Below are 57671 nucleotides of genomic sequence, written 5' to 3'. Positions count from 1 at the left end.
GGCTGCAGCGGCGTCTGGCTTTGGAGGTTGAATGTCAGGCGTATAGGAGAAAGCGCCCTTTGGAAGCCATTGACCAGACGCGGTGGCCGTCCCCTCCATGATCTTGTCGACAATGCCTTCGCGATTGATCGCTTCCGAAAGAGCGGTGCGAACACGCGGATCCGCCAGCGGATTTTTGTCCAGCGCCTCTCCCTTTGCTCCCTTCACATTGGCCTTCCACGCGTCACCTGATGTCGATGGCGCGAGATAAATAACCCGAAGACCCGGAGTGCTAACGAATGAGAGATTGGCGGTGGTCTTGAAACGGGCGATGTCTGTTGCAGCCGGTGCGTCGATGACATCAACGTCGCCTGCCAGAGCAGCCGTCGTGCGTGCGCTTGCACTGGAAATCATGCGATAGGTCGCGTGATCCCAGGCGACTTTCTTGCCCCACCAATCAGGATTGCGCTCAAGGCCAACCTCGATGCCCTGCTTGAATGTGGTGAAACGGAAAGCGCCTGTCCCGATTGCTGCCTTGCCGGAATTGTAATCGGCCGTATCGGCCCCCTCACCTGCATGACGCGACACGATAGCGATGTTGGCGAGATCGCCCGGAAGCGTCGGTGCAGGTGTCTTTGTGTCAATCAATACAGCATTTTCGCCGTCCGCCTCGACTTTCGCAATATTGCGCATGAAGCCGCCAAAGCCACCTGGGCTGTTTGGTACGCTTCCAGCCCGGGTGAGCGTGAAAACCACATCATCGGAGGTAAATGGCTTGCCATCATGCCACTTGACGCCATCGCGCAGCGCAAAACGCCATTTTGTCTCGGAGACTGATTCCCACTTTGTCGCAAGACCCTCGACCAAAAGTCCCTCAGCGGTGCGCTCCGTCAGTCGATCGAAAATCTGCATCGCGATCGAGTTGTTCGGCGAAGCATTATAGAAATGCGGATCGATCGACGTCACCGTTCCGCTGAGACCGATCGTCAGATCCTTTGCCAGAACAGGAGTGGCAACCAAGCCCAAGATACCGGTTACGAGAAATACGCCTGTTTTCATTTTTTTAGTTCCCTCTTTTATCAACGTTTAGACGTCAAATTCGCTTTTCTCGATTTACCAACGGAACATGAAATTTAACAAATGAATGTTTTTTGCGATTGTTATTCGCCCAGCGAATAACGCTAGGGCCCTTGCCGCGCCGTATTGTCTTCGTTGTTTCGCTGTCATGCGGGTACAGTCCCTGGAACCGGGGGGACATGCTGGGACCTTCGCGGGTGACGGGCATGGCTTGAGGTAACAAAATATAATCTGCGGTCCTCACTAACGCCGAGCGCTGATCCATCCAGTCCCCGACACGATAAACCGAACGGCTGACGGGCAGATACCGGTTTGAATCGAGTCCATCGTTCCCGGGGGATTTTGGTGGATTGAAATCTTCGGTTTTTCCGGCAGGATGTCCTAGAGGTGGAGGATGTCACGTGCTGGATCACGCTTTGATATATGATGCCGAAGGGCAACCGCTTTTAAACGGTCAGCTGAATGAGTCTCGAGAGTGGGCTCAAGTGAATGCCTTTTGTAACCGGGTTTATATGCCGCTCTCGACCCGGCCGCTGGTTGCCGGTTCCGATCCCAATGCCACGCTACGCACATTGTCCGTAGGGCAGATCGTTTTCAGTCGCTTTTGCTTTGGAACCCCGACAAAGGCGGACGAATTCGACCCCTCTTCTGGAAACATCATTGTCGTCAACACGATGCGTGGGAGCGTGCGCCAACCTCTAAGCGACGGAACGAGCGTCGACACCCGGCCGGGTGACAGCTATGTTGTTGATTGTAGTCGCACTGATTACTGGAACGTCGCTGATGGCAGTGATCTCCAGCTCAACCTGACGATATCCCATAAGTTAATGGAGCAGACGGCACAGCGCTGGTATGGCTTCGTACCGGAGGACGACCTGTGGAGGAAGCGCATCGTGTTCGGCCGAGGACAGTCAGCCTGGCTTTCCTTGCTTAATTACGCAACCCTTTCGATAAATGCTAACAGCGATCGCGTCGACAGCCCTTTGATCGAGAAACGGATCGAGGAAACGATCTGCCTCGAATTATTGCGCGCATGGGCCGCATCCTCGGGGCTCAATCTCGAAACGGGCGCGCGTAGCGCTGCGCCACGTTACGTTCGCGACGCAGAGCGCTTGATGGCTGAACAAGCCCACATAGCCCCGACTGTGGTGGAAATCGCCGCACAGCTCGGGATTTCAGCCCGTAGTCTCTCGGAAGGGTTCCGGCGCTTTCGTGGTATCACACCTCACGATTATCTGACCGCTCGACGGCTTGATGGACTGCGCAAGGCACTCGAGGAGGCGTCACCAACGCACACTGTTTCCTCAGTTGCCGCCGCAAGAGGATATGTGAATATGAGCATCATGAGTGCCTCATATCGCCAGCGCTTCGGAGAAACACCTCTACAAACGTTGCAGAACCGAACAGGCGTGGGACGCGGCGAACCTATACCTGATCGGTGAGAGACAGCTCGTTTCGGCACAATACCAAACAACCCGGAACAATCTTTCTCATTTGGATCACAGACCTCCGGATTGGAGCACGCAGTGCCGGCATGACAATGCTCTTTTCGTCTAGGATGATACCAGGGCCAGTCGGCTCTTCACCATCCGGACAGGAGACGGGTTTGTGTGATCTCTGCAAAATCATGCTCAAGGGCATGCCCCAAGGGGAGGATTCGATGAAAGCGCTTGTTTATAACGGACCTGGCAAGAAGGACTGGGTTGAAAAGCCGAAACCAGAAATTCGCAAACCCACCGATGTCATTGTGCGTGTCACCAAAACCACCATATGCGGAACCGATCTGCATATTCTAAAGGGTGATGTTCCGACAGTCTCACCGGGCACCACACTTGGCCACGAAGGTGTCGGCATTGTCGAAGAGGTCGGGGCAGCTATACGCAACTTTAAAAAGGGTGATGCCGTCCTCATTTCTTGCGTCACCTCATGTGGCGCCTGCCCGAACTGCAAACGACAACTCTACGCCCATTGCTCCGACGGAGGCTGGATTCTCGGTCACAAGATCGATGGCACGCAGGCAGAGTATGTTTGTATCCCTCATGGCGACAACTCGCTTTATCCAATTCCCGAAGGAGCAGATGAAGAAGCGTTGGTGATGCTGTCCGATATCATGCCGACAGGCCTTGAGATCGGTGTGCAGGCAGGCGGCGTCAAGCCAGGCGATACTATTGCGATTGTCGGTGCTGGACCGGTCGGTATGTCAGCCCTCCTTACGGCGCAGTTTTACTCGCCCGGGAAGATCATCATGGTCGATACAGACCCGGCGCGACTGGCACTCTCGCTTCAGTTCGGGGCGACAGACAGTGTTCAGGTCGGAGAGGAAGATGCGGTTTCGCGCATTCTCGCCCTTACCGATGGCCTAGGTGTCGATGTGGCCATTGAAGCCGTCGGCGTACCGGCGACCTTTGACATTTGCCAGAAGATCGTCTCTGCCGGTGGCAAGATTGCCAATGTAGGCGTTCACGGAAAACCGGTCGAGTTGCATATTGAAGAGCTGTGGATAAAAAACATCAACATCTCGATGGGTCTCGTTTGCACCAACACGACGCCGATGTTGCTCAAAACTCTGGCGAGCGGCAAACTGGACCCTGGCAAGCTAATCACGCACCGATTTGCGCTCCATCAAATCCTCGATGCCTATGATGTCTTTGGCAACGCAGCACGCGAGAAAGCTATGAAGGTCATCCTGGCAGCCTGATAGTTTGTGACGAAGTGCGACGGACTTGTGCGATGAAGCAGTGCCCAAGTCCGTCATTCTCAAAAACAGCTTTACCGTAAAGCACGCGGCAGACCACCCCTTGTGGCGCCAGCCCGTAATATTGAAGCTGCGATGGGCCGTATGCACCAACGTTTTCTACGAGCGGTCCTTCGTTGAAATTCAAACCCGTTCCAAAGCGATCGCAATACCCTGTCCCACGCCGATGCACATTGTTGCCAGCGCATACTTTCCCTTGCCCAGAGAAAGTTGAAGCGCGGCTGTTCCTGCAATGCGGGCGCCCGACATACCCAACGGGTGGCCAAGCGCTATCGCGCCGCCATTTGGATTGACGCGCGGGTCATCATCGGCGATGCCGAGCTCTCTTAACGTTGCCAGGCCTTGTGATGCGAAAGCTTCGTTGAGTTCAATGACATCGAAGCGGTCCTGTGTGAGGCCGAGCATCGTCATCAGCTTCTTAGAGGCCGGTACTGGGCCAATGCCCATGACGCGCGGAGGAACACCGGCTGCCGCACCGGCCAGAACACGGGCACGTGGCGTCAGGCCATATTTTTTTGCGGCTTGCTCGGAAGCGAGTATGAGAGCGGCAGCGCCGTCGTTGACCCCGGAGGCATTCCCCGCCGTCACCGTTCCACCTTCCTTCCTGAAAGGTGTGCCGAGTTTGGCAAGGGCTTCAAGCGTTGTTGCTCGGGGATGCTCATCTTGGGAAACCGTGATGGCATCACCCTTTCGCTGCGGGACAAAAACCGGGATGATTTCTCGGGCAAGTCGGCCATTTTCCTGTGCAGCCGCGGCTTTCATCTGGCTGCAAAACGCAAATGCATCCTGATCTTCGCGAGAAATCCGGTAATCTTGCGCAACATTTTCCCCCGTTTCGGGCATGGAATCGACGCCATACAGTTTTTTCATCAATGGATTGATGAAACGCCAGCCAATCGTCGTGTCATGGATTTCCGCATGACGGGAAAACGCCGTGTCCGCCTTGGGCATCACAAAAGGCGCACGGCTCATACTTTCCACGCCTCCAGCGATCATTAAGTCTGCTTCGCCTGATTTAATAGCGCGGGCGGCGGTCATCACCGCATCCATACCGGAACCGCACAGGCGGTTGACTGTGGTGCCAGTAATGGAGACCGGTAGCCCAGCAAGAAGTAGCGACATACGCGCAACATTCCTGTTGTCTTCGCCTGCCTGATTGGCACAGCCATAAATGATGTCTCCAATCGCCTCCCAGTCGACGCCAGTATTTCGTTCGACAAGCGCCTTGAGCGGCAAAGCTCCGAGATCGTCAGCGCGTACCGAGGAAAGCGCCCCGCCAAACCGGCCAATGGGGGTTCTGACGTAGTCGCAGATGTAAGCTTCGGCCATAGGTATTGCCCTCACAAATCAGGAACGACGAGGTCGGCGACCGCCCCGTCGACATGCAGCGCTGCTCCGGTCATGGCTTGCAGATCATCAACGCTCATGCCGACAAGTTTCTCCCTCAGCACAAAACGCCCCTGAGCGACGTCGATGACAGAGTGGCTGGTGTAGATGCGTGTGACGCAAGCAACACCGGTCAACGGGAACGTGCATTTCTCAACCAGCTTCGGCTCGCCGTTCTTGGTCACGTGTTCGGTGATGACAAAGACCTGCTTGGCGCCGTGGACAAGATCCATCGCACCGCCGACCGCTGGCACACCCTTAGAACCGACCCGCCAATTCGCAAGGTCTCCATTTTGCGCAACCTGTAAGGCACCGAGAATAGCGACATCGAGATGACCACCGCGCACCATGGCAAAACTGTCTGCATGATGGAAGAACGCGGCACCGGGCTTCAAAGTCACAGCCTTTTTCCCGGCATTGATGAGATCCCAATCCTCCTCACCGACCTTCGGCGCCTCTCCAAAATCGAGGATGCCGTTTTCCGTGTGGAATATCGCTTCCCGGCCGGGTGGTTGGTACCGCGCAACCATCTCCGGAAAACCGATACCAAGGTTGACATAGGCACCGTCAGCGATGTCCTGGGCTGCACGCCAGGCAATCTGCGCGTTGCTTAGCTTGTTTTCTTCGTGAATGGCACTTGTCATGCGTATGCAACTCCGGCCCGAATGAGTTCCTCTTCCTGTTGTGGCTGTGAGACCTCGACAAGACGATCAACAAAAATCCCGGGGGTCACGACATGTTCGGGATCAATTTCCCCGGGTTCGACGATACCGGAGACCTGAACAATCGTCCTGGCAGCGGCCATGCACATCAACGGATTGAAGTTGCGTGCGGCCTTGTTGTAGATCAGGTTTCCATGGCGATCGCCGAGATGAGCCTTGATGATGGCGAAATCGGCCTTGAGCCAACGCTCCTGAACATAGTGCCTGCCATCAAACTCGCCGATCGGCTTTCCGTCGGCAAGCTCCGTGCCGTAGGCGGTCGGCGTGTAGAATGCAGGAATTCCTGCTCCGCCCGCACGAATACGTTCCGCGAGCGTGCCTTGCGGAACAAGCTCAAGTTCGATTTCACCAGCAAGATACCTGTCAGTAAATGCACGCGGATCAGACGATTTCGGAAACGAACAGATCATTTTGCGGACCATGCCCGCATCGATCATGGCAGCGATGCCGATCCGGCCATTTCCGGCATTATTGTTTATCACTGTCAGGCCTTTCGGCCCTTTGTCGATCAGTGCGTGAATAAGTTCAATCGGCGCACCAGATCCTCCGAAACCACCGATCATCACCGTTGCGCCGTCACCAATCTCCGAGACGGCTTGCGCAAGGTTCGGGCTCGTCTTGTCCATCCTACGACCTCCACGGATGTAACTTCGATGGCCCCGTTAAGGAGCCTTGTCTAATTTTCTACCGCTGCCCATTGTCGACCTCAACCGAATTGTGCGATATACTGCATTTGTTTACATATCGCACAAACGAGAAATGATGTGGCTATCAAGCAAAACGACATGATGGGCGGATTAGCCAAGGGTCTACGCGTTATCGAAGCATTTACCGCCGAAACACCGCGCTTGAGCATTTCGCAAACTGCGGACATCACGGGACTGGACCGAGCCACCGCACGGCGGTGCCTGTTGACCCTCGCAGAACATGGGTACTGTGCATATGATGGTAAATTCTTCACTGTGACCCCGCGTGTGCTGCGGCTCGGAACAGGATGCCTCGCATCCATGCCATTGCCACGCATTGTTCAGCCTTGGCTTGATCAACTGTCGGAAAAGATTGGTCAGAGCACGTCTGTTGCTATTCTGGACGATGCGGAAATCGTTTATGTGGCCCGTGCAGCGCAGAGAAGAGTGATGTCGATTGCTCTGATGCCCGGGTCCCGACTTCCGGCCTACTGCACATCTTTGGGGCGCGTTATGCTGGCGGCAATGGCTGAACATCACGTTCGCGACATGCTGTCGGGCCATCCGCTCCAGGCCAGAACTTTGAGGACACTCAATGATGTCGACGCGATAATGGCAGAGTTGGAACTGGTGAGAAAGCAAGGATATGCCGCGGTCGACCAGGAGGTCGAGCAAGGGCTGCGATCTGTCGCGGTTCCACTTAAAAATGCGCGCGGCATTGTCATCGGAGCTCTCAATACGGGGCTCGCAGCCTCCCCTGAGCCCATGGCACAGGTCATTGAGACCTATCTTCCATCATTGTTGCAGGTAAGCCGCGAGCTTCAGGGCGTTCTCGCTTGAACGTGAATACGATTGGTGGGTCTCAAATTATCAGGCGAGAGGCTCGCGACCTCACGTATGATCTGCATCAGATAGCATCCTCGTGCTAACGAGCCAGCGTATGTCACTCGAGTTGATCGGCAGTGCACACAGTCGTTCGTCAAAGATACCGACAGAGCATCCTTAACCAACAGTGGATTTAGATAGTGCTTGCGATCAATCCCTTGTTGCATGGCGCCCAGAGATAACTTCAATCTGGATGCTATAGAAAACGGGAGTGAGGCCTACAGCATCCCTGGACTTGTACATTCCCGGTTCCCACCAGTTGGCCCTCTGCTGTAAAAGACACCAGGCGTACATATGTTCATCATGCCATTTTTCGTCGTCAGGCAGTTCTTGATAACGGCCCTCCAGAAGGACGCTCTGCCATTCATCCGGTGTGACCAATTGCTCAATCTGGACGCAGGCGTGCGGGTTAAGTCGAAGACTGTCGATCTTTTTGCCCGGTAATGAAAAGCTGTAAAAGGCACCGTCCCTGAAAGCATACCGTATTGGAACAACATAAGGACGCTCGTCACAGATGCAGCCGAGATGACCAATCTGGTTAACCGCTAGCATCGTCTCGCATTCCTGCCTTGTCATATCTCGCAAATTCATTTTGGAGCTCCTGGTTACCCGCAGCTGTACGGTTTGCGCACACACTATAGTTTGCTGGCAGAGCGCTATTCTTGCGCCTTTTGCGCCAACTTTGCCACCCATCATGTTTACCGTCAGTCATGCTTCGCATGACGGTTATCTGCCAATAGAATTGGCGCAAATGAGACGTCAGCAGATGAACGAATATTAGCATCCGGATAGTGGCGTGGATGCGGTAGCACGTTAGGCAAAACGGCATCCGACTTGTGGCTAAAAACCGGAAGAGTTATCCTGGCCATGTTTGAATATTGGCACTTGCCACTTGTTCTTCGGGATACGCCACGTCCATGCGCTCATGTCATCTAGGGGCATTTGATTTGAAATCACAAGGGCAGCTGTCAGCTACAGCAGGACGCTTGCAGGCCGAAGAATGCAATGGCCTAATCGGTGTAGCAATTAAACCATTGCATTAGAGCATCACAGAGGTTGCATGTTCCAGCCTCAAAAATCGAACGTGCCCTATGGATTGCGCGGGTCTACTTTGTGACCGTCAGCATGGCATGCATGCCCGCTCCATAGTGGCCCTTGATATTGCATAACAGGACATATGACCCAGGAACTAGCTTAACTTTCAACTGCCCGTCAGCGCCAGGCTTTAACTCGGCAACTTCGCCCATGCTGTGCAGGGCCTTCTCGTCGACCCTATTCTTGGATTTGTTGATGGAGATCATCTGATCCGCTGACTTCAGCTTGACGAGCACCATTTCGTGCTCTTCTGTCATGGCGTCATTGTGAACCAGAAACGTCGTATCGCCGGCCTTGATCGTCGACTGATCGAGCGTCAACGTCATCGGACCGCCACCTTCGCCTCCTTCGACAACCTTAATCGTAGTCGCTGCGAACACGGGCGCTGCGACGCAGAACGCAGCACAGGTCATAAAAATTTTCTTTAGGATGCGCATTGTGTGTTCCCTTGGTATGTCATCGGGAACCAGCTCATAGAAAACAATGCTGACATCAGCCTGAATGATCAAACTCTCGCTGATCCCCCTTGAAACAACTTGGCAAAAGGTGACTGTAACGCATGCGATTATTTCCGCACTGCCGTCGTTCCACCGCAAATCAGGATCATAAATCCGTCCTTATAACTCCCCGCTTGAGAAGGACGGGCAATGAGAAAACAAACACGTCAACACACAGCCGTGTGTATGCTTTCGGCGACCATGTTCTCGCTCGCCGGGACGGCGCATGCCGACTGCCGCTCAGCCCTTAACACCCCCAACTGGAGCCAAATAGCGCGGTCAGTTTCCACTCTACAGCTTTGTGAACAAATCCCCGTCGGCCCAAATCAAACAGCAAGGTTCGACATCGTTTCGCTCGATACCTGCTCTTTTCCCAATAACGTTGTATCGGTCACAGCAAAGGCGATTCTCACCTGCCAGTCGGGACAAGGCTCTTTCCTACAAATGCCATCCGTTGATAGTGAAGTCACGGTTGCAGCCACGCTCGATATGGCGGCGTGTCGTATCATAAGTTCTGATCTCAAGGTCAGTGGTGAAATTGGTGCAATTCTGTCGAGCCTGGAAGATGTTCAGGCAGCTGCGCGTAACTGGGCACAATCCAATTTGTCGCGGCTTTGTGCGATGCAGCGCTGACAAAGCCTTATTCTGTCATATCTCACGTCACGGTGGTTCTTTAACGCAAATCACCTGTTGTACAGTCGAGCGTAAAGAGAAGGCCTTCGGAAAGGTATTCGATTTTCGCCTCTCCTTGCACTGTGGCCGATAGGGCGCGTTCTATCATTCGGGTGCCGAAGCCTCTGCGTTTGGGTGCTGCAACGCGAGGGCCGTTCGTTTCGTGCCAGACAAATTGAAAGCGCTCACCTTCGACAGTCCACTTGATGGAAACACATCCCGTCTCAGTCGATAGCGCACCGTACTTGACAGCATTCGTGGCGAGCTCATGCAAGGCCATCATAAGGGCACCGCTCACGGCGGAAGAAAGTGTCACCTGTGGTCCATCGATTGCAAACCTCACGTCATCATTGAATGGCGTCAACGCCCGCTCGACAGCGTTTTTTAAATCAACGATCTCGAAGTTTTCACCGGTCAGAATGGATTGAGACCGAGCCAGAGCGTTAATGCGTTCGTGAACGTTGCTGCTAATCTCATCAATAGGTGCGTCAGTTCTCAATGACTGGGTTACAACAGACTGAACCGTCGCGAGGATGTTTTTGATCCGATGGGCCATCTCCTGAGTTATCAGCGTTCGGAATTCCTCTGCCTTTTTGCGCTCAGTGATGTCGATCGAGATGCCGCTCATCACAGTCGGCTGACCACTTCCGTTATACATCGTCTGCGCTCGGATCTCGATCCAGTGGAGGGAACCGTCTGGCCAGTAGGCACGATACTCCACGTGGAGCTCGCCATCTCCGGCAATCGCAGCCGCAACCGTGTCTTGCCAGCGATCAACATCGTCGGGGTGGATTGCGGCACGAAGGTTCTCGTACGTGAAGGTATCGGCCTCAGGAATACCGAAATTGGCTTTGCATATTTGGCTGGCGACAAGCCGTCCCTCGGGCAAGCTTAGTGTCCATGTGCCAAGTCTGCCCGCCTTCAATGTAAACAGCAATCGTTCTTCTGCGGCGGTCAGATCGGCAATTCTCTGCTGCATCACAGTATCGACATCGAGGTCGCGGGGTGACGTCCCTGCCGTTCTCTCCCGCGTCACATCGAGTTGCGATGCAAAATAGTAGCTAAGTTCACCCTCGTTGAAGACTGGGGAAACCAGCAGGCGATTCCAGAAAGGTGTGCCGTTCTTGCGATAATTGAGAAGATCTATTTCGATGGGCTGCCTGTCGGATACCGCCTTTCGAACCCTGTTGACATCCTCGAGGTTCGTACCTGGCCCCTGTAGAAAGCGGCAGTTTCGTCCAAGTGTTTCCTCGCGGGTGTATCCCGTCAGTTTTAGAAACGCGTCGTTTACAAAAACGATCGGATTGTCTGATTGCGAAGGGTCGGTGATCAGCATCGGCATTCTGGTCGCACGCATCGCCGCAGCAAATGGATCAGCCCCGGCGGTCAGGGAGTGTATCTCCTGATCAATTCGCCGCGCTTCTTTTTTGTTCGTCATGGAGGCTGTTTCATCCAAACTGATCAGCAAGGTAATTAATTTCCTATATGCTAACACAGCGGAAAAAAGCAAGGCGACCACGGTCGACTCACATTTGGCTCCGGACAGATTGGCTTTCAGCGAAGCTCAGTCCTGTTTGAGCAGCAGACGAAACTACTTGATAAATGCGTGGGGCAAGGCGAGCCATCGTGGCAGCCCCATGGCTGCGGGCGCCGACAGTCGCCACCTTGTCTATGCTGAGACCGAAATCAGCAGCAAATGTGATAACAGCGACAAGAATCTTCCAGTGCTGCGGCGAAGCTAATCTGCAACCCGAACCACGACCTTTCCCTTGGCGCGGCCGGTCTCGACATAGGCCAAGGCTTCCGGGGTCTGCTCAAAGGGGAACACCTTGTCCACCACCGGACGGATGATGCCGGCATCGATTAGCTTGGCGATTTCACGCAATTGCTGTCCTTCTGCGCGCATGAACAGGAAGGAGTAATTGACGCCCCGGCTCTTTGCTTTTTTCAGAATGCTCCGGCTCAGCATATGCATCACCAGGCGCAGAAACATGTTCAACCGCAGCGATTTGGCGAAGGCAACGTCCGGCGGACCGGAGATCGAAATCAGCTGTCCACCCGGTTTGAGGACACTGAGTGACTTTTCCAGCGTTTGGGCATCCTGGCTGTTCAGCACCAGGTCATAACCGCTCAACAGCCGCTCGAAATCCTGCGTCTTGTAATCGATCACCACGTCCGCGCCTAAGCTCTTGACCAGTTCGACATTCGCGGCACTGGTGGTGGTCGCCACGGTTGCGCCGAGGTGTTTGGCAAGTTGGATGGCAAAGGTGCCGACACCACCGGAACCGGCCTGGATGAACACCTTCTGGCCGGGCTTGACCTTTCCCACCTCAACCAGCGCTTGCCAAGCGGTCAACCCGACCAGCGGGATCGATGCGGCTTGCTCCATGGAAAGGCTTTGAGGTTTCGGCGCGACATCTGCGGCATCAATCGCTATCATCTCTGCAAAGGCGCCAACCCTCTGATCTCGCGGGCGGGCGTAAACCTCATCACCTACCTCGAACTCTCGCACATTAACGCCAACACGAATGACCGTTCCGGCCAGATCGTGACCAAGAATGAAAGGCGGCCGATAGGGTAGGAACAACTTGAATTCGCCGTTACGAACCTTGGAATCCAGAAGATTGATCGCGGTGGCGTCTATGTGCACCAGCACATCATTGGCACCGATCTCGGGATCAGGCATATCCGCCAGACGCAAGGGACCGTTCTTTTTGTATCTGTCAACGACAAAGGCTTTCACGCGCTTTCTCCAGTATGAAATGATGTTCGATCAGACAGCCTGGCAAGCCAAGGGCTTCCGGCACAAACTTCCAATGATATTGGAATATACCACCATGTTCGGCATCACCGTAGATCACCAATTCGGCCTTCTGAATGGGTCGGGCCGATGCGTTCGTCATGTTCGACCTGCTCTTTGCCCGGGTGGGCAATTGGCCTGAGAATATGGTCTCATGCGATGTTGAACTGTTTGCGCAGGATGCGATCAAACAGCGCACGCGGAAGGAACCGCCGGGCAAACGAGGTCTGTCGGGCAGCCTTGCCCGAGGGGTAGCGTAACAGCAATTTCGTGGCCTGTGCTGCTGCAAGGATGGTCTCCGCAACATCATCTGCGGTGTCTCCAGCCGCCATGGCAGCATTGAATGCAGACTGATATCTGGCAAATGTGTTGCGATAGACCGCAACAGGACGATCGCCTTGTGGTGAGTTGGCTTCGATGGAGGTCTTGGTAGCCCATGGCTCGATGACCGCGACCCGGATGCCGAAACCCCGCACCTCATGATCCAGGGATTCGGAATAACCCTCGATCGCGTGCTTGCTTGCGGTGTAATAGGCGCCGAAGGGACCAGGAATAAGTCCCACGACCGAACCGATATTGAGTATCCGGCCACCGGCCTGCTGACGCATGATCGGAAGGACCGCGTTCGTCACCCGCACGACGCCCAGAAAATTGGTGTCGAACAACGCACGAACCTGCTCAATCGAGCTCTCCTCTGCGGCCCCCGATATGGCATAGCCGGCATTGTTGACCAACAGGTCGATGCGGCCAAGTTCGGCATGGGCGAGTGCCACAGCGGCGGTAACGGAGGCATCTGAAGTTACGTCACAAGCGACCATGCGTATGCCCTCGCGCATCTCCTGCGGCGAAGCCTTGCGGCTGGTGCCGACCACCCGGTAGCCTGCCCTAGCAAGCGACAAGGCGGCAGCCTTGCCGATACCGCTGGATGCACCGGTGACGAATGCAGTTTTCTGTCCTTTTGGTGTCAAGGTCGTCATAGCTTTCTTCTCGATCTGGAACGCGACAGCCTGCCGCGCAGCCCATGGTGTTGTCGGAGAGAATTGTCAGAGATTGATATGATCGGCATTACAGGGAGACGTACTGGCGTACGGCTCCCATCGCTTAGTTGCCGGACGCCTCGTCAAAGCGCGGATAATCGGTATAGCCTGCAGCACCGCCGCCATAGAGCGTGGCCGGATTGATTTCCGCCAGCGGCGCACCGCTTTGCAGCCGCTCTACCAGATCCGGATTGGCAATGAACGGTCGGCCGAAGGCGATAAGATCCGCCTTGCCATCGTTCAGTTGTGACGTCGCCAGATCGAGATCATATCCATTGTTGGCGATGTAGGTCTTGGTGAAGCGGCGGCGCAGCGATCCGTAATCGAAGGGTGCGACGTCGCGCGGCCCACCCGTCGCACCTTCAACGACATGAATGTAAGCAATGCCGAGTGCATCGAGCTGATCGACGATGTAGTCGTATTGTGCTTGCGGATCGCTGCAGGAAATGCCGTTGGCGGGTGAAACCGGCGAAATACGGATCCCCGTGCGCTCTGCGCCGATTTCCTGTGCCACCGCAGCGGTGACTTCGATCATCAAGCGGGCGCGGTTTTCTATAGAGCCACCATAGGCGTCTGTCCGGACGTTGGCACCGTCCTTGGCAAACTGCTCGAGCAAATAACCGTTGGCTCCATGAACTTCGACCCCGTCGAACCCGGCCTCAATGGCATTGGCTGCTGCCTTGCGGAAGTCGTTGACGATCGCGTCAATTTCCACAACCTCCAGGGCCCTGGGTTCGGAAACATCGACAAAGGCATTATTGACGAACGTCTTGGTCGCCGCGCGAATTGCGGAGGGCGCAACGGGCTTGCCGCTATTGGGCTGCAGATCGACATGACTGATGCGGCCGACATGCCAAAGCTGCAGGACGATGCGCCCGCCCTTCTCATGCACGGCGGCAGTCACCTTTCGCCAGCCATCGATCTGAGCCTGGTCATAGATCCCGGGCGTGTCCTGATAGCCTTGCCCTTGCTGAGAAATCTGGGTGGCTTCAGAAATGATCAGACCGGCCGAAGCGCGCTGGGTATAATATTTGGCGGTCAGTTCGCCGGGCACGAAGCCTTCACCGGCGCGATTGCGGGTGAGCGGCGCCATGACGATACGGTTTGCTAGAGTGATGGCGCCAAGGGTGTAGGGTTTGAAAAGCGGGTTGTTGGTCATGATGTGTACCTGTGGTGTTTCTTCTGCTGTGGCGTTGGCTTGCTGAGGGGATACTCAGGCTGGCGTCCGATACCGCTGCGCTGGAGCAGCGTTGCCGTAGTTGCCGAGCATGGCTTTGCGTGCGCCGTCAAAAGCGTCCCACTGCCCGTCATCGTGAAGCGGCGGTATCGTCACTGGTTCGCGACGATCAAAGCCGACGAGGGCCGCATCCACCAGATCGCCCACTTCCATGACATTATTCATGGCGTTTACATCTGCGCCAACATGATCCCAGATTTCGGTGCGGGTCGTTGCGGGAAGCACGGCCTGAATGTAGACGCCCTTGGGACCAATTTCGTGCGCAAGCCCCTGCGACAGGAACAGGACAAAAGCCTTGGTGGCGCCGTAAACAGTCATGCCGAATTCCGGCGCGAGGCCAACGACCGACCCGATATTGATAATGGCGCCCTCACCCGCTGCGGCAAGACGCGGCGCAATGGCGCCGGCAAGCCGGACAAGCGCGGTGGCGTTGAGGGCAACGAGCTTGGTCATGTCGTCAATACTCTGGTCGACGAAACTTCCGCCGATTGCCGTTCCGGCATTGTTGACGAGAATGCCGATGCGCGCATCGTCCCGCAGCCGGGTCTCGACCTTAACTAGGTCCGTCGTATTCGTGAGGTCGGCCGGGAGGATATCGATCGTCACGCCGGTTTGCTGGCGAAGACGGCTGGCAAGCGCCTCCAAGCGGGCCACGTCTCGGGCCACCAGCACAAGATCATGGCCACGACGCGCGAAGCGTTCGGCATAGGTTGCGCCAATGCCAGTTGAGGCGCCCGTTATCAGGACTGCAGGAATTTGGCTCATCGGATTGCTCTTTTCTGTCGTTGATCCTATATTCATGACGATCGTCATGAATGGATTTAAATATGATAGCCATCATGTAAAAGTCAACTGTAATTACGGAGAAATTTGAAATGAAGGTCAGCCGGGAAAAAATGGAGGAGAACAGACGCCGCATTCTGGACGTCGCAAGCCTGTTGTTTAAGGACAAGGGGTTCGATGCGGTCAGCGTCGCAGAAGTCATGAAGGCGGCGGGCCTGACCCATGGCGGTTTCTATGGCCACTTCAGTTCAAAGGACGATCTGGTGGCACAAACGCTGGCACATGCGCTTGCGGCAGATAGTTTTGAAGACGGGACGTTCAGCGACTTTGTTCGCTCCTATCTGGCGCCTCGCCACCGTGACAATCCCGGCAGGGGATGCCCGACGGCAGGGCTGGCCGCCGCAATCCGCCACCAGACGCCCGCAGCGACAGCCGCGATGACAGAAGGTCTGCGCGCGCAAATCGCCCGTATCCAGCAGGCGCTTCCGGACCAAGGTGCGACCGACAAGCGCCGTGCGGCAATCGGAAGCTGGGCAGCAATGGTGGGCGCAATCATTCTGGCCAGAGCGGTCGACGATCCCGAATTGTCAAACGAGGTTCTTGATCAGACCCGCGCCTGGATCGACACGCGTGTCGGAGAGGTCGCGCACGACTAGGACATATGCATTCAAGTAACCGAACATAGAACAGCAAAGACTGGCGTGGGACGATGTGCTCAAAACCCTTCTCGATCCTGAACGTTGGTTGATGGCACCGCGGTTACATTAGGGGGCGATGACGGCAAAAACGGTCCTGACCTCACCTTGACGCGCGGCGCCAACACCTGCACCCAGGGGCAAGCAGATTTGTCTGGACAAGCGATCTCGTCGATGACATTGACCCTCGAGAGCAGTGTTAATGAAAATTACAGTTTTTTGCTAAATGTTTGAGGCGGTTGTAGACTGACGGCTTGACCCCACTCACAGCACATTTTGACACGAGTGCCAGGCACAGACTTGACCCGATCGCATCCGACATTTCACACTGAACGTCTTCAGCATCTTCATTACGCATGCCGCTGCGCGTTGCCTCTAGCGGCCCTGGTAAGCGGGGCATGGATACCGTTTTTTGTTCTGATCCAGAACTGGCACCTGGTCGCCATCGAGAGCACACTGTTTGCGTTCTTGACTTTGAGTTGGCAGGTTGGCCGTCACTGGAACATGTCTCTTGGCATGTTGCTGGCCCAGATGGCCTGCTTACTGTTCATATTTTACTTCTCGATCTATTTTGATGTCCCGAGTGAAGAGGTCCCGCGTGTCTCTCATTTGTATCTGCTGATCATTGCTTTGGCTGGTTACGGAAACTTCCAGAGAGACCGCAGTCAGTTGCAGCTTGCGATAATTTTCTTGTCGCTCGCCGGTTTTGCTGTCTTTTCCAGTACATCGATGAGTTTCGACTTCGCCCTTCCCCTGCCCGATTCAGTGCGCTCGATAACAGCATGGATACATGTGAGTTTCCTTGCTGCGCTATTATGCGTTGGTGTTATTCTCCTTCAGGAAGGCATGACCGTTGATAGCAAGTTACGCAGGGAATTGCGCTCCGCGATTCCAAGGCAGCAGTTCGAGCTTTTTTTTCAGCCTCAAGTCAATCGGGAGGGCCGATTAATAGGAGCGGAAGCGCTCATTCGCTGGAAGCATCCAAAACGTGGCTACATCCAGCCCGGCCACTTCATCCCTACGGCAGAGCGCGCCGGATTAATGGCCGATCTGGGTAACTGGGTTATAGAGAACGCGGTTAAAACGCTAGCGGATTGGACAACTCACGAAAGCACACGTGATCTTGTCATAGCTGTCAACATTAGCGCAGACCATTTCTTGAAACAGGACTTCGTCAGCAGACTGATAGATACCCTCAACGCGCATCATGTCTCGCCATCTAGATTGAAGCTCGAACTGACAGAGAGTGTGTTCGTGACCGAGGTGGACGAACTGATTGGCAAGATGAAAGTCCTGCAACGTCATGGTATTTCGATTGCGCTTGATGATTTCGGCACCGGTTATTCATCTCTGAGCTATCTTCGCCGCCTGCCGCTTCAACAGTTAAAAATCGATCGAAGTTTCGTTCGGGCCATAGCAGAGGGCAGCCGGGGCGCATCGCTGGTCACACGCATTTCGCAGATGGGACAGGACTTGGGCCTTGAAATGTTGGCGGAGGGGATCGAGAATGATGAGCAATTTCAGTTTATGCTGTCTTGCGGCTGCCAATCTTTCCAGGGCTATTATTTCGGACGTCCGGTGGCCCTCGAAACATTTGAAGAGCGGATACGAGGTCTGATAAATCCAGCAGATCACTGAAACACGACTTCAAAACGCCCGACCGGCGCTCCCAACGCGCCGTCACTTAGGGGAAATTTTCCATCATTACCGTCATCCGGTTTCCTTGGCATCGAGCGCTTTACGTTGCCTGCCAAGTTCAGTGGGACAGGATCAAAAACCGAAACCGAGAGGGATGGATTGGCAGCAACACCGCGGCCTTGGTATTCGACGCGGCATTATTGCCTAATGCTGTGTCCAACGAATAAGGCTCACGTCATAACCTAATGACTTGGCTTTTCTCGCCAGCATCTCCCGCGTGCGTTGTGAAGGGTTGGCGGTGCGGGTCAGAATCCAGAGGTACCGCCCTGACGGTTCGCCCACTATCGACCAAGTGTAATCAGGGGCGCGGTCAAGTACCCAGTAATTGCCAAAGAAAGGCCCGAAAAACGAAACTTTTAGCTTGGCATTGCCGCTGGAAGGCACGATTTTTGCCCGACCTTCAACGGATTTGACACTGCCATTTATCCCGCCCTGACGGCAGGTATTGATCACCTTGATCATACCATCATCACGCAACGAGTAATCAGCAGTGACGCCTTCGCAGTCAGTTTCAAACCGGTTTTCATAACGAGCCTGTTCGAACCAACGTCCAAGATAGCGGTTCAGTTCTACCGCTTTGACAGGCTGGGGAACTGACGTATTGCCAACCGGCCCGGACGGACTGCAGGCTGCGAGCAAGCCGGCGATAAGAACTAATGAAAGTGATTTCGTTTTCATGAACCGTTAAATGAAGCACCCCGCCTAAAGTTCCAGCCTGTACCTTCCCCAAAGCAATGCTTTGCAAATTAAATGCATGCGCCGGTCACTTTGGGCAGATGGCAGTGCAAGCAAGGCTTCGCCGTGTCTGAACTATAGCTTGGGAAGTCAGCCGAACACCGCTTGCAATGTGTCAGGCGGCTACGATCGTCCCTGGCCTTGCCCTGATGAGTTTGCGGATGGGGGATTTAAGTTCAACTGCCATGACGTCGGAAAGCGCACCTTGGACCGCTTCTGCGATAGTCGAGGAAATGAAATCGGCACTTATTTCGCCCGGGTCAATGGCAACGATTTCTTCTGCTTCGAGCAGCGGAATGACGATTCCCACCCGCAGGGACGGCTTTTGACGCTTCAGTCTTCTTATGATCTGACGGGCGTGTGGCTTTGATTTCGGGTTCAGGAAAACGATAATTGCGGTGTCTGCCTCACCAACATTCGGCAATTTTACACGGTTTACCGCAGGCATTGCTAAGTCATCCGCGAGAACGGTTGCCCCCTGGACCGCCAGTACCTGCGAAATCATCGCCGCAGCTGCCATGTCTATCGGGCCTCGCCCACCGACGCACAGAAGCGTTTTACCTGCCCCGTCGGGCAGGGAATTTTCCAGGGCTTCGGCATCCTGCGAACCGTCACTCTCCTCCTCCAAGGCGATGTCAGCCAGGTTGCCAACCAGTGTCATTGTCGTTGCAGCGAAAAGAGCCAGTTGCTCGTCCGTCATTACCCCGCGTTGGCGATCAGCCTCGCCAAGAGACAAGGCAGGCAACCCCACCTTGTCATAATAGTCGATGAGATACTCCTCTTCGAGGAATTCCTCAGCGTTATCAGTTGCCTCGCTAGGATCTCCTGCAAGCAATCGCTGGTAGAGCTTCTCTTGAGGCTCGAGCACCGGATTATTGCCCAAAAGTACATCGAGGAAGCTGAATTCCGGCACATATCGTCCCAGCACGACCAGACACACTGTCAGTGGCGTAGACAACATGAGCCCTAAAGGTCCCCATAGCCAAGACCAAAAAATGGCAGATACGATAATAGCCAGAGGTGAAAGTCCTGTGTGGCTCCCGTATAACCAGGGCTCAACCACATTGTTGCTGATCAGCTCAGTGACAATGAACAAACCAGCAACCCAAGCCAGCAATGACCATCCAGGCGCGATTGCAAGTGCTAGGAAGAGCGGGAGGATCATTCCTATGACAGGTCCAATATAAGGCACAAAACGAAGCACCAGTGTCAGGAGCCCCCACAAAATCGCATTCGGGATTCCCAGCCACCACAGCCCGAGTGCAATAGGGATCGCGTAAAGGGAGTTCACGACCAGTTGCATCAGCAAGTATTTTCCCACGCGGCTGCCGGCATCCTTGAGCGCCGCAGTTGTTTTATGCAGGTCGCCCAGCCCAACTAACCTTATAAACCGATCACGCAGATCTTCACGTTCGAGCAACATGAAAACCACAAGGACTATGACCAAACCGGCAGTCGCGAATGGGCTTATCAGGGGAATGATGAAATTTCCCAGTGTCTGGACCGGATTAGACCTCGTGACGATTTCAACGGGCATGGGTTCCTGACGGGAAGGCCCAACTGCCTGACTTTCACTTGCCCTGTCCTGCAGCTCGGCCCCTACTCGCTCAACGACCCTGCTTAAGTGTTCGAGAACCCCGTTTCCCGAACCAGCCTGGCTAAGTGCCTGTATCTTGAGAACGATATTTCGCTGATATGTCGGAATATTTTCAGCAAGATTTGCCACTTGGCCCGCTACGACGAAGCTAAACATGGCAATCGCCAAGAAAGCCACCACCACAGCGGAAATCACTGCTGCGACCTTTGGAACGTGTCGACGCTTCAGGAATGTAACAATTGGAGAAAGGGTGAATGTCAGAAGTAAAGCGAGCGCAAGCGGTACAAATATCTCCTGCCCTACATGAAGAATAACGGCGACCGAGACCAAAATCAGCAACGTTCTGCCTGTAATAGCAGACGTTATATGCCCGCCGGGCTGAGGCCCTGTGCTTGCGGCGACGAGGATGTTATTTTGTTCTACAGCCAAGGGACCACCTCTAATGTTAGCCGCCAATGAACAGAGATATTGTCTATGTAGAGCGTAATTCTAGCCTGATGTTTCGAGACGACGGGCAGATTCGGGTTTGAAGGTAACGACCCTGTACACGTAGGCGAGTATGATCCCACAAAGCACCGTTGTCGCCACTGGATCGACGTAATCTTTGACCGTCTCGTATGCCTGACCCAGGCCAAATCCTGCAGTTGCGAGGATCGTTGTCCACATAATGCTGCCTAACGCGGAGTAAAAGGCAAACTGCCAAAAAGGCATGCGGGCCAGCCCCGCCGGTATGGAAATGAGTGTCCGTATGGTCGGTATAAGGCGGCCCAACAGCACAGACATTTTGCCATGACGGCGAAAGCGGCTGCTTGCCACCTCGATGTCATGTGGCGACAGGGTCAGCCAGCGCCCGTGGCGAGAGGCTATTGCCTCAATCTGCTTCTGGTTCACAGCGCGCCCTAGAACGTACCAAGGCAATATCCCCATGACGGCGCCGACTGAGCCGGCTGCAATGACTGAGAAAACGTTTACTTCCCCTTTTGCAGCCAGATAGCCCGCCAAGGGCATGATAAGCTCGGAAGGAATTGGCGGAAAGATATTCTCAAGGAACATCAATAAACCAATGCCAAATAGCCCCAGTTCCTGCATGGTCCACTGAACAAAACTTTCCATCGTCACGCCGCCAGTTTTTATTGCGACGCAGTCTAGCTTTGCTAAGCCTATGCGATCAGCAAGGATGATCGCGTTTAACTCGCTGGAGATCGAAAGGATGCATCAACAGCGAGATATATATTTAAGGCCGTTGGATAACCTCACAGCACTGGCTTAAGCGGTGCTGCCATTGCGAAAATCAGGTTCATAGCACCATTCGCTTGGACGATTGCTGCGAAAGAAATTCACCGATATCCGGTTCTCTCATGGGCGGCGCATAAACATAGCCCTGCACCAGGGTAGCCCCGAGACCTTCCAGAGCCGCGAGCTCCTCAGGTATTTCGACACCCTCAACAACGCATTCCAGCCCCATGTCTCGACTTAGGGTCAGGAGGGATTTCACGATTTTGTAACTGGCTGGCTTCTTATGCAGATCAGTCACGAAGCTGCGATCAATCTTGATCTTGGTGAGTGGTAGAGCATGCAGCCGTGTCAGGCTGGAATAACCCGTGCCGAAATCATCCAGCGAAATACCACAACCTAGGCGCCGCAACACTTCGACCGACTGTCTGACCTGTTCGAAATCATGCGCAAAGGCCGTTTCGGTAATTTCAAGATCAAGTCTTTGCGGATCAAAGCCGCTGTTTTCAATGATGCCGACTAATCTCAGCACGCCTTCGCAAGAGTTGAGATCATGGGCGGAAAGATTGAAGGACAACCTGAGGGATGGCTCCCATTTCGAGGCAGCAGTCAGGGCCGTTTTTAGAAGGGGCCGAGTAAGTGAGCTGACGATACCAGCGCGTTCGGCAATAGAGAAAAACTGGTCAGGTGGCACTTGTCCGAGGACCGGGCTGTGCCAACGCGCCAGTGCTTCAAAACCGTTGGCTCGTCCATCGCGTATATCAACGATAGGCTGGAATACGACAGAAAGCTCTTTTTCCATATCTTTCTGTTTAAGCATATGTTCGATGCGGGCCTCTATATTGATCTGCTTTTCATGCTCTGCATCGAACAAAACAGCATCGCCACGCCGGGTCTTCTTAGCATGGTAAAGCGCATAATCCGCCCGGTCGAAAAGCTGTTCAAGCGTCGAGGCGAGGTTTGGAAAAACCGCGATCCCCATGGAAGCGGAAACATGCACTGTTCCTTCCGGCATGTGGTAGGGCGCTCTCAACTGCTCCGAAATAGCATTCGCATTGGCGACAAGTTGCACATCGTCCGGTATGATCGGGGCGACAATGGCAAATTCATCTCCACCGAGCCGAAACGCCTTGCTTGCCTTGAGAGAAGCGCTAAGACGTTTACTTACATTGACCAAGAGCCTGTCGCCCACTGAGTGTCCATAGAGATCGTTGACTGGCTTGAAGCCATCAAGATCAATAACGCCGAGCGCCAGCCGGGTTCCCGTGATCTTGGCCTTCTCGAGTTCGGATTCCAGATGCGTGAAAAAGGCCCGGCGGTTCGGTAGTTCCGTTAAGCTGTCAATATTGGCAAGCAACAGGTTCTCATTGCTCAGCGCTTCAGTACGCTGTTGGGAAACGACCATGCGCTCGAAATTGCGATAGTTGGTCAACAAGATGGACATCATGCCCGCACAAACCAGCAGAACATTGATGGCGATGGCAATGAATGTCGGTTGTTGTGAGGCCAGAAAAAAGACAATGAACGCCCCATTGACAATGACTGTGACAATAAAGGCGGCCGATCGCACATACATCAGACAAAAGATGCAGGAAATGACGGTAATTGCCATGTAGAAGGCGACGTGGGATTGCGTGTAGGCGTTCCCATAGGGCACGAGCGAAAAAGACCAGAGCGTGAATGCTATTGCGATCCCGACCGCCAGCCGGTTTGTGCGCTGTAGTGCCGCATGCGCAACCTTTGGCGAGGGATCGACACCGCGCGTCTTCCACCAGAATGCGATCCTGAGTGTACAGCCGACTGTGAACACAGCCGGTACTCCAATTGTGAGCCAAGACGGCGCCACTTCCACATGCGTCGTGGCAAGTGCCCAGGTGCTTGAAAGCAGTATAAAGTACATCATCGGCATTTGCCGGGTGAAGGCACGATACTGTTCTCGTAACAGGTCCGAATTATCAGCCCGTACAGACATAAAATACTGCAGTTTCTGCTTGGCGATTAATATGTTCATTCACACGACCCATCAAGTACAGAGTCGGTTATGTAGCAAATCGATCTTTCATCATCGGAAATACAAAAGGTGAATCAAGCGGAAATGAAATCAACTGCAAGGTGTGAATGCATATTGATACATCATGTGTAATCAATACTTCTTCAAATCTGTGCTGGTCGCAAGCCTAAATATACTTGCATTACTCCACTTTCGAACGCGTATGGCCTTTACCCAGCCCCTCCCGAGGAGCGAGTTTTTTGGCATCGAGAATAAAACTGACACGGCCGCTCTGACGTGATGTGATTTCTGTCCACTGTCTTCGCGTAATTCGCCGGTCCAGACGCTTGGGAGCCGATGTGGCGCAAGTGCATTTCGCCACATCCGGAGCAGATTGAAGCATAGCGGCTAGGGCAATACCGTCACTTCTAGTTGGCAGGTCCCAACCTTCCCGACAGCACTCCATGCGTTCGATGGCCCGACGAACCTCTATTCTGCGGCCATCGCCCGCATGGGAGCCGGCTCGTCGATCTGGGCCGGTTGCGCATGGTGCGCCCCCTTTGGCGGCTTGATCCGGAACCACACGGCATAAAGTGCAGGAAGAAAAAGGAGGATCATCACGGTACCCGCCGCCGTGCCGCCGATCAGCGTATAAGCCATCGATCCCCAGAACACTGAATGGGTCAGAGGTATGAACGCCAGGATCGCAGCAAGCGCGGTCAGGATCACCGGGCGCGTCCGCTGAACGGTCGCTTCGATGACGGCATGGTAATCATCGAGACCTGCGGTCTGGTTTTCCTTGATCTGCTCTGTCAGGATCAACGTGTTACGCATGAGGATACCCGCCAGTCCTATCAGGCCAAGAATTGCGTTAAAACCGAACGGCTGATTGAACAGGAGCAATGTCGGCACGACCCCTGCGAGACCAAGCGGCGCTGTCAGCATCACCATAGTCATCGTCGACAGGCTGCGAACCTGCAGGATGATGACGATCAACATGGCGGCAATCATCAACGGAAAGACTTGCACAAGAGCGACGTTTGCCTTGAGGGACTCCTCGATATTGCCGCCCATCTCGATCCGGTATCCGACCGGGAGCGACGCGATGAGCGGCTGTAGTGCCTTCATGACCTGTTGCGAAACTTCCGGTGGCTGCGTCGCCTCGTTGATATCAGACCTGATCGTGATGACCGGAGTCCGGTCACGACGCTTCAAGATCGGCTCTTCGAACCGGATCTCCGAGTGTCCGAGTTGATCCAGCGGCACCTGACGGCCATCCCTGCTCATCAGCGAGAAGTCGGCAAGACGCGACGGGTCGAGACGGATTTCGCCAGCGCTTCGCGCAACGACAGGCACGTTGCGGATGTTGTCGCGCACCTGCGTGACAGGGATACCGCTGAGCAGCATCTGCAACTGCTGGGCCGCCTCCGCTGGCGAAAGGCCAATCAGATTGAGCCGGTCCTGATCAGGGACAAATCGCAGAACAGGTGTTCGATTGCCCCAGTCGCGGTTGGCTTGGCGGACATCGGGAACGGTCTTCATCAGCGCCAGAGCTTGCTCCGAGATCTTGTAGAGTTCGTCCTGATCAGGTCCCATGATCCGGAATTCGACGGGGAACGGCGTGTACGGACCAAATACGAGCTGCGTCACCCGGACAGATGCTTCGGGGACAAGTCCTTCCGATATGGCAGCGCGAAGGCGGTGCTTGAGTTCTTCGCGTGCATGGGCATCGGGTGTGAGCACGACGACCTTGGCGAAGGCAGGGTCAGGCAGTTCCGGTGCCATTGCAAAGAAGAAGCGCGGTGCGCCCTGCCCTACGTAGGACGTGACGATGTCGGACTCAGGCTGGGTCTGCAGCCAGTCTTCAAGTTTCTTGACCGCAGATGTCGTCGCCTCGATGCTCGTGCCCTCTGGCATGCGCACTTCGACCAACACCTCAGGACGGTCTGATGTCGGGAAGAATTGCTGTTTGACCCCTCCCATCCCAATGACAGAAACTGCTATAGAAATGCCCACCACGGCGCAGACTATAAATTTATGGCGAACTGCAAACTCGATGGTTGAGCGCAACCGGCGATAATTTGGCGTATTGTATATCGCCTCGTGGCCGCCCTCGACGGGTTTGATGTCCGGCAACATCTTCACGCCGAGGTAGGGTGTGAAGGTCACAGCGACAATCCACGATACGATCAGGGCAAAGCCGACGACCCAGAAAATGTTGCCGGCATATTCGCCGGCAGTGGACTTCGCAAAACCGACGGGCATCAGTCCGACGATCGTAACCAGCGTGCCGGATAGCATAGGGGCTGCGGTATGGCTCCAGGCATAAGCGGCCGCCTTGATGCGGTCCATGCCTTCTTCCATCTTCACGACCATGACTTCAATGGCGATGATAGCGTCGTCAACTAGAAGGCCGAGCGCGAGGATCAGTGCACCAAGCGTGATGCGGTCGAAGAACCGTCCCGTTTCCAGCATGATCAGGAAGACGACGGCAAGCGTCAGGGGCACTGCAAGCGCCACGACAATGCCGACGCGCCAGCCGAGCGCCACCAGGCTCACGAACAAAACAACGCCAAGCGCCATCGCGAACTTGAGCATGAACTCGCCAACGGCTTCATCGATGTTGACGGCTTGGTCGCTGACCTTGGTGAGTGTCATCCCCAGCGGCAGCGTCTGCGCGATCGCAGCCGACCGGGCCTCAAGCGCCTTGCCGAGATCAAGACCGTTCCAGCCAGCCTGCATGACGGCACCCAACATTATGGTCGGTTCGCCTTCGTGGCGGATAATGTAGGTCGCTGGATCCTGATAGCCTCGACGCACCTCTGCCAGATCGGAGAGCTTCAGCGTTCGTCCGGCGGCAACGATCGGCGTGTCTGCGATGGCCTGCGCACTGTTGTAAGCTCCATCGAAGCGGATGAAGACCTGTGGTCCTTTGGTGTCGATTGATCCCGCGGGCGTTACCGTGTTCTGTCTTTGCAAGGCGGCAGCGATATCCTGCGCGGATATGCCGAGCGTCGCGAGTTTTGCATAGGAGAACTCGACGAAGATCTGTTCGGGACGCTCGCCGACGATGTTGATTTTCTTGACACCAGGCACGTGCAGGAGATCCTGCCGGATGACCTCTGCCTGCCGCACGAGATCGCGCATAGGCAGTCCCTTTGCCTTCAGGGCATAGAGACCGAAGCTCACATCGGAATACTCGTCGTTGACGAATGGGCCCATCACGCCCGGAGGCAGGTTTCGAGCCTCATCGCCGAGCTTTTTGCGCGCCTGATAGAATTCTTCTGCCACAGCACTGGACGGCGTATTATCCTTGAGGGTGACTGTCAGGAACGCGTACCCAGGCCGCGTTGTCGTTTCGACGCGGTCGTACCAGGTCAGTTCCTGAATACGTTTCTCAAGCGGCTCAGCGACGAGGTCCTGCATTTCTCTCGCGGTGGCGCCCGGCCAGACTGACGTGACCGTCAGTGTCTTGATCGTGAACGACGGATCTTCGGCGCGTCCCAGCTTTACAAAGGCATAGGCCCCAGCGGCTGCCAGCAGCACGATAAAGAAAAGAGTGATGGCACGTTCGCGAACCGCGATGGCGGAAAGATTGAAGCTCATTAGTTTTTAACCTCTTGTTGCGAGGCAATCCTGACGTTTGCGCCATCGTTGAGAAGATGTGCCCCCAAGGCAACGACCTGCTCTCCAGTCACAATCCCGGTAACAAATGCCGTCTCCTCGCCGATCTGGCGAACCTTGACTGGTGTGAACTTCACAGTCGAAGTGGTGCTTTCGACAACCCACACGCCTGTACGATTTCCGTCGTCCAGGAGTGCACCCACGGGTATCGCAACTTCCGACTGGCGGTCAGTTTCGGGGATTTTGATTGTCACAGTCGAGCCAAGCGGGGCTGAAGCCGCATTGCCCTCGAGAATGTAACGAGCCTCGTAAGTCCGGGTTTGGGGATCGGCAGAATCGGAAATCTGCCGCAGCCTGGCCTTGCCGCTCAGACTGCCGCCTCCGTAAACATCGGCCTGAGCCTCGGAGCCGAGAGCGGGCCGTAGGGTCTCAGGAAGCCAGACGACGGCTTCACGTGGTCCGGACTGCGCCAGTTGCACGACCGTCTGGCCTGCGGCAACGACCTGCCCGGGATCTCCAAGGGTCTGGACTATGGTTCCGTCAGCGTCTGCGACGAGAAGCGTGTAGAGGGTGTTGTTTTCAGCCACTTGGGCGTCGGCTTCTGCTGCCGCGAGTTGAGCCGTCGCAGTGTCAAGCGCTGCTTTTGCCTGTTCATATCGCTGTGGAGTGGCTGCCAAACCATTTTTTACCAACGCTGCATAGCGTTTCTCGTCTAACTGCGCCTGGATCAGAACGGCGCGTGCTGCGGTGACTGCATTTCGTCTGGCGATGAGCGCCAGTTGCAGGTCGGTTTCATCAATGCGCATGAGCGCCTGGTCTTTGCTGACCTGCTGCCCCACATCGACCATCCGCTCGACAATCTTGCCCGGAACACGGAAACCAAGGTTGCTCTGGACACGGGACGCGACCGTTCCTGTGAAAGAGCGCTCAGTCATTCCGGTGTTCGTGACCTCGGCCACCCGAACCAGGGGGGAGGCTGTCCTCGGATCAGCCGCCAAAGCTTCCTGCCTCGTCGGCTCGTAGAACATGAAGAAGGCTCCGGCAGAACCTGCTGCTGCCACGAGGCCTACGAGAGACAGGACATATTTGCGTTTCATTGTTGCGTTCTCTTCTTGACCAGCGATCCAAACGAATTAGATTGCGACCTAACTCTATTTACGTTATAGATGTCAATCGAAATCTAATTGGAGGTCGAAATGCGAGTGAGCCGCGCACAGGCTGAAGAAAACAGGGACAGGGTCATCCATGTGGCAAGTCGCCTGTTTCGAGAGCATGGCTTCGATGGGATCGGCCTCAAGGACTTGATGAAGGGTGCTGGACTGACGCAAGGCGCCTTCTACAAACAGTTTGCGTCAAAGGAGGACCTCGCAACCCTCGCGTCGGCGAGAGCAATGGAGAGCGCCACGGCACGTTGGTCGGACGCCGCCGCAACCAGCTCCGATGCCCTCGAGGCGGTGATGGGCTTTTACCTCTCCACAGATCACCGGGGAGAAAAGGCCGAAGGTTGCCCTCTGGTGGCTCTGGGATCGGATGCGGCTCGTCAGAACGCTGAGGTTAAGCAACCATTTGAAGACGGAATTCGCGCTCATTTCGACGTGCTGGAGAATTTGGTGGGCGGACCCGAGGACCCAACAGCCCATGGCAAAGCCTTGGCGATACTCTCACTGATGGTCGGTGCGGTCACGCTTTCACGTCTCATACAAGACGAAACCTTGTCCCGTGGCATCCTGGATTCAGCAGCTGGCGAGGTCCGCAGGATCGCGGGTCGCGCTGTTCCAGCATGACGTTCATCAACTCCAGCGCCTGACGTTGACAGAGCCAGACGACATGACCGGCACGGGTGGTATTCGGACTGAGACTTCGGTTTAGGCGAGGTTAATACCAGAGCAGTTTTGATCGGTTTCGCGTTGTGACGAAGACGCCCACGTTGACGCGGCGCGTCTGTTGTATTTCGTTTCTCGGTTGATGACGTTGGCGGGAAAGATTGACAGGTTTCAAATCAGCGCACGGGAGGCTGCAGCCTCACGTATTGTCTGCATCAAAAGAGACATAGCCACCGAAGGGACAGCATCCGTTCGCATTGTCAGGCCAACGGGTCCTCGCGTTTCGTTCGTATCAATCGGCAATACGCACAGCCGTCCGTCATCGATATCACGCGCCACGACACCGGCAGATATGATCCACACCGCATCGCTTGAAAGAACGAAGGCACGGCCGAAGGCATCTGACACGGTCTCGATCTGGTTCGGCAGGCCGGAAATGCCATTGGCAATGAGAAACCGATCAACAAATGGCCGAATGATCGACGACGTGGTCGGCATCAGGATCGTGTACTCTGCAAGTTCGGCAAATGGCGAGCGGTCCGATGCGAGCAGCGGATGTCCGGCTCGCACGGCAAACACCACCTGCTCGGAATAGAGATGCTCGAAAACGAATCCCGCCATCCTGTCGGCTCCCGCGAGTCGGCCGACGACAAGATCAAGCTCTCCAAAGCGCAGTTGCTCAAGAAGCACTGCATTTTCACCCGTTACGATCTTGATACGGCTCCAGGTCTTTTCTTTGAGAAAAATGTCCATGGCACGTGGCATGATATGGCTTGAAACAGTGGGCAGCGCACCAATGCGCAGAAGCGGAGCTTCCCCTATCCGTTCATGCGACACAGAATCGAGCCCTTGGCGAAGCGCTGCAATCGCCGATCCTGCATGTTTCAGGAAAACGTCTCCATAACGCGTTATCCGGATCCCTCGCCCATCACGTTCCACCAGCGCGACACCAAGTACGCCCTCGAGTTCTCGTATCGTCTTGGTCACCGCTGGCTGACTGACATTGAGGAACCCTGCTGCCTTGACGACGCTTCGGTGGCGGGCAACCTCGATAAATGCCTGAAGATGGCGAAATTTGATCCGGGATTCGTTCATTTAATCGATAACCACATGGATATGTAAGACGCTCAAGAAGTTATTTTACTTAACCGGTTCAATATACCAAGATCATTGTGGGAGATATTTTTCAATGCAGTTTGCACACGTCAACGGAGTCACGATCCATTACCAGGTCATCGGAGGACCAGCCGATAAACCAGTTATCGTGTTCGCCAATTCACTGGGCACGGATTTCCGGATCTGGCGTGATGTGATCGTACGCCTTGCCGGGGATTTCCCAATTGTTCTCTATGACAAGCGCGGCCATGGTCTGTCCGATGTCGGAAACGCGCCGTATTCGATTGAAGATCATGCCGCAGATCTTGCCGGTCTTCTTGACCTGCTCAACGTAAGCCAGGCTATCGTCTGTGGCCTTTCCGTTGGAGGGCTAATCGCACAGGCGATGTATCAGACGCGATCCGATCTGGTGAGAGCACTCATCCTTTGCGACACGGCAAGCAAGATCGGGTCTGCCGAAATGTGGAATTCGCGCATCGAAGCAGTCGAGGAGCACGGCATAGCAAGCATCATTGATGCCGTCATGGATCGATGGTTCACACCATTGTTCCGCAGCCCTGACAACATTGCCTATCGCGGTTACCGGAACATGCTGGCACGCCAGCCTGTCGAGGGTTATGCCGCAACCTGCGCTGCTATTCGAGACGCCGATTATACGCAAGCGGCAACGCGCATAGCGGCTCCGACCCTTTGTATCGTCGGCGGCCAGGATGGCTCAACACCGCCCGAACTTGTCAGGTCATTTGCGGGTCTTATTGCGGGAGCGCAATTCGAAATCGTCAAGGACGCAGGCCATATTCCCTGCGTCGAGCAACCCGAAGCACTGGCCGACCTGATCCGAACTTTCATCAATAGCGCGATCACCCGAGGCAAGCTCAATGAGTGACACCGAAACAGAACTCCACCGACTGGGCATGGAGACACGGCGCGAAGTATTGGGTAACGCCCATGTCGACCGCGCCATCGCCAATTCCACCGATTTTGACCAGCCGTTCCAGACGTTGATTACAGAATCCGCCTGGGGGCATGTCTGGTCGCGTCCCAACTTTACCAAACGTGAGCGGTCAATCATCACAATCGCGCTTTTGGCGGCGCTTGGCCAGGATGAAGAGGTCGCCATGCATGTGCGCGCCACCGCCAATACCGGTGCCTCACGCGAAGATGTTCGCGAAGCGCTGCTGCATGTCGCCATCTATGCAGGCGTGCCCGCCGCAAATCATGCCATCAAGATCACCAAGCGCGTCTTCGACCAGATGGACGCCGAAAAGACATCAAGGGAGGAGACCTAAGGATGTCCGATAATTCCAACCAGAGGCCGGAAACAGGTGCATTTTTTGCGCGGGATCGCGAATGGCATTCACCGGCTTTGACGCCGGGATACAAAACATCGGTTCTTCGCTCGCCGCAGCGCGCATTGCTGTCCCTGGACGGCACCATCTCTGAAATTACCGGCCCGGTTTTCGGTCATTCCATGATCGGCGAACTCGATAACGACCTGATCCGCAACTATGCCCGCCCTGGTGAAAGTGCCATCGGGGAACGTATCGTCGTCCATGGCCGTGTTCTGGATGAACGAGGGCGTCCTGTGCGCGGTGCCTTGCTCGAATTCTGGCAGGCGAATGCTGGCGGTCGATATCGCCATAAAAAAGAAACCTATCTCGCCGCAATCGACCCCAATTTCGGTGGGTGTGGTCGCGCCATTAGTGACGATGACGGGCATTACGCGTTCCGCACGGTCAAGCCCGGAGCCTATCCATGGCCAAACGGCGTAAATGACTGGCGCCCTGCCCACATCCACTTTTCTGTTTTCGGCCACGGCTTTGCCCAACGGCTGATCACACAGATGTATTTCGAAGGTGATCCGATGATCTGGAAGTGCCCGATCGTCAACACCATCCCGGATCGGCGCGCTATTGAACAGCTCATTGCGCCACTCGACTGGGGGCAGACGATCCCAATGGATTCGCGAGCCTACAAATTCGACATCGTCTTGCGCGGGAGGCGCTCGACCATTTTTGAAAACCGGCTGGAGGGTAACTGATGACCCAGGAACTTCACAGGTTGAAGGAAACACCGTCGCAGACGGCCGGTCCCTATGTCCACATCGGGCTCACTCCGAATTTCTGCGAGATTGGCGGCATCTATGACGTTGATCTGGGAACAGAAATGGTCAACGAGCAGACTGTTGGTGAGCGCATCACGATCTGTGGCCGGATATTCGATGGCGCTGACGCACTGGTGCGCGATGCGGTCGTGGAAATCTGGCAGGCCGATAATGCAGGTCTTTACAACAGCCCTTCGGAAATGCGCGGCACCGCTGACCCGAACTTTACCGGCTGGGGTCGCTGCCCGACCAACAGCGAAGACGGGTACTTCCGGTTTGAAACCGTCAAGCCCGGCCGAGTGCCGTTCAGGGACGGGCGTTTGATGGCACCGCATGTAACGCTCTGGATCGTTGCCCGCGGCATCAATATCGGGCTGCATACCCGCCTCTATTTCTGCGACGAGAAAGAAGCCAATGCCGCAGATCCGCTATTGTTGCGCATAGAGCATCGCCAGCGGGTGGAAACCATGGTGGCGCAAAGATATGGCAGCGTCTACAGCCTCGACATTCATTTGCAGGGGCCAAAGGAAACCGTTTTTCTCGATATTTAAGTCCTTTGACGACATATCGACAAACGTTAATCTGGACACATGATGTCATTTTCTCCCTTCGACCACCCCTTTCTGTCAGGCCTTCTCGGCGATGGCGAAATCGCTGGCTATCTTTCGGCTGAAGCCGATATCAAAGCGATACTGTCCTTCGAGAGCGCATTGGCGCGTGCGCAGGCAGGGATCGGCGTTATCCCGACCGAGGCCGCAAACCGTATTTCGATTGAATGTCTTGGACTTAACCCAAATGTGGAGCAGCTTGGCGCGGCAGTAGCAAGAGATTCTGTAGTCGTGCCGGAACTGGTCAGGCAGCTGCGCGAGGCAGTTGGCGGTAGTGCTGCAACCCATGTTCATTTCGGCGCGACCAGTCAGGACGCAATTGACACAAGCCTGATGTTGAGGCTTCAGACAATCGTGCAGATTTTCGCAGATCGCACAGCAGAAGTTGTAGATTTCCTGCATGGGCTCGAACGTCGCTTTGGCGACTGCATGTTAATGGGGAAGACCCGCATGCAGGCAGCCATACCAATTCATGTGTCAGACCGTTTGCGGAGTTGGCGAGATCCACTCGAGCGCAGCCTCAAGTCGCTGGAGCACCTGGAATTTCCAGTTCAATTCGGAGGTGCGGCGGGCTCACTCGACAAACTAGGCGAGCATGGCGCCGCCATCCGCGCTGCGCTTGCCAAGGAGCTGGGCCTTGCCGATATCAGGCAATGGCAAAGCCAGCGTGACCCCGTCGTCGCCATCGGCCATTACCTTTCATTGCTGACGGGAGCACTGGGCAAGATAGGGCAGGATATTGCACTCATGGCGCAGGCAAGTGGCGAGGGAGAAATCTCCCTTGAGGGCGGCGGCACATCTTCCGCCATGGCGCATAAGCAGAACCCGGTGGCGGCTGAAACACTTGTTGCACTCGCTCGCTTCAACGCCGTACAGGTTTCTGGTTTGCATCAGTCGCTTGTCCATGAACAGGAGCGTTCGGGCGCGGCTTGGACCCTCGAATGGCTAATATTGCCACACATGGTGATGGCAACGGCCGCATCGCTTCGCTTGAGCATGCAAATGCTCGCAAGCATCAAAAGCATGGGGACGACAGATCTGCCATGAATCGGGGAAAGTACCCGCCTGACGATCAGGAGTTCATCGCATCATCGATCAATTCCTGCGGGCGCACTGGCCTTCTCTCACGCGCCGATCTGGCGATGGTCAAAGTGGTCGCCAGCGTCATCATGCCATCGCGCGCAGAAATCAGCGGTGTTGCCGTTCCGGCAATGATGTCGATGAAATGGGCAAGCTGGTTGTCATAGGCTCTGCTACCGTCGAGCGTGACATGCCGCCGGACCAGAGGGTGCTGCCAATCTCCATTCAGCGTCTCATGCGTCCACAGATCCATCGAGGGTACAGCCAATGCGGCCTGCGTACCCGACAGAAAGTACGCGTTTTCCGGCTGGTGTGGGAAATACAGGGCCTGCCCGGCTGCCGTGTCCCAGTTGTAGGGCGAAACGGCAGCATCACTCATCAGGAAAGTTCCAAGTGCGCCGGAGGTGAAACGTACGCTGATGCTGGCACTATCCTCCACCTCGAACCCCCGCACTGTGTTGGACGTGAGCGCCATTACCTCCTCGATATCTCCGCAAATGAAGCGCAAACAGTCGACATCATGAATGAGGTTGATGAGTAGTGGGCCTCCACCCGGTTCGCGACGCCAGGCGGTATTGAAATAATGTCCAGGCTTGTCAGCCATCCACATTGCGTTGACAGCAACAAGGCGCCCCAGTGCACCCTCTGCCACCAGTTGTCTCGCCTTAGCAATATCCGGGCTGTGGCGCCGATGGTGGCCAACAAGCACGGGAACGCCTGTCCTGTCAGCCGCTGCGACAAGCAGCATTGCCGACTCCAGAGTATCGGCCACGGGTTTTTCCACCAGGCAAGGAATGCCGTGCTCCACACATGCGATCACAGCGGCAGCGTGAAGAGCATTCGGCAGCGCGATAATAACGCCGTCCGGGCGAATTTGCTCAAACATCGTGACAGCATCGCAATAATGCCTGGCTCCATATTGGTCAGCCACAGATTTTGCCGCTTCAGCAGGATCAACAATTGCGACCAGTGCCGTTTTCGGGTTTCTGAACAGCAACGCTGCATGTTCACGCCCGATCAGGCCCGCACCGAACAACGCAATTTTCGCAGGTTGGGAAACCATGCTCATCCTTCACAATCTGGCAACAGCGCGCAGTTCCTCGGCCGTTGTTGTCGGCAGGTCAAAAAACTCAAGATATGCGGGGATTTGCTCGAACAACATGTCGGTCCCCACCTGATATCCGCAACCGCGAGCACGAGCAGCAGCAAGAAACGGGGTGATTTCCCGGCTCAACACAACCTCCCCTGCAAAAGCAGATGGCGAAATATGGGAGACATCAAAAGGAAGCGGATCGTTCTCGTTCATGCCAAGCGGCGTTGCATTGATGACGATATCGTATCCGTCGGGATCGGTTTTGCCGATCTCGACCTTCAGGTCAGGATAATGGCGGCGTAGCCGATCTGCGAGCCCCTGCATCATGGTGGCGGAAGCGTCTGACAGCGCCAGTTCCGCCAGTCCGGCCTGGGCAAGCGAGGCTGCGATCGCTGACCCGACCCCGCCGGTGCCCGCCATGATCGCTCTCATCCCACTGATTTGCCTGCCCTTGCGCAAAACCCCGCGCACGAAGCCCTCACCATCGAACATATCGCCAATCAGCCGGCCATCCAATCCGATCCGCACCGCGTTGCAGGCTCCCGCCACCTGTGCATTGGTGGAAATCTGGTCCAGCAGTCCCATGGTCGTTATCTTATGCGGCATGGTGATGAGTGCGCCGTGAATATTGGACAGGCGGAAAACGAGTTTGAGAAACGCCGTGTAGTCTTCCGGGCGACATCCCATGGGTACGACAACCGCATCAATGCCGTTCTTTTCGAAATAGGGATTGTAGATCAACGGCGCTTTGAAGGAGTGCGTCGGAAAGCCCAGATGTGCTATGAGTTTTGTGTTGCCGCTGATCATCGGCCTACCTTCCGGCTGCGAATTGTGACCGCATCAATGCCGCCCAAGGATCTCACCAAGGAATTTCCTGGTGCGTTCATGTTTGGGATCGGAGAAAAATTCTGCAGGTGGTGCCTCTTCCACGATCACTCCGCTTGCCATGAAGACGACACGATCCGCGACCTGACGCGCAAACCCCATTTCATGGGTCACGCAGATCATTGTCATGCCTTCATCAGCAAGAGCGATCATCGTATCCAGCACCTCCTTGACCATCTCAGGGTCCAGCGCAGAGGTCGGCTCGTCGAACAGCATCGCCTTGGGACGCATGCACAGAGCGCGGGCAATCGCAACGCGCTGTTGTTGCCCGCCGGATAGCTGTGCGGGATATTTCTCTGCCTGCTCAGCAATCTTGACCCGCTCAAGCAACTGCCGCGCGCGTTCCTCCGCCTGCGCCTTGTCGAGGCCGAGTGCCTTTATCGGAGCAAGCATGCAGTTTTGCAGCACGGTGAGATGCGGGAAAAGATTGAACTGTTGGAAAACCATGCCGACCTCGCGGCGTACCGCATCGATCGTTTTGGATCCATGTCCCAGCATGATGCCGCCAACATGGATATCGCCCTTTTGATAGGTCTCAAGGTGATTGATGCAACGGATAAGCGTGGATTTCCCACTGCCTGAAGGACCGCAAAGTACGATTTTTTCACCCTTGGCCACCGACATATTGATGTTATCAAGGGCCTGAAAGGCGCCATACCACTTGTTTACACCTGACAAGGTGATCATCTGTTCGGTTGGGTTTTCTGTGGCTACTGTCTGGTTCATCAACGAAACTCCGGAATGGTGTGCACGCATAAAGCTCAGCGGCTGGCTGCCACGAACTTTCGCTCGAGGTGAGCGCCATAGATGGTCAGCGGGCAGCACATCAGAAAATAGAGAACTCCAACGATGCCGAAGACGGTTAGTGGCTGGAATATCTGGTTGGAAATGATGTTTCCTGCACGGGTCAGCTCGGTGAAGCCGACGATCGAGGCAAGCGAAGTCCCCTTGATCAGCTGCACCAGAAAACCGATCGTCGCGGGAAGCGAAATCCGTATCGCCTGTGGCAGAACGACGTCTTTCATTCTGGAGATATAGCCGAGGCTCAGTGCCTTTGCTGCCTCAGTCTGGCCGCGCGGTACAGCTTCGATCGAACCGCGCCAGATTTCCCCCAAAAACGCACTCGCATGGAGTGTCAGACCAACAGAGACCGCAGCCCACGCATCCATCTGGATGCCGATCAACGCAAGGCCGTAATAAACAACGAAGAGCTGCATAAGAAGCGGCGTGCCCTGAAAGATGGCGATGTAGCCGGCAGTCAGGCGCTCCAGTATGGCAATGCCGGATGTGCGTGCCAAGGCGACAAGAAGGCCGGAAATGCATCCGAACAGGAAGGCAACCACTGACAAGGCGACGGTCCATTTAAGACCTGCCAACAGGAAAAGAAATTCATCGCGTCCCATGGGATTGTCTCCTCACTTGACCGGATAGCTGAAGTAGCGGGAGGAGAAGAGCGCAAAAATCCGCATCATCACCCAGGATATGACGAGATAAAATGCTGTCACGGTGAAGTAGACCTCGAAGCTGCGGAAGCTGTCGGACTCGATCCGCTGAGATACTGACGTCAGTTCGTAGGCTGAAATCGCCGATGCGATGCTGGTCGTCAGCGTCAGCAGAATGAATTGACTTGTCAGCGATGGATAGATCGCACGAAGCGCCGGCTTTAGAACGATCAGCCGGAAGACCTGAGCCTTGTGAAGACCAAGGGCCAACCCTGCTTCCACCTGCCCCTTCGAGATCGACTGAACCCCGCCACGGATAATCTCGATGGCATAGGCGCCGCCATTGATACCCAATGCAATGATTGCTGTCGGGGTTGGATCAAGGCGGATGCCCGCCAGCGGCAAAGCGAAATAGATAAAGAATATCTGCACCAGGAAAGGCGTGTTACGGATCAGCTCAACGAAGGCAATCGTGAGCCAGCGCAGCAGCTTGACTGGAGACTGGCGCAAAATAACGCCACCAATACCGATAACGATCGCCAGAAGCATGCCACAGATTGCCAGCGTAAATGTGCCAAGACAGGCCCATAGCAGGTTTGGCAAACCTTCAATGACTGGTGTGAAATCCAGGGTATAGTTCATGACGTCTCCTGCAATGCTCTCAGGATGATCTTGCCAGGTCGGCCATGGCCTCGATCGCCAGTTCATATCCGCGCGCGCCGAAGCCAATCATGATGCCGGTCGCGGTGCGGGAGATCAGGGAATTGTGGTAGATGCTTTCGCGTGCATGCACGTTGGAAATGTGCAGCTCTATCTTCGGCCCGTCAAATGTCTTGAGGGCATCCAGCAGGGCAATGGACGTGAAGGTGTATCCTGCCGGATTGATGATGATGCCACACGCTTCTTTCCGTGCCTGGTGAACAGATTCAACCAGTTCACCCTCGAAATTCGTCTGGCGGAAATCAACCGAAAAGCCCAGTGACGCGGCTTTCGCCTCGCACCGATCGCGAATATCGGCGAGAGTGGTGGTGCCATATATGGAAGGTTCCCGCTCGCCCAAAAGGTTGAGATTAGGACCATTCAGGACAAAGATCTTATTTGTCATGCAAAGTCTCCATGCGCATCGGCGCACCGGCTTTGGCCGGGCACCGATGCGGACACCTGCACGTCAGGTGCCGCCTCGTGAATGTTGGGGTTGTGAAAGTCGAAGCTCAGTTCGCAGTAAACGAGATGCCTTCGAGGCTCGTCGGAAACTCCGGAACCGGAACCTTCATCCAGTTGGCATAGATCTTGTCGAGTTCGCCATTCGCCTTGATCTTGTCGATGAACTCGTTCACCGCAGCATTGAGCTCTTTTTCTCCAAGACGGGTGCAGGCACCATTATAAAGCTTCTGGAATTCCAGCTTGTTTTCAAATTTACCAGGGACAGCCTTTTCGACGCGATCCATGTAGAAAATGTTTCCGCCAAGGGCATCAACCTGACCGGAGGCTAGTGCCTGGACACTTGCAGCGTCGCCATCATATCGACGGATCGTCGCTGTGGATGGTGCGTTCTTGGTGACCTGAGTATCCTGGGCAGCACCCTTGGCGACACTGATCGTCAAGCCAGCCATGTCTTCATTGGTCTTGATCGACTTGTCCTTTGGACCAATCAGAACGATGGCATTTGCATTGTAGGGCTTGCTGAACTGAACGGCTTTTGCGCGATCCGGCAGCATGGCCATCGTTGCAAAAAGGATATCAACCCGACCCGAGGTCAAGGCGGGAATACGGTTGTTAACTTCGAGCGGAACGAATTCCACATCCACGCCAAGCTCCTTGGCGAACAATGCGCCCATCTCGGCGTCAAAACCGTCCTGTTTGCCAGCGCTGGTGACAAAACCCCATGGCGGGTTATCGCCCTGGATGCCAACGACCAGCTTGCCCTTGGCCTTGATCTCGTCCGGCGTGATAGCTGCGGCCGGTTGCGACAGTGATGCCGCGGCCACCATCGCCGCTGCGCCCAACAGGACACTGCGTCGGTTCCATTTGAATCCAAACATAAGGTGCTCCTCCTCTAGTAGCCCAAGGGCCAGCCAACTCTCCTCCAGCTGGCAACACGTTAAAATTGACATAAGGCCATTTCCAAATCAACAGAGTTTTTCTATAATCTCATATAAAATGCATTTCAGCATTCACACGAATTACTGAATGACGAATATCGGTGATGATTTGCCTCTGGAGGAGCGAATATGAAAACATCAATTGCCACGGTATCGATCAGCGGAGATTTTCCCGAAAAGCTTGCGGCCATCGCCGCGGCAGGTTTTGACGGGGTGGAGATCTTCGAGAATGATTTCCTCGCATTTGATGGCAGTCCTGCTGACGTCGGTCGCATGGTTCGTGATCACGGATTGGACATTACGCTTTTCCAGCCATTCCGTGATTTTGAGGGCATGCCCGAGCCGCTGCGTGGCCGCACCTTTGATCGCGCCGAACGCAAGTTCGATGTCATGCAGCAGCTGGGAACCGATCTCGTTCTCGTCTGCTCCAACGTCTCACCTGCCTCGCTTGGCGGCATAGACCGCGCAGCCGCTGACTTCCATGAGTTGGGCGAGCGGGCGGCAAAACGTGGCTTGCGAGTGGGTTTTGAGGCCTTGGCGTGGGGCAGGCATATCAATGACCACCGCGACGCCTGGGAGATCGTGCGACGGACTGACCATCCTAATATTGGCCTAATACTCGACAGTTTTCACACATTGTCGCGCAAGATCGACATCAATTCTATCCGCTCCATACCTAAGGAAAAGATCTTCATCGTGCAGCTTGCTGACGCACCGCTGATAGACATGGATCTGCTCTACTGGTCACGTCATTTCCGCAACATGCCGGGTGAAGGCGATCTGCCGGTGACAGAGTTCACCGCCGCGGTCGCTGCAACTGGCTATGACGGATATCTTTCCCTGGAAATTTTCAATGACCAGTTCCGCGGAGGCTCTCCCAAAACAATTGCCGCTGATGGCTACCGCTCGCTGATATATCTGGGTGATCAGGTTCGTCGTCATCCTGAAGCGGCAACGCTGACCCTGGCAGAAATGCCCGCGCGCGCGCCTGTATCCGGTATAGGTTTTGTTGAATTTTCAACAGATGAGGAGGACGGTGAAAACCTCGCAGGCATCTTGAAAACCCTTGGTTTTAGCAAGACGGCTTCTCATCGCTCCAAGAAAGTCGCGATTTTCCAACAGGGCAACATCCGCCTTTTGCTCAATACCGACGACAAGGGTTTCTCCAACGCGTCCTTTGCGGTACACGGCACGTCCGCCTATGCGGTCGCGCTCATAGTCGATGATGCCAAGCAAGCCTATTCGCGCGCAATCGCGCTTGGTGCCGAGCCCTTCGAGCAGTCTGTCAGTGAAGGTGAGATTGAGATACCCGCCATACGCGGTGTCGGTGGTGGACTGATTTATCTGATCGATGACAAAAGCGATCTCGGCCGCTTTGCGGAAATCGATTTTCTCCCCGCCCATGAGGACGCGGAGATTTCGTCTGCCCACCTTACTCATGTCGACCACGTCGCTCAGACAGTTGCCTATGACGAGATGCTGACCTGGTTGCTGTTTTACACAGCGATTTTCGACGCCAACAAAACTGCAATGGTTGATATCATCGATCCCGCAGGCGTGGTGCGCAGTCAGGTGGTCCAGAATGCCTCGGGCAGTTTGCGGCTGACGCTGAATGGAGCAGAAAACCGTCGTACGCTGGCGGGCCATTTCATTGCTGAAAAATTTGGATCGGGCGTGCAGCATCTGGCCTTTCATACCTCGGATATCTTCGCAACAGCCGCGGCCCTGCGTGCCAATGGGTTCAAGCCACTGCCCATTTCGCCCAACTACTACGACGATGTAGAAGCACGCTTCGGTCTCGACCCGGAACTGACCGAACGGCTGAAAGTGGAGAACATTCTCTATGATCGCGACGACCATGGAGAATATTTCCAGCTTTACAGCACGACATTCGGTGAGGGTTTCTTTTTTGAGATCGTGCAGCGTAGTGGTTACCGGGGATATGGCGCTGCCAACGCCATTTTTCGTATCTCGGCATTGAAAAAGGCACTCCGACCGGAAGGCGTGCCAAAGCCCACGCCGGATGTGCGATAGGAGCAAACATTGACGCTCCTCAACGCAAGGAGGCTGGATTTATGCACCGCCGCAAAATATGTATGACGATTAAGAGAATATCCGAGATACTGACATGTCGTCTGAAACACTGAACGAAACCGTTGCCGAGAGTAGCTACAAGCGTATTCGGGCCGATATTATCTTCGGTCGCCTTGCTCCCGGACAAAGGCTGAAACTAGAAAAGCTCAAGGATACCTACGACACCAGCATCAGCACGCTGAGAGAAATTCTCAATCGGCTTGCATCCGATGGCCTCGTGATGGCTGAAGGCCAACGTGGCTTTCAGGTAATGCCCATGTCATCCGTCGATCTCAAGGAAGTCGCTGGCTTGCGCTTGCTTCTGGAAACGCACGCGCTGGAGCAATCCCTCGAAAGAGGTGATGTCGACTGGGAGGCGCGGCTGGTTTCTGCCCACTACAAGCTGGCGCGCATGGAAGGTGTAATGGCCAGCGGCGATACCAGCCATACGGAAGATTGGAAGCGCTATGACTGGGAGTTTCACCAGGCACTGATTTCAGCATGTGGATCGAAACTGCTGATGGAGGCACATGCGGCAGTGTTTGATAAATACCTGCGGTATCAAATGGTCGCGCTCTCCTATCGCGGTAAAATTGCTGCAGACGAACACAAGCAGCTGCTGGATGCGGCGCTCAACCGTGACCAGAAGAACGCAAAGAAAATCCTTGGCCTGCATATTCAAGGCGGCGTCGAGCATGCGCTGGCCCGCAAGTCGCCGCTTCAGGATTGACCATGGGCGAGGAACAAGTGACAGACAATAATGACGCAAAGGCATCGCTTGAAACCGTCAGCGACGCCGTTTTCCGCCGCTTGCGGCAGGACATCATACTTGGCATTCTACCTCCAGGTTCCAAGATCAAACTCGAAAAAGCCCGTGAGCGTTACTCGATCAGCATTTCTTCGCTTAGAGAAATTCTTAGCCGCCTCAGTGCGGAGAACCTTGTTCTTGCTGAAGGGCAGCGTGGTTTCGAGGTTAGCCCAGTCTCGCAAAGAGAACTGGAGGAACTCGCCGACTTGCGAATTCTCTTGGAGTGCCGGGCAATCGAGCTTTCCTTTGCCGCTGGCGATCTTGAGTGGGAAGGTACAATTGTCGCAGCCCACCATCGCCTAAAGACTGTCGAGCAAAAACTTCTCGCGGGGGATACTCTGCAGACGGCCGAATGGGTCCGTTTTGACTGGGAGTTTCATCTGGCAATTGTCGCCGCATGCAATTCCGCAGTGCTCGTTCAGAGCCTCTCATCCGTTTTTGACCGCTTCTTGCGTTATCACATGCTTGCGAAAAACTTTCGTGGGCAAGGTGTTGTTGATGACCACAAGCGCCTGTTTGAGTACGCCCTGGAGAAGAACGTTGATGCGGCCAAAGACATGATAAAGCGTCATGTTCTCAACGGGGCAAACCATATTTTGGCAACCCCTATGTTCATTCACGACAGTCACCCGGTGGATCAAACCACCTAGGGATAAATTTCGGTTGTTGGAGACACGAATGATCATCCGGTGGGCTTTCGAAACATCGTCCGCGTTGGGGATGTAAAGCCAGGCAAACCCCGTCAGGTCATGGTGGATCCCGATTGAAGACGCCAGTCTGCTTCAAAGAAAAAGGCGGTCGAAACAACTGTCAATGGGATGGCGACGGGCGAACTCGAAATCACTGCGTAATGGCAGTCACCCACTCTTAGAGACGGGCACTAGTGCCGTGTGCAGTCCGAAATGCTAATGCATGCAACCCAGCCGCAATGCGGCGGGTTCTCTTGCATCGCGGGGGGAATATGTCGCCACAGGTTTACAGCGACGCCTGAACATATCAAATTCGTTCCAAGCCATACTCGACTCAAACAAACAGTCTGTAGTCAGGGCCGTTCTGTTCTAAGCGATATGGCAGTCCGGAAGCCCAGCTTAACTGACACGTATCTCGGGAATTGCATATGCCTGAAATGTCTTCACTTCCCGACAACTATACCGCTCTGGTCATAGGCTCGAGCGGCGGGATAGGGTCGGCCATACAACAGACACTCAGTGCTGATCCGCGCTGCAACGAGCTCATCTGTATGTCACGCAGTAAAGACGGGCTGGATATTACCGAGGAAGCATCGCTCGTTTCTTGCGTGCAAAAGATCGCCAGCAAAAAAATCCATTTGTTGATATGTGCGACGGGCGCTTTGACGATCAATGGTGTCGGCCCCGAAAAAACAATCAGGCAGCTCGATCCCGACGCGATGACAGCGCAGTTTCGGATAAATGCCATCGGGCCTGCACTTGTAATGAAGCACTTTCTTCCGCTCGTTGATCGTGAAAAGCGTGGCATCTGCGCCTTCCTGTCGGCAAGGGTTGGCTCGATCGGAGATAATCGCCTTGGAGGGTGGATTTCCTATCGCTCATCGAAAGCTGCTCTGAACCAAATCATCCGTACTGCGTCAATCGAGTTCAAGCGCACGCATCCTGACGCTGTGCTCGTAGGTGTCCATCCTGGGACAGTCGAAACCAGCCTGTCGGAGCCGTTCTCGCGCGGGCGTGAGAGAATTCGACCGGATGATGCGGCAAAGATGATTTTGGAGGCGCTGAACGCAGTTGCCAGTACGCAAACGGGAAGTTTTATCGCATACGATGGCTCATCCATCGAGTGGTAGTGCAGGCATTCGAAAGCGAAAAAAGTCCGCTTAAATATCTCCGAGAGGGATATGGAAATGCGATCACTTCAGGTGCCTGGAGCCAAGAAACATAAATGAGAGCAATGCCTTAGGCTGTTGGTAGTCCCGTAGATATGGCGGTGAACTGACACAAAAGTTGCCAAACACCAGCGCTGACAAAGGAAGAATTTAGCGGCAGGGACGTTTTTATCAGTCCGTATTGAGCATTTTGTGTCTCACGGTCGGGTAGCGCTCTCTCACTTCGATCATTCGATGTCCAATCACAAACTTTCCGGGATGGGGAGAACGCACCGAATTTGAGGCAAGCGCGAGAGAGAACATGATCGCTTCGCGAGCGGTAAGTTTCTCGACCACAGAACAATCATACGCGCGCGTCACCGCGATAGACATTTGGCGTAGCGCCGGTCAGCCTGCCAAAAACCTTTCGAAAGGCGGCTGGATCGGTATAACCAACCGCCCAGGCAATGCTCTCGACAGAACCATTCGTCGTCTCAAGCAACTGCCGCGCCTTCATGATGCGCACATTTTGTAGATATTCGGTCAGCTTGAGCCGTGTCGCACGCAAAAAGCGGCGCTGGAGTGTCCTTTCGGAAAGACGCACGCTGTCTGCTAGCTCACCGATCGATTTTTGCATCTCAGGCGTCGCATGAAATTGGTGCTGGACCTGCAGGACCTCCTTATCGCCATGATCGAAGCGGGGAAGAAAAGCCTTGTACTGGCTCTGACTGCGACGCGGCGGATCAACAACAAGAAAGCGTGCCGTCTCAAGCATCACTGCCTGCCCAAGCAGCTTCTCGACAAGGAGCAGGCCCAGATCAGCCCAGGCCAGAATTCCGCCAGCGGTGATGACATCGCCATCATCGATGATCATGTTATCGGGTGACACGTCAATCTTGGGAAACTGTTCAGCAAGCCTGTCTGCAAAAGCCCAGTGGGTCGTGGCGCGTCGGCCGTCGATGAGCCCGGTCTCAGCAAGGACAAACGCCCCGGCACAAATTGAACAGACAGTAACGCCGCGCGCATGCTGGGACGCGAGCCATTGCGACGCCGGGCTCATGCTTTGCATCTTCTCAGGCATGATGATGCTAGGCGGCGCGATGACGTAGCTCAACGCGTGTGGGATGCCAGGGCTTGAATCCCATGTGCAGGATACGTCACCACCCTCCATCTTCCAGTGACTGACCCGAATGTTGCGATAAGTTGTCGGCGCCTGCAGATTTGTAGACCAGTCGTTGGCGACGCGAAACAGATCGGTCAGTCCATAGACGGCAGCCAGCTGACAATCCTGGTAAACCAGTAAGCCCACCTCTATGAAATCAGGTGTTTTGGTATTTGCCACTTTTGCCTCGGATAAAGTCATTTCCGCCACGTGTTTTCGATAGAAGATCGCGATACCTTCTCTTTGTCAAATACGGAATTCGCAGACAAAGCGCGACAGGAGAAATGCCATGACATCTGATACAAACCGGTTTTTCGTGTCGAGACGCAGCGTACTGATCGGAAGCATCGCCCTTGCCAGCGTGAGCGTTCCGGCGATCGCCTTCTCGCAAAACTCATCCACCAACAGTTCATCACAAGGAGAAATCGACATGGGCTTTGTAACAACCAAGGACGGCACCGAAATTTTTTACAAGGACTGGGGTCCAAAGGACGCGCAGCCAATCGTTTTCCATCATGGCTGGCCGCTGTCGTCGGATGACTGGGATGCCCAGATGCTGTTCTTCCTGTCGAAGGGTTACCGCGTTGTTGCTCATGACCGTCGTGGTCATGGTCGCTCGGCACAGGTGGCGGACGGCCACGACATGGACCATTATGCAGCCGACGCATTTGCTGTCGTCGAAGCTCTTGATCTGAAGAACGCCGTTCATGTCGGCCATTCAACCGGTGGCGGTGAAGTTGCCCGCTATGTTGCAAAACATGGTCAGCCCGCCGGTCGTGTTGCCAAGGCTGTTCTGGTGTCCGCCGTACCACCGCTGATGCTGAAGACAGACAGCAACCCTGAGGGTCTGCCGATCGAAGTGTTTGACGGCTTCCGTTCCGCACTGGCTGCCAACCGCGCCCAGTTCTTTCGCGATGTACCGGCTGGTCCTTTCTACGGTTTCAACCGTGATGGTGCGACCGTCCAGGAAGGCGTGATCCAGAACTGGTGGCGTCAAGGCATGATGGGTGGCGCAAAGGCCCATTACGATGGCATCAAGGCTTTCTCTGAAACCGACCAGACCGAAGACCTGAAGGCGATCACCGTTCCAACGCTTGTTCTGCACGGCGAAGACGACCAGATCGTACCGATCGCAGATTCTGCCCACAAGGCGATCAAGCTCCTGACGAACGGCACGCTCAAGACCTACCCTGGTTTCTCTCACGGTATGTTGACGGTTAATGCCGATGTTCTCAATGCTGACCTGTTGGCCTTCATTAAGAGCTGATCTTGCGGAAATTTTGCAGCAACCGTTGCTGCGATCGCCAAGCCACGGAAGCGAGAGAGGAGCGTTGACGCCCCTCTTTCGCAACCGTCTCTCAATTGATTATGCCGCTCGACGCCTCCGCCGCTCTATCGTGTGATTTCTTGACCAATTCGAGGTTTAATCGCGAGAACGCGCAACGCGTTGAGGATCACAGCCACATCGATCAATTCCTGAATGACGGCGCCCTGTACCGGCGTTAAGTATCCAAAGGCCGCCGCGGTCATACCGATAGTCGACATTCCGATACCGGCCACGACACTTTCGAGCGCTATACGCCGCGCGCGTTGCGCAATTTCGATACCCGGAAGCAGGCGGTCAAGATGATCGACGAGAAGAACAATATCCGCAGCCTCGGCTGAGGCCGCGGCTCCACGAGCCCCCATGGCAACGCCAATATCCGCAACAGCAAGTGCCGGTGCATCGTTAACACCGTCTCCTACCATCATCACTAGCCCGTTCTTGCGTTCAGCAGTCACAAGAAGAACTTTCTCGTCTGGCGTTAGATCTGATTTGACCGCATCAAGCCCCAGGTTTTTTGTAACATCTTCGGCGACTGCCTTTCTATCGCCAGTAGCTAGCAGGATACGGCGTATGCCGAGTTGACGCAGGTTAGCCATAAGCTCTGCGACACCTGTGCGAAGAGCATCGGCCATGGTGATGTAGCCAGCAATTTTATTATCGACTGCAAGCGCGACAATTACCGCACCAACATTCAAGATCGGGCTGGGAATCGGCGCTGCGCCGATTTGCTGATTGACGAACGAAACTCCTCCCACACTGACCAGGTGACCTGAAACGGTTCCGCTAACTCCCTCTCCAGGACGCTCCGTTACGTGCTCGGGCGCTGGCAGCGCAACACCCCTGCGGTGGGCCGCAGTAACAATCGCCACGGCCATCGGATGCTTTGACGCCTGTTCAAGAGCCGCAGCGAAATATAAAACTTCATCCTCCGACATACCGTTGCATGGTTCAATCAACACGATCTGGGGACGTCCATCTGTCAGTGTACCGGTTTTGTCGAGAACCAGTGTCGTGATCCGTGCCAGGACTTCCAATGGCTTTGCGCCCTTGATGAGAACACCAAAGTGCGCCGCCCGTGACAGCCCAGCCACGAGAGCGACAGGTACTGCAAGGATTAACGGGCAAGGCGTTGCCACGACCAACACCGCCACGGCCCGGATAGGATCACGAGTGAGCCACCATGCAGCTGTCGCGAGTGCAATTGTCACCGCGAGGAAAAGCATTGAATATCGATCCGCAAGCCGCGCCATCGGTGCCTTGGATGCTTGCGCTGCTTCAACCAACCGGACGATCCCGGCGTAAGTGCTGTCAACCGCCCGACGCCGAACGCGCAGGTCAAAGGGCTCGCCCGCATTCGTACAGCCGCTCATCAACTCGTCACCATGCACAAGTCGCACGGGCATTGATTCACCCGTGATGGCAGACTTATCGACGATCGCCTGCGCGCCCTCAATATATCCGTCTGTCGGCACGATGGCGCCCTGATGAATGAAAAGGAGGTCGCCTGGTTCAATCTTGTCGAGCGCGACAACCTCTAGAGTGCCGTTTTCATGGCGTGTGGCAGTTCTGGGAACCCGGGACAGGAGTGTGCTCATTTCGCGCCTGGCACGGCCCTCCGCAAAGTTCTCAAGAAAAGTGCCGCCGGCATACATTACGGCGACCACCGATGCGGCCAGCGTTTCACCGAATAACAGCGCTGCCGACATCGAAAGCGCCGCGACAATGTCCAGCCCGACTTCACCTCGCCAGAGACTGCGAAGGATTTCGACGACCAGAGCAATCAAGACCGGAATAACCCCGACCCGCCAAGCAAGGACGGCCATATCGGGCTTGTCGTATGCGAAAAAAACCAGCCCACTTACGAGACCGAGTATCGCAATCGAGAGCAGCACAGTTTTGACGCGGTCATAGGTCAGAGAGAACATGACTTCCTTTCATCGCCCCTTCGAGCGTGTGGATAGTGGTCCTGCCGTCTTTCTATTTGGTTCAACTGCTGGCTTGTTTGTCGTGCTGTTACGACTTGCCAATTCGAAGCTTTTTCTCGTGTCGTCGGTATGCAGCTCTAACAACCATTAACATACCAGAGATGCGCGTCCGCGGCACCAGCGGGAATGGTGCAATTCGAAAGTTACTCTCGCCGGGAGGCTGGCATCCGGTATTTCAGCTGATGAGGTCATCAAGTCTCGCTCAAAGCTGACTGAGCTTTCATTAGCGATTTCTGGATTAGCGAGCACTCGCCTTGAAGAAGCGGAATAGACGTACACCTATCTTACGGCATAAGTCGAAGAGCCGGCCGGACAAAGTCATTTTCTCTATGTTTCTCCTGGTGTCCAAAAATGCGTGCGTATTTTTTCCTCTGCCAGCAAACCTGCTCGAGAGGTAACAACTGCTCTGGTATATCTGAACCGCCGCGTTGAACTTTGACAGTCAGCGTGAATGGTCAGGAAGCGTGCGCTGGGCGAGAATACATCCTTAGATAGATGTGCGGAAATGCTCGCAAAACTAAAAGTTGACAATCCGATTTAGATCCAGTATCTATCCATTATCGATATTTTCTTGCTGAGCTTTGGTTACCGCGCGATTAGCACCGCGCTTTCAACGAACCCTCCCTTTAAAACAATCGTTATCATCATCCGCAGCGCAGTCGCGCTGAGGTCATCTATATTGCTACGAAAGGGTTCATTATGATCACCGGCACAGTTAAATGGTTTAATTCCACCAAGGGCTTCGGCTTCATCCAGCCTGACAACGGCAGCGCTGACGCGTTCGTTCACATCTCTGCCGTCGAGCGCGCCGGAATGCGCGAAATCGTCGAAGGCCAGAAGCTTAGCTACGATCTGGAGCGCGACAACAAGTCCGGCAAAATGTCGGCTTGCAATCTTCAGGCTGCTTAAATCGGTATCTGCTTTCCTTTGACCACGGATGTACTGGCACTGTTGAAAGCACAATACCTACTGAGGTCAGGCAAGTTGCCTGGCCTTTTTTTTTGGCCTGATGACACCGCAACTGCGCGGGTGGCCCAGGTGGCCAGTGGCCGCAATAACAGGAGTTCTCGATGACGAACCAAGCCAACGAACTTCAGGCAATCAACACGGCTTGGCAGATTGCCGTGCAGGAAATTCTGCGGATGGTCGTTCGAGACCTGTACAAATCAGGGGACGAGGCGTCCTTCCAAGCGCATATCAAGAGAGTTGAAGAGGCAGCCGTCGACAGCATCTACACCGGACTGATGCTTCGCGGGACGGATGAATGGACGGAAGTCCTGGTCAAGGAAAAAGCCAGCAACTTCGTCACGACGCTTTTGACGTCGTTCACTTATGACAAGGTTTGATCATCGCAAGAGGTTCGCCTGTTTCCATGGAGAGCCATGACAGTGACGAGGCGCTTAAAAAACAAGTTTGTCGCTAACAGCTTTTTTCACCCGACAGTCTGTTTCAAAACTCACTTAACGGACGGTCATTCTCCAACAACGGCAACTCTAGGTGACAAGACACCGTTAGCCTGTTGGTATGAGCAAGCGTTTCACATTCAGGCTGTTAGCCGACTTTCCTTTACCCGGAGCGTCACGACAACTCCCCCTTCAACCCAGTTAAAGTCAATTGACCCTCCCAGCTGCCCTGAGACGGTTCGATGAAGCAATTTGCTGCCGTAGCCTTCGGCAGTCTTCGCCGCACCGACACCATCACAGCCGTGCTCGCTCCAAACGATCTCGATGTCGTCTTTGGCTGATGCCCCGGAAATGTCGAGGGACCCCGTTTCGTTTGAAAGGGCACCATACTTCAGCGAGTTCGTTGCGAGTTCGTGAATGATGAGCGCAAGACTTGTCGCGGCCCTCTCCCCAAGCCCCATGCGTGGAACTGCAACGCGGATACGCCCGGCGAAAGCGCCATGGTCGTCGTATGGCGCCAACAGCACACTAAACAGATCACCCAGCAAAGCCGCGCGCCCCTGACCATCAGGAAGCGGGCGGACAAGCTCATGGGCGCGTCCGAGTGCGGTAAGGCGCTGCGTCAACTGCTTTGCCATCTCCTCCTTCGTTTCAGTTGAACGCGACGTGATGCTCGTGAGGCCGGAAGCCAAAGCGAGCAGGTTCTTAACGCGGTGGCTCATCTCACCGGCGAGCAGCTCATGACTTTCCTCCGCCTGCTTGCGCCCCGTTACGTCAAGAAAAATTCCAGTCGTCTTTTTTGTTGATGTATCGCCGTCGTTCCCTTGGCCACGCGCGGAGATCCATCGGACATCAGAGGTGGTCGTGAGGATGCGGAAATCGATTTCAAAGGGTCCATCAATCGCACGCGTGGCAACAAACGCCGCCCTGACGCGGTCTCTGTCCGCAGGATGGACCTTAGCTGAAAGATGCTCAAAGCTGAGATCCGTCTCTGCTGGTATGTCCCAAAGTTCATATGCCTTGGTGTCCATGACGAACGTATCGTCGTCCAGCATCCAGGTCCAAAGCGCCACCCCCGCCGATTTAATAGCCCGTCTAAGCTCGTCTGCACTCCATTCAGGCTGCGACCTTGATGCGCTCATCGTAAATCTCTTTTGACAGATGCCACTCACTATTTTCAGAACTACCGGGGCGGACTAAGGTTATCAATGGCCTATGCAGGCTTTGTGATGCTAATATCACAAGCTTACACTTTGAGAAGTGGGGCAGTATGCCTCTGTCAACGACGACAAATTGTGCCATTGAAGCGATATAAGCGCGCCCCGATCCCGCTGTGCTTTAGTAACATGATCTGCGCGCACGCAAATGCAAAGTCACATCGATGCCGGGCGGCGTGCGATAACGTGGCGCCTCGCGGTTGCGTTGTGCAGATAGCAGGCGCTTTAATTCTGTATGGAGTTTGAGCGCGTACACATCGCGGCTCGATTGGTCGGAGCATCTATGGACGCCAGTGGCGTTCCGGGCGAAAGGCAGGTGAAACGTCCGCTGGGCTTGCCTCCACCCCTAAATCACGCCAAAAGGCTCCCCGTCTTAGTGCCTTGTACCACCGATACCCAACAGGCGCTTTGACCTGAACGGGATCCTGAAATCTTGTTTGCAATTTTATGTCTTTGCAGCTTGGAAGTGACGATCTCCTCAGAGATGAAATGAGGACGCAAATGAAACAAAATCAAAACTTTAACCCCCTGTCTCCCTTTTTCGCCATTGCAGCAGCCCTGCTCATTCTGTCGGCGTGTGATGACAACACCTCCAGCCAGACAGATCGTGCGCGAGAGACACAAACCTCCAGCGAACAGTCAGAAGTTCAAAAATACAACGCCTATGTCGAGGTTGCCAATTCGGTGCACCGACCTTACGCCGAGGATCTGGCAACATATCAGCGCTATATTCAGCCTGTACTTGACGGCAACGAAGAGAATGACGACCTCCTTTTCCCTTCATCGTCGACGATGAGCCGGGTCAAGGAGAATCTGGACAAAGCGCGGGCCATGAAACCCGACATGGCCGAACTTGACGTTTCGGCGCAGACCTATAGCGATGCGTTGGACAAGGCTATCCCTCTTGATCGCGACCTGGACAATTACATCGAGGCCAAGACCTATCTGAGCGATAAGGGCGCGCATGGACGCGAGATTCAGCCCGCCTATATCTCCGCCATGGAAACCCTCGCAAAGGCCCAGATGAATTACGCCAGAGCGATCGAGGCAAAGGACCGCGCCCGCATCAAGTTGGAATTTAACGGGACGGAAAAGGACACGCTCGCCTATTTCCGGCTCGGCATGGTCTATCATATCAAGGACAGCATCGACCAGGCCTCTAGTTTCCTGAATGGCGAGGGTTTTGGTGACAGCAAGGACGTGTTCAAGGCTGCGCTCGACGCGTTCGCCACCATGGCGTCAGGCTATGATCGCAAGGTGCGGGACCAAAACAGCACGGGTTGCCTTGCCATCATGTCCAATGCCAATGCCTATCTCTCCGTCGGCAGGCAGATCATCCACAGGACCGAAGACGGCTCGTATGAAAAGGACAAGCAGCAAGGCTCCCAGTTCCAGCTGATGCAGTCGCGGCAGCAGCAGGACGCAAGTTCCCTCCTCCAGAACTATAACAATATGATCAGCCAACTGAACATGAACCAATGCTGAGCTGAAGCTGAACCAATGCTGACCTGAACCTGAACCGCGTTATGCGGGCTGCGTCCCCAACGCAAAACCTAGAGATGCCACACATTTCGTTTGAGCGTGGAATGTGTGGCATCGAATTCAATGGTGTCGAGGCGACACGACATCTCCTTGCCTGAAGCAATGGAGCAATCAAAGCATAAATCCGTACGGTAGGCTGCGAGCGATTACAACAATGCCGCACCAGCATCGAGCAGCACTACCCCATATGACAGCCGTTCCGCCGATCTGAAGTCGCAACGAACTCGATGAGCTTATGACAAACCAGGGCCTGAACGTGGGCCATCTCGTTAACCCAACGCCGTCGTCTAACAATCCGCAGTGATGGCCGCGCTCGACCCGAAACGCCAAACGGGCGTTCTCCCAACAGCAGCCATTGAGCAGTCAAAGGACAAAGGTATCCACCAGACTTCATAGCGGTAAAGCAGCACGCTTTTTGTCTTCGCGTAAGGTCCATAATCGTCCAGTCCCCGAACCAGCTTGCTACTCCAGCCTTGATTCTCTTGAGACCTGTATCTAAGTATTTTAGGAAGTGCGGAGGAAACATGGACGAGATTTTAAGTCAGAGCGCTAGAACAGGCGTACAGGGATTGGATGATGTACTTTCCGGTGGCTTAACTCGCAGGCACGTTTTCCTCTTAGAGGGATCTCCGGGGACCGGCAAAACGACAATCGCCCTGCAGTTCCTCATCGAAGGCGCGAAACTCGGCGAGCGCTGTCTGTACATCAGCCTATCGGAGACGAACGAAGAGCTGCGTGATTGCGCAAAATCACATGGTATGGAAATCGGTAGCGAGATCGAAATCTTTGAACTCGTACCGCCAGAAAGCCTTCTCGACGCCGACCAACAGCAAAGTCTGCTCTATTCCTCGGATCTCGAGCTCGGTGAAACCACAAGAATGATTTTCGAGGCGTTTGATCGCATCAAGCCTCAGCGCGTCGTAATAGACAGTCTTTCCGAAATCCGCTTGCTGGCACAAAGTTCGCTGCGCTACCGCCGACAGATACTTGCTTTGAAACACTTCTTTTCACGTTCGGATGCCACCGTCCTGTTGCTCGACGACATGACGTCGGAAAATTTCGACAAGACTGTGCACAGCGTTGTCCATGGCGTGATCTATCTCGAACAACTGGCTCCAGATTACGGTTCTGAACGTCGTCGCCTGAGGGTGATAAAATATCGCGGACAGTCGTTCCGTGGTGGCTATCATGATTTTGTCATCAAGACCGGCGGCGTTTCGGTGTTTCCGCGGCTTCGTGCAATTGAGCACAAGACCGGTTTCGAGCGAACCACCTTATCCAGCGGTCTTCCCGAGTTCGACGATCTCCTTGGCGGAGGCATCGAGCGCGGGTCCAGCACACTGCTTATCGGGCCAGCAGGCACCGGCAAAAGCTTGTTCGCCCTGCAGTTTGTGAACGCTGCAATCCAGCGAGGGGAAAAAGCCGCGATCTTTATCTTTGATGAGGAGCTTGGCCTGCTTTATGCCCGTACCAAGACCATGGGTATCGACCTGGAAACACTGCACGCCCAAGGCCATATCCACATAGAGCAATTGGATGCCGCCGAACTGTCACCGGGTGAATTTGCGCAGCGTGTTCGTGACCGGGCTTCAACCTATGAAGCCAAGACGGTCGTAATCGACAGCATTAATGGCTATCAAGCTGCGATGCCGGAAGAGAATGCTCTCATCCTGCACATGCATGAACTTTTGCAATACCTCAACAGGCAGGGTGCAAATACTTTTTTGACGGTCGCACAGCATGGTCTGGTCGGCGACATGAAATCGCCTGTTGACGTTACCTATCTTGCAGACAGCGTCATTCTTCTAAGGTATTTCGAGGCATTGGGAAAAGTTCGGCGGGCAGTATCGGTGATCAAGAAACGCACCGGGCCACACGAAGATACTATTCGCGAATTTAAAATATCCGGTAGCGGACTAACGCTCGGCGAGCCGCTTTCGGCCTTTCAGGGAATTCTGCGTGGCGTCCCTAACTTTGTGGGGGATCAAAACCCTCTTCTTCCAATGACCGGTGAGGGTAGCGACAATTCCTAACAGCGACACAAGCGCCCTGGTTTACGCTCCTATCGGCCGTGACGCGGAGATTGCAGTTTCGCTCCTGAAAGAGGCTGGGGTGGCCGCCACCGCAGTGAGTGATATCGCGTCGTTTGTGGCGAAGTTGACTGACGACATCGCCTTCGCCGTTGTCACAGAGGAGGCTTTTCGGTCTGCCGATCTGAGAGGTTTTTCCACGTGGATCGAGGCGCAGCCGAGTTGGTCTGACCTTCCGTTCGTCATCCTCACGAACCGTGGTGGTGGACCTGAACGCAATCCGGCGGCGGCAAGATTATCTGAAGTCCTGGGCAACGTGAGCTTCATTGAACGGCCATTTCATCCAACCACCTTCATAAGTGTTGCGCGATCCGCCATGCGGGGCCGTCGCCGCCAATTCGATGCCCGAGCTAGAATAGAGGCTCTTGATGAAGGCGAAAGACGTCTTCAAACGGCCCTCAGTGCCGGCAGACTGGGTGCGTGGGAATTCGATCTTGCAACCGGCGAACTGATCACTTCGACGACCTTTCGATCAATATTCGGTCGCAATGCCACCGAGGAGTTCTCCTACACGGATCTGTTGGCCAGTATCCATCCTGAGGATGTCGACCGGATGCAGTTGGCCGTTCGAACGACCATTGAAACCGGCGCCGACTACGCGATAGAGTACCGCACGATCTGGAGTGACGGCTCTGTCCATTGGGCCGAGATCCGCGCCCAGCTCTACAGGGACCGCGAAGGTAAGGCCATAAAGCTCGTCGGCGTCTCGGCCGACATCACCACACGACTGAAAGCGGAAGAGCATCAGCGACAACTGAACGAGGTTCTTGAAGAGCGCGTTGCAGAACGGACCCGTAAACTGGAAGAGACCCACGCCAGAATGATGGCAGAGGTGAACCAGCGGGAGAGCGCCGAGCAACAGTTGCGCCAGTCACAAAAGATGGAAGCGATCGGCCAGCTGACGGGTGGCGTGGCGCATGATTTCAACAACCTGCTAATGGCCGTACTTGGCAATCTTGAACTCCTGCGAAAGTACGTTGGCGAAGATGCAAAAGCGGTCCGCCTCATTGAGGGTGCTCAACAGGGTGCAAAACGCGGCGCTTCGCTCACCCAGCGGCTTCTCGCGTTCTCGCGTCGGCAGGATCTGCGCATTGACCCGGTCGACATGCTCGCGCTGGTCACCGGAATGGAAGACCTGCTGGAACGATCCGTCGGCTCGACAATAGTGATCAAAACTGATGTGCCCGATCATCTTCCTCTGGTCTCGGCAGATGCCAACCAGATTGAACTGGCGCTCCTCAATCTCGTTGTTAACGCCCGCGACGCCATGCCGGATGGAGGCGAGATCCGCATCAGCCTGAACGGTGTTCATCAGGCCACCCCGTCCGGTGACCTTGCGGCAGGCGATTACGTCGTCCTGTCGGTGGTTGACCAAGGTTACGGTATGGATCGTGACACACTGCAAAAAGCTGTTGAGCCCTTCTTCTCGACCAAGGAGCTCGGAAAGGGCACCGGCCTTGGCCTTTCGATGATCCATGGCCTGGCGTCCCAGCTGAAAGGTGATCTCAAGCTGACAAGCGAGCTGGGCAAAGGCACTAGAGCAGAATTGTGGGTTCCGGCTGCCACATCCGAAATCACCAATAAATCCGCAGTGGTTGAGGCAACCATCGACCCAACTGTCAGCGCATCAGGACCGAAACGGATATTGCTGGTTGACGATGACGTTCTCATAGCGATGAGCTCAGCTGATATGCTGATGGATCTTGGACACGACGTCGTGGAAGCGCACTCAGGGAAAGAGGCATTGGAACAACTTGGGGATGGCAGCGGTTTCGACCTCCTCATCACGGACTATTCCATGCCTGGTATGACGGGCGCAGATTTGACTGTTGCAGTCCGCCATGTTGTCCCGAAGCTTCCGATCCTAATCGCCTCCGGTTATGCAGAACTGCCGCCCGGCGTGGAGCTTGACGTTGCAAGGCTTGGCAAGCCGTATACGCAAGAACAATTGGCGCGGGAACTCGACCGGCTGTTTGCCGACAGGATTTAGGGAAATGCGTGCCGGATCCGCTCATAGTTTAAGAAGAAAAATAAAAATACGGTTTGGCCTGCGTGGATGTTGGAGACATGACAGGTGCAGGGGTTCGCTAATTAGCAGTTGGTTCCTCCCTGCCTGCAAAACCGAGCGGAGCTTGAGTTCGCTATGACGCTTTGAGCTCCCGGCGCGGTGCCCGTCAAAGTCAGCGGCAGGCCTTCTATCTCTCGCCGCATTTTGACTTGGTATCCTGGACTGCGAATTACTCCCTGGAAATTCAAGAACGGGACATACCCCGCCTTCGTTGAGTTTGTTTCACAATGCGCACGTCACTTTGGCAATGCGCGTGTCGATGATTTTACAAAGGTCGGCTGTTCCGTTGTCTCCTCTACGCCCATACAGGGCGGGTTGCGCGCCAGGCAAGACCCCGGCCATGACAGCCGGGGTTTGGACAAGGCTTACTGGTTTAGCCCTGCCGCCAAAGATAACAGTCTCGCCTGACGCTGTGCAAAGGCGCGCGGGTCGGAGGGTTTGTCCCCGTCGAGAATGCGGGCCTGATCGAGCAGCAGCCACGCGGCATCCTCAAGAAATATCCTGTCTTCGACGCTGGCAATACGCTGAACCACTTCGTTTTGCGCATTGATTTCAAGGATCGGTTTTGACGCGGTTTGAAGTCGCCCTGCCCCTTGAAGGATTTTTTCAAGCTGTCTATCCGGGCCATGCTCAGATGCCACGAGACACACGGCACTTTCGGTCAAACGGCCAGATACCCGCACGTCGGCGAGCTCGTCAACAAGAACGCTACGGGCGAGATCG

Annotated in this window: 52 protein-coding genes (2 of these 52 only partly in view); 22 read left to right on the top strand and 30 right to left on the bottom strand. The window is 54.9% G+C overall.

All coding sequences use genetic code 11. From position 1 onward, the window contains the following. A protein-coding gene (locus tag ACZ5FM_RS24320) for an ABC transporter substrate-binding protein (protein ID WP_464041514.1) crosses the window boundary here: on the bottom strand, window positions 1–1038 show its 5' portion. It extends 519 nt beyond the left edge of the window; the window shows 1038 of its 1557 coding nt (coding positions 1–1038); the start codon lies at window positions 1036–1038; its stop codon lies off the left edge, out of view. Between the two features lie 419 nt (window positions 1039–1457). On the opposite strand from ACZ5FM_RS24320, the gene ACZ5FM_RS24315 reads away from it, so the two are divergent. Together ACZ5FM_RS24315 and ACZ5FM_RS24310 are read left to right on the top strand one after the other, a co-directional pair. Continuing rightward, a complete protein-coding gene (locus ACZ5FM_RS24315) occupies window positions 1458–2498 on the top strand; it encodes an AraC family transcriptional regulator (protein WP_464041513.1) in 1041 nt (346 codons plus the stop codon). A 218-nt stretch (window positions 2499–2716) separates the two neighbouring features. After that, a complete protein-coding gene (locus ACZ5FM_RS24310) occupies window positions 2717–3754 on the top strand; it encodes a zinc-dependent alcohol dehydrogenase family protein (protein WP_275643052.1) in 1038 nt (345 codons plus the stop codon). Window positions 3755–3934: 180 nt separating this feature from the next. Here the strand turns inward: ACZ5FM_RS24310 and pcaF are convergent, their stop codons facing one another. Genes pcaF through ACZ5FM_RS24295 form a run of 3 tightly spaced genes read right to left on the bottom strand, consistent with a single transcriptional unit; the run spans window position 3935 to window position 6545 of the window. After that, on the bottom strand, window positions 3935–5140 hold the full coding sequence (pcaF, locus tag ACZ5FM_RS24305) for a 3-oxoadipyl-CoA thiolase (protein ID WP_464041512.1): 1206 nt from the start codon (window positions 5138–5140) through the stop codon (window positions 3935–3937). An 11-nt stretch (window positions 5141–5151) separates the two neighbouring features. After that, a complete protein-coding gene (locus ACZ5FM_RS24300; protein ID WP_464041511.1) occupies window positions 5152–5841 on the bottom strand; it encodes a CoA transferase subunit B in 690 nt (229 codons plus the stop codon). Beyond that, window positions 5838–6545, bottom strand: a complete 708-nt coding sequence (locus tag ACZ5FM_RS24295) for a 3-oxoacid CoA-transferase subunit A (protein WP_192490123.1) — start codon at window positions 6543–6545, stop codon at window positions 5838–5840. Before ACZ5FM_RS24295 ends, ACZ5FM_RS24300 begins: the two co-directional genes overlap by 4 nt. A gap of 138 nt (window positions 6546–6683) precedes the next feature. Here ACZ5FM_RS24295 and ACZ5FM_RS24290 point away from each other — a divergent pair, with 138 nt between their 5' ends. Continuing rightward, a complete protein-coding gene (locus ACZ5FM_RS24290; RefSeq protein WP_464041510.1) occupies window positions 6684–7445 on the top strand; it encodes an IclR family transcriptional regulator domain-containing protein in 762 nt (253 codons plus the stop codon). A gap of 195 nt (window positions 7446–7640) precedes the next feature. Here ACZ5FM_RS24290 and ACZ5FM_RS24285 read toward each other — a convergent pair whose 3' ends face one another. Both ACZ5FM_RS24285 and ACZ5FM_RS24280 read right to left on the bottom strand, forming a co-directional pair. Beyond that, window positions 7641–8081, bottom strand: coding sequence for a pyridoxamine 5'-phosphate oxidase family protein (locus ACZ5FM_RS24285; RefSeq protein ID WP_464041509.1), 441 nt, complete (start codon window positions 8079–8081; stop codon window positions 7641–7643). 515 nt (window positions 8082–8596) lie between these two features. Continuing rightward, complete coding sequence (locus ACZ5FM_RS24280) at window positions 8597–9022, bottom strand: plastocyanin/azurin family copper-binding protein (protein ID WP_259149747.1); 426 nt, start codon at window positions 9020–9022, stop codon at window positions 8597–8599. Window positions 9023–9232: 210 nt separating this feature from the next. Here ACZ5FM_RS24280 and ACZ5FM_RS24275 point away from each other — a divergent pair, with 210 nt between their 5' ends. Continuing rightward, window positions 9233–9715, top strand: a complete 483-nt coding sequence (locus tag ACZ5FM_RS24275) for a hypothetical protein (protein ID WP_464041508.1) — start codon at window positions 9233–9235, stop codon at window positions 9713–9715. Window positions 9716–9755: 40 nt separating this feature from the next. Here ACZ5FM_RS24275 and ACZ5FM_RS24270 read toward each other — a convergent pair whose 3' ends face one another. The 6 genes from ACZ5FM_RS24270 to ACZ5FM_RS24245 all read right to left on the bottom strand — a co-directional run bounded on the left by ACZ5FM_RS24270 (window position 9756) and on the right by ACZ5FM_RS24245 (window position 15593). Next, window positions 9756–11222, bottom strand: coding sequence for a PAS domain-containing protein (locus tag ACZ5FM_RS24270; RefSeq protein WP_312950595.1), 1467 nt, complete (start codon window positions 11220–11222; stop codon window positions 9756–9758). A 270-nt stretch (window positions 11223–11492) separates the two neighbouring features. Next, window positions 11493–12497, bottom strand: a complete 1005-nt coding sequence (locus tag ACZ5FM_RS24265) for an NADP-dependent oxidoreductase (protein ID WP_464041507.1) — start codon at window positions 12495–12497, stop codon at window positions 11493–11495. After that, on the bottom strand, window positions 12478–12657 hold the full coding sequence (locus tag ACZ5FM_RS24260) for a hypothetical protein (protein ID WP_464041506.1): 180 nt from the start codon (window positions 12655–12657) through the stop codon (window positions 12478–12480). The genes ACZ5FM_RS24265 and ACZ5FM_RS24260 overlap by 20 nt, the downstream gene beginning before the upstream one ends. A gap of 49 nt (window positions 12658–12706) precedes the next feature. Next, window positions 12707–13531, bottom strand: coding sequence for an oxidoreductase (locus ACZ5FM_RS24255; protein ID WP_312950589.1), 825 nt, complete (start codon window positions 13529–13531; stop codon window positions 12707–12709). 124 nt (window positions 13532–13655) lie between these two features. Then, window positions 13656–14750: an alkene reductase gene (locus ACZ5FM_RS24250; protein ID WP_464041505.1), complete on the bottom strand. Its 1095-nt coding sequence runs from the start codon at window positions 14748–14750 to the stop codon at window positions 13656–13658. Between the two features lie 54 nt (window positions 14751–14804). Then, entirely contained in the window at window positions 14805–15593 is a 789-nt protein-coding gene (locus ACZ5FM_RS24245) for an SDR family NAD(P)-dependent oxidoreductase (RefSeq protein WP_464041504.1), read from the bottom strand. 110 nt (window positions 15594–15703) lie between these two features. Here ACZ5FM_RS24245 and ACZ5FM_RS24240 point away from each other — a divergent pair, with 110 nt between their 5' ends. Together ACZ5FM_RS24240 and ACZ5FM_RS24235 are read left to right on the top strand one after the other, a co-directional pair. After that, window positions 15704–16267: a TetR/AcrR family transcriptional regulator gene (locus ACZ5FM_RS24240; RefSeq protein ID WP_312950581.1), complete on the top strand. Its 564-nt coding sequence runs from the start codon at window positions 15704–15706 to the stop codon at window positions 16265–16267. A 339-nt stretch (window positions 16268–16606) separates the two neighbouring features. Then, window positions 16607–17944 (top strand): putative bifunctional diguanylate cyclase/phosphodiesterase, encoded by a 1338-nt coding sequence (locus ACZ5FM_RS24235; RefSeq protein ID WP_464041503.1) that lies wholly within the window; start codon window positions 16607–16609, stop codon window positions 17942–17944. A 204-nt stretch (window positions 17945–18148) separates the two neighbouring features. Here ACZ5FM_RS24235 and ACZ5FM_RS24230 read toward each other — a convergent pair whose 3' ends face one another. The 6 genes from ACZ5FM_RS24230 to ACZ5FM_RS24205 all read right to left on the bottom strand — a co-directional run bounded on the left by ACZ5FM_RS24230 (window position 18149) and on the right by ACZ5FM_RS24205 (window position 28280). Further along, the gene (locus ACZ5FM_RS24230) at window positions 18149–18682 is read right to left on the bottom strand and encodes a lipocalin family protein (protein WP_464041502.1); all 534 of its coding nucleotides are present in this window, start codon (window positions 18680–18682) and stop codon (window positions 18149–18151) included. A gap of 172 nt (window positions 18683–18854) precedes the next feature. Then, window positions 18855–20765 carry an AI-2E family transporter gene (locus ACZ5FM_RS24225; protein ID WP_464041501.1) on the bottom strand — a complete coding sequence of 637 codons (1911 nt, stop codon included), beginning with the start codon at window positions 20763–20765 and terminating at the stop codon, window positions 18855–18857. Window positions 20766–20825: 60 nt separating this feature from the next. Continuing rightward, entirely contained in the window at window positions 20826–21449 is a 624-nt protein-coding gene (locus ACZ5FM_RS24220) for a DedA family protein (protein ID WP_464041500.1), read from the bottom strand. A 184-nt stretch (window positions 21450–21633) separates the two neighbouring features. Next, window positions 21634–23580: a putative bifunctional diguanylate cyclase/phosphodiesterase gene (locus ACZ5FM_RS24215; protein ID WP_464041499.1), complete on the bottom strand. Its 1947-nt coding sequence runs from the start codon at window positions 23578–23580 to the stop codon at window positions 21634–21636. A 468-nt stretch (window positions 23581–24048) separates the two neighbouring features. Next, on the bottom strand, window positions 24049–27165 hold the full coding sequence (locus ACZ5FM_RS24210) for an efflux RND transporter permease subunit (RefSeq protein ID WP_464041498.1): 3117 nt from the start codon (window positions 27163–27165) through the stop codon (window positions 24049–24051). Beyond that, complete coding sequence (locus tag ACZ5FM_RS24205) at window positions 27165–28280, bottom strand: efflux RND transporter periplasmic adaptor subunit (protein ID WP_464041497.1); 1116 nt, start codon at window positions 28278–28280, stop codon at window positions 27165–27167. The genes ACZ5FM_RS24210 and ACZ5FM_RS24205 overlap by 1 nt, the downstream gene beginning before the upstream one ends. A gap of 99 nt (window positions 28281–28379) precedes the next feature. Here ACZ5FM_RS24205 and ACZ5FM_RS24200 point away from each other — a divergent pair, with 99 nt between their 5' ends. Further along, window positions 28380–28967 carry a TetR/AcrR family transcriptional regulator gene (locus ACZ5FM_RS24200; protein ID WP_464041496.1) on the top strand — a complete coding sequence of 196 codons (588 nt, stop codon included), beginning with the start codon at window positions 28380–28382 and terminating at the stop codon, window positions 28965–28967. 210 nt (window positions 28968–29177) lie between these two features. Here the strand turns inward: ACZ5FM_RS24200 and pcaQ are convergent, their stop codons facing one another. Further along, a complete protein-coding gene (pcaQ, locus tag ACZ5FM_RS24195; protein ID WP_259149700.1) occupies window positions 29178–30101 on the bottom strand; it encodes a pca operon transcription factor PcaQ in 924 nt (307 codons plus the stop codon). A gap of 94 nt (window positions 30102–30195) precedes the next feature. Between pcaQ and pcaD the strand changes: the two genes are divergently transcribed. From pcaD to ACZ5FM_RS24170, 5 genes are read left to right on the top strand one after another with little or no spacing between them, the layout of a single operon-like run. Beyond that, entirely contained in the window at window positions 30196–31008 is an 813-nt protein-coding gene (gene pcaD, locus ACZ5FM_RS24190) for a 3-oxoadipate enol-lactonase (protein ID WP_464041495.1), read from the top strand. Continuing rightward, on the top strand, window positions 31001–31411 hold the full coding sequence (gene pcaC / locus ACZ5FM_RS24185; RefSeq protein WP_464041494.1) for a 4-carboxymuconolactone decarboxylase: 411 nt from the start codon (window positions 31001–31003) through the stop codon (window positions 31409–31411). Before pcaD ends, pcaC begins: the two co-directional genes overlap by 8 nt. 2 nt (window positions 31412–31413) lie before the next feature. Then, window positions 31414–32163 (top strand): protocatechuate 3,4-dioxygenase subunit beta, encoded by a 750-nt coding sequence (pcaH, locus tag ACZ5FM_RS24180; RefSeq protein WP_192490104.1) that lies wholly within the window; start codon window positions 31414–31416, stop codon window positions 32161–32163. Next, the gene (gene pcaG / locus ACZ5FM_RS24175; RefSeq protein ID WP_464041493.1) at window positions 32163–32777 is read left to right on the top strand and encodes a protocatechuate 3,4-dioxygenase subunit alpha; all 615 of its coding nucleotides are present in this window, start codon (window positions 32163–32165) and stop codon (window positions 32775–32777) included. Before pcaH ends, pcaG begins: the two co-directional genes overlap by 1 nt. A gap of 42 nt (window positions 32778–32819) precedes the next feature. Then, on the top strand, window positions 32820–33881 hold the full coding sequence (locus ACZ5FM_RS24170) for a 3-carboxy-cis,cis-muconate cycloisomerase (RefSeq protein ID WP_464041548.1): 1062 nt from the start codon (window positions 32820–32822) through the stop codon (window positions 33879–33881). Between the two features lie 25 nt (window positions 33882–33906). On the opposite strand, the gene ACZ5FM_RS24165 is transcribed toward ACZ5FM_RS24170, so the two are convergent. The 7 genes from ACZ5FM_RS24165 to ACZ5FM_RS24135 all read right to left on the bottom strand — a co-directional run bounded on the left by ACZ5FM_RS24165 (window position 33907) and on the right by ACZ5FM_RS24135 (window position 39376). Further along, window positions 33907–34977: a Gfo/Idh/MocA family protein gene (locus tag ACZ5FM_RS24165; protein ID WP_464041492.1), complete on the bottom strand. Its 1071-nt coding sequence runs from the start codon at window positions 34975–34977 to the stop codon at window positions 33907–33909. Window positions 34978–34986: 9 nt separating this feature from the next. Then, on the bottom strand, window positions 34987–35814 hold the full coding sequence (locus tag ACZ5FM_RS24160; protein WP_192490101.1) for a shikimate dehydrogenase family protein: 828 nt from the start codon (window positions 35812–35814) through the stop codon (window positions 34987–34989). Window positions 35815–35847: 33 nt separating this feature from the next. Further along, window positions 35848–36579, bottom strand: coding sequence for an amino acid ABC transporter ATP-binding protein (locus tag ACZ5FM_RS24155; protein ID WP_259149743.1), 732 nt, complete (start codon window positions 36577–36579; stop codon window positions 35848–35850). Between the two features lie 74 nt (window positions 36580–36653). Continuing rightward, a complete protein-coding gene (locus ACZ5FM_RS24150; protein WP_250984702.1) occupies window positions 36654–37295 on the bottom strand; it encodes an amino acid ABC transporter permease in 642 nt (213 codons plus the stop codon). Between the two features lie 12 nt (window positions 37296–37307). Then, complete coding sequence (locus ACZ5FM_RS24145) at window positions 37308–37976, bottom strand: amino acid ABC transporter permease (RefSeq protein ID WP_192490099.1); 669 nt, start codon at window positions 37974–37976, stop codon at window positions 37308–37310. A gap of 19 nt (window positions 37977–37995) precedes the next feature. Then, window positions 37996–38439 (bottom strand): type II 3-dehydroquinate dehydratase, encoded by a 444-nt coding sequence (gene aroQ, locus ACZ5FM_RS24140; protein ID WP_250984703.1) that lies wholly within the window; start codon window positions 38437–38439, stop codon window positions 37996–37998. A 106-nt stretch (window positions 38440–38545) separates the two neighbouring features. Next, the gene (locus ACZ5FM_RS24135; RefSeq protein WP_192490097.1) at window positions 38546–39376 is read right to left on the bottom strand and encodes a transporter substrate-binding domain-containing protein; all 831 of its coding nucleotides are present in this window, start codon (window positions 39374–39376) and stop codon (window positions 38546–38548) included. A gap of 189 nt (window positions 39377–39565) precedes the next feature. On the opposite strand from ACZ5FM_RS24135, the gene ACZ5FM_RS24130 reads away from it, so the two are divergent. The 4 genes from ACZ5FM_RS24130 (at window position 39566) to ACZ5FM_RS24115 (ending at window position 44136) form a co-directional block, all read left to right on the top strand. Beyond that, window positions 39566–41470 carry a bifunctional sugar phosphate isomerase/epimerase/4-hydroxyphenylpyruvate dioxygenase family protein gene (locus ACZ5FM_RS24130; protein WP_464041491.1) on the top strand — a complete coding sequence of 635 codons (1905 nt, stop codon included), beginning with the start codon at window positions 39566–39568 and terminating at the stop codon, window positions 41468–41470. 94 nt (window positions 41471–41564) lie between these two features. Continuing rightward, entirely contained in the window at window positions 41565–42239 is a 675-nt protein-coding gene (locus ACZ5FM_RS24125; RefSeq protein WP_250984705.1) for a GntR family transcriptional regulator, read from the top strand. A 2-nt stretch (window positions 42240–42241) separates the two neighbouring features. Beyond that, window positions 42242–42967 carry a GntR family transcriptional regulator gene (locus tag ACZ5FM_RS24120; RefSeq protein WP_464041490.1) on the top strand — a complete coding sequence of 242 codons (726 nt, stop codon included), beginning with the start codon at window positions 42242–42244 and terminating at the stop codon, window positions 42965–42967. Between the two features lie 467 nt (window positions 42968–43434). Continuing rightward, window positions 43435–44136 carry an SDR family NAD(P)-dependent oxidoreductase gene (locus tag ACZ5FM_RS24115; RefSeq protein WP_464041489.1) on the top strand — a complete coding sequence of 234 codons (702 nt, stop codon included), beginning with the start codon at window positions 43435–43437 and terminating at the stop codon, window positions 44134–44136. 382 nt (window positions 44137–44518) lie between these two features. Here the strand turns inward: ACZ5FM_RS24115 and ACZ5FM_RS24110 are convergent, their stop codons facing one another. Beyond that, window positions 44519–45517: a GlxA family transcriptional regulator gene (locus ACZ5FM_RS24110; RefSeq protein WP_464041488.1), complete on the bottom strand. Its 999-nt coding sequence runs from the start codon at window positions 45515–45517 to the stop codon at window positions 44519–44521. Between the two features lie 229 nt (window positions 45518–45746). Here ACZ5FM_RS24110 and ACZ5FM_RS24105 point away from each other — a divergent pair, with 229 nt between their 5' ends. Then, entirely contained in the window at window positions 45747–46583 is an 837-nt protein-coding gene (locus tag ACZ5FM_RS24105; RefSeq protein WP_464041547.1) for an alpha/beta fold hydrolase, read from the top strand. A gap of 125 nt (window positions 46584–46708) precedes the next feature. Here ACZ5FM_RS24105 and ACZ5FM_RS24100 read toward each other — a convergent pair whose 3' ends face one another. Continuing rightward, the gene (locus ACZ5FM_RS24100; protein ID WP_464041487.1) at window positions 46709–48568 is read right to left on the bottom strand and encodes a heavy metal translocating P-type ATPase; all 1860 of its coding nucleotides are present in this window, start codon (window positions 48566–48568) and stop codon (window positions 46709–46711) included. 759 nt (window positions 48569–49327) lie between these two features. Between ACZ5FM_RS24100 and ACZ5FM_RS24095 the strand changes: the two genes are divergently transcribed. Both ACZ5FM_RS24095 and ACZ5FM_RS24090 read left to right on the top strand, forming a co-directional pair. Further along, window positions 49328–49537, top strand: coding sequence for a cold-shock protein (locus ACZ5FM_RS24095; protein WP_192490079.1), 210 nt, complete (start codon window positions 49328–49330; stop codon window positions 49535–49537). Between the two features lie 161 nt (window positions 49538–49698). Next, complete coding sequence (locus ACZ5FM_RS24090; protein ID WP_192490078.1) at window positions 49699–49974, top strand: hypothetical protein; 276 nt, start codon at window positions 49699–49701, stop codon at window positions 49972–49974. Window positions 49975–50171: 197 nt separating this feature from the next. On the opposite strand, the gene ACZ5FM_RS24085 is transcribed toward ACZ5FM_RS24090, so the two are convergent. Further along, window positions 50172–51173, bottom strand: a complete 1002-nt coding sequence (locus ACZ5FM_RS24085) for a sensor histidine kinase (protein ID WP_464041486.1) — start codon at window positions 51171–51173, stop codon at window positions 50172–50174. A gap of 522 nt (window positions 51174–51695) precedes the next feature. Here ACZ5FM_RS24085 and ACZ5FM_RS24080 point away from each other — a divergent pair. The 3 genes from ACZ5FM_RS24080 (at window position 51696) to ACZ5FM_RS24070 (ending at window position 56870) form a co-directional block, all read left to right on the top strand. Continuing rightward, complete coding sequence (locus ACZ5FM_RS24080) at window positions 51696–52733, top strand: YiiG family protein (protein WP_464041485.1); 1038 nt, start codon at window positions 51696–51698, stop codon at window positions 52731–52733. A 581-nt stretch (window positions 52734–53314) separates the two neighbouring features. Further along, complete coding sequence (locus tag ACZ5FM_RS24075; RefSeq protein ID WP_464041546.1) at window positions 53315–54823, top strand: ATPase domain-containing protein; 1509 nt, start codon at window positions 53315–53317, stop codon at window positions 54821–54823. Further along, window positions 54801–56870 carry an ATP-binding protein gene (locus ACZ5FM_RS24070; protein ID WP_464041484.1) on the top strand — a complete coding sequence of 690 codons (2070 nt, stop codon included), beginning with the start codon at window positions 54801–54803 and terminating at the stop codon, window positions 56868–56870. The genes ACZ5FM_RS24075 and ACZ5FM_RS24070 overlap by 23 nt, the downstream gene beginning before the upstream one ends. Before the next feature lie 443 nt (window positions 56871–57313). Here the strand turns inward: ACZ5FM_RS24070 and htpG are convergent, their stop codons facing one another. Further along, window positions 57314–57671, bottom strand: partial view of a molecular chaperone HtpG gene (gene htpG, locus ACZ5FM_RS24065; protein ID WP_464041483.1) — the 3' portion only. It continues 1535 nt past the right edge of the window; 358 of the gene's 1893 nt are visible here — the last part of the coding sequence; the start codon falls outside the window, past its right edge; its stop codon occupies window positions 57314–57316.

It is taken from the genome of Agrobacterium sp. 5Ca50, from assembly GCF_055381905.1.
The sequence above is the reverse complement of the archived record's forward strand: the minus strand, read 5'-3'. Positions and strand labels throughout refer to the sequence as shown.

What these genes read in the sequence shown, in the direction of transcription:
- ACZ5FM_RS24295 (WP_192490123.1), bottom strand. Translation starts at nt 6,545, where the DNA reads ATGGACAAGACGAGCCCGAACCTTGCGCAAGCCGTCTCGGAGATTGGT.
- ACZ5FM_RS24210 (WP_464041498.1), bottom strand. Translation starts at nt 27,165, where the DNA reads ATGAGCTTCAATCTTTCCGCCATCGCGGTTCGCGAACGTGCCATCACT.
- ACZ5FM_RS24100 (WP_464041487.1), bottom strand. Translation starts at nt 48,568, where the DNA reads ATGTTCTCTCTGACCTATGACCGCGTCAAAACTGTGCTGCTCTCGATT.
- ACZ5FM_RS24115 (WP_464041489.1), top strand. Translation starts at nt 43,435, where the DNA reads ATGCCTGAAATGTCTTCACTTCCCGACAACTATACCGCTCTGGTCATA.
- ACZ5FM_RS24260 (WP_464041506.1), bottom strand. Translation starts at nt 12,657, where the DNA reads ATGACGAACGCATCGGCCCGACCCATTCAGAAGGCCGAATTGGTGATC.
- ACZ5FM_RS24200 (WP_464041496.1), top strand. Translation starts at nt 28,380, where the DNA reads ATGCGAGTGAGCCGCGCACAGGCTGAAGAAAACAGGGACAGGGTCATC.
- ACZ5FM_RS24165 (WP_464041492.1), bottom strand. Translation starts at nt 34,977, where the DNA reads ATGGTTTCCCAACCTGCGAAAATTGCGTTGTTCGGTGCGGGCCTGATC.
- ACZ5FM_RS24215 (WP_464041499.1), bottom strand. Translation starts at nt 23,580, where the DNA reads ATGAACATATTAATCGCCAAGCAGAAACTGCAGTATTTTATGTCTGTA.
- ACZ5FM_RS24150 (WP_250984702.1), bottom strand. Translation starts at nt 37,295, where the DNA reads ATGGGACGCGATGAATTTCTTTTCCTGTTGGCAGGTCTTAAATGGACC.
- pcaF (WP_464041512.1), bottom strand. Translation starts at nt 5,140, where the DNA reads ATGGCCGAAGCTTACATCTGCGACTACGTCAGAACCCCCATTGGCCGG.
- ACZ5FM_RS24285 (WP_464041509.1), bottom strand. Translation starts at nt 8,081, where the DNA reads ATGAATTTGCGAGATATGACAAGGCAGGAATGCGAGACGATGCTAGCG.
- ACZ5FM_RS24090 (WP_192490078.1), top strand. Translation starts at nt 49,699, where the DNA reads ATGACGAACCAAGCCAACGAACTTCAGGCAATCAACACGGCTTGGCAG.
- ACZ5FM_RS24255 (WP_312950589.1), bottom strand. Translation starts at nt 13,531, where the DNA reads ATGACGACCTTGACACCAAAAGGACAGAAAACTGCATTCGTCACCGGT.
- ACZ5FM_RS24230 (WP_464041502.1), bottom strand. Translation starts at nt 18,682, where the DNA reads ATGAAAACGAAATCACTTTCATTAGTTCTTATCGCCGGCTTGCTCGCA.
- ACZ5FM_RS24250 (WP_464041505.1), bottom strand. Translation starts at nt 14,750, where the DNA reads ATGACCAACAACCCGCTTTTCAAACCCTACACCCTTGGCGCCATCACT.
- ACZ5FM_RS24120 (WP_464041490.1), top strand. Translation starts at nt 42,242, where the DNA reads ATGGGCGAGGAACAAGTGACAGACAATAATGACGCAAAGGCATCGCTT.
- ACZ5FM_RS24240 (WP_312950581.1), top strand. Translation starts at nt 15,704, where the DNA reads ATGAAGGTCAGCCGGGAAAAAATGGAGGAGAACAGACGCCGCATTCTG.
- ACZ5FM_RS24205 (WP_464041497.1), bottom strand. Translation starts at nt 28,280, where the DNA reads ATGAAACGCAAATATGTCCTGTCTCTCGTAGGCCTCGTGGCAGCAGCA.
- ACZ5FM_RS24125 (WP_250984705.1), top strand. Translation starts at nt 41,565, where the DNA reads ATGTCGTCTGAAACACTGAACGAAACCGTTGCCGAGAGTAGCTACAAG.
- ACZ5FM_RS24220 (WP_464041500.1), bottom strand. Translation starts at nt 21,449, where the DNA reads ATGGAAAGTTTTGTTCAGTGGACCATGCAGGAACTGGGGCTATTTGGC.
- ACZ5FM_RS24275 (WP_464041508.1), top strand. Translation starts at nt 9,233, where the DNA reads ATGAGAAAACAAACACGTCAACACACAGCCGTGTGTATGCTTTCGGCG.
- aroQ (WP_250984703.1), bottom strand. Translation starts at nt 38,439, where the DNA reads ATGACAAATAAGATCTTTGTCCTGAATGGTCCTAATCTCAACCTTTTG.
- ACZ5FM_RS24105 (WP_464041547.1), top strand. Translation starts at nt 45,747, where the DNA reads ATGGGCTTTGTAACAACCAAGGACGGCACCGAAATTTTTTACAAGGAC.
- ACZ5FM_RS24300 (WP_464041511.1), bottom strand. Translation starts at nt 5,841, where the DNA reads ATGACAAGTGCCATTCACGAAGAAAACAAGCTAAGCAACGCGCAGATT.
- ACZ5FM_RS24310 (WP_275643052.1), top strand. Translation starts at nt 2,717, where the DNA reads ATGAAAGCGCTTGTTTATAACGGACCTGGCAAGAAGGACTGGGTTGAA.
- pcaD (WP_464041495.1), top strand. Translation starts at nt 30,196, where the DNA reads ATGCAGTTTGCACACGTCAACGGAGTCACGATCCATTACCAGGTCATC.
- ACZ5FM_RS24155 (WP_259149743.1), bottom strand. Translation starts at nt 36,579, where the DNA reads ATGATCACCTTGTCAGGTGTAAACAAGTGGTATGGCGCCTTTCAGGCC.
- pcaG (WP_464041493.1), top strand. Translation starts at nt 32,163, where the DNA reads ATGACCCAGGAACTTCACAGGTTGAAGGAAACACCGTCGCAGACGGCC.
- ACZ5FM_RS24075 (WP_464041546.1), top strand. Translation starts at nt 53,315, where the DNA reads ATGGACGAGATTTTAAGTCAGAGCGCTAGAACAGGCGTACAGGGATTG.
- ACZ5FM_RS24280 (WP_259149747.1), bottom strand. Translation starts at nt 9,022, where the DNA reads ATGCGCATCCTAAAGAAAATTTTTATGACCTGTGCTGCGTTCTGCGTC.
- ACZ5FM_RS24130 (WP_464041491.1), top strand. Translation starts at nt 39,566, where the DNA reads ATGAAAACATCAATTGCCACGGTATCGATCAGCGGAGATTTTCCCGAA.
- ACZ5FM_RS24170 (WP_464041548.1), top strand. Translation starts at nt 32,820, where the DNA reads ATGTCATTTTCTCCCTTCGACCACCCCTTTCTGTCAGGCCTTCTCGGC.
- ACZ5FM_RS24245 (WP_464041504.1), bottom strand. Translation starts at nt 15,593, where the DNA reads ATGAGCCAAATTCCTGCAGTCCTGATAACGGGCGCCTCAACTGGCATT.
- ACZ5FM_RS24095 (WP_192490079.1), top strand. Translation starts at nt 49,328, where the DNA reads ATGATCACCGGCACAGTTAAATGGTTTAATTCCACCAAGGGCTTCGGC.
- ACZ5FM_RS24110 (WP_464041488.1), bottom strand. Translation starts at nt 45,517, where the DNA reads ATGACTTTATCCGAGGCAAAAGTGGCAAATACCAAAACACCTGATTTC.
- pcaQ (WP_259149700.1), bottom strand. Translation starts at nt 30,101, where the DNA reads ATGAACGAATCCCGGATCAAATTTCGCCATCTTCAGGCATTTATCGAG.
- ACZ5FM_RS24135 (WP_192490097.1), bottom strand. Translation starts at nt 39,376, where the DNA reads ATGTTTGGATTCAAATGGAACCGACGCAGTGTCCTGTTGGGCGCAGCG.
- ACZ5FM_RS24160 (WP_192490101.1), bottom strand. Translation starts at nt 35,814, where the DNA reads ATGATCAGCGGCAACACAAAACTCATAGCACATCTGGGCTTTCCGACG.
- ACZ5FM_RS24145 (WP_192490099.1), bottom strand. Translation starts at nt 37,976, where the DNA reads ATGAACTATACCCTGGATTTCACACCAGTCATTGAAGGTTTGCCAAAC.
- pcaC (WP_464041494.1), top strand. Translation starts at nt 31,001, where the DNA reads ATGAGTGACACCGAAACAGAACTCCACCGACTGGGCATGGAGACACGG.
- ACZ5FM_RS24085 (WP_464041486.1), bottom strand. Translation starts at nt 51,173, where the DNA reads ATGAGCGCATCAAGGTCGCAGCCTGAATGGAGTGCAGACGAGCTTAGA.
- pcaH (WP_192490104.1), top strand. Translation starts at nt 31,414, where the DNA reads ATGTCCGATAATTCCAACCAGAGGCCGGAAACAGGTGCATTTTTTGCG.
- ACZ5FM_RS24080 (WP_464041485.1), top strand. Translation starts at nt 51,696, where the DNA reads ATGTCTTTGCAGCTTGGAAGTGACGATCTCCTCAGAGATGAAATGAGG.